The 57,671-nt window shown below is 65.3% G+C and carries 46 protein-coding genes, 1 tRNA gene, 1 pseudogene and 1 other annotated feature (1 of these 49 running past the window's edge); of the genes and pseudogenes, 26 read left to right on the top strand and 22 right to left on the bottom strand.

The features are described from left to right. From DI606_RS00240 to DI606_RS00225, 4 genes are all read left to right on the top strand, one after another. Nucleotides 1-1,211 carry the 3' portion of a glycosyltransferase family 4 protein gene (locus DI606_RS00240; RefSeq protein WP_293978820.1) on the top strand. 16 nt of this gene lie to the left of the window's left edge, so only the last 1,211 of its 1,227 coding nucleotides appear in the window; the start codon falls outside the window, past its left edge; its stop codon occupies nt 1,209-1,211. A 122-nt stretch (nt 1,212-1,333) separates the two neighbouring features. Continuing rightward, entirely contained in the window at nt 1,334-2,797 is a 1,464-nt protein-coding gene (locus tag DI606_RS00235) for an MBOAT family O-acyltransferase (RefSeq protein ID WP_293978818.1), read from the top strand. Nucleotides 2,798-2,814: 17 nt separating this feature from the next. After that, on the top strand, nt 2,815-3,858 hold the full coding sequence (locus DI606_RS00230) for a hypothetical protein (protein WP_293978815.1): 1,044 nt from the start codon (nt 2,815-2,817) through the stop codon (nt 3,856-3,858). A gap of 44 nt (nt 3,859-3,902) precedes the next feature. Further along, a complete protein-coding gene (locus DI606_RS00225; protein WP_293978813.1) occupies nt 3,903-5,192 on the top strand; it encodes a VpsF family polysaccharide biosynthesis protein in 1,290 nt (429 codons plus the stop codon). A gap of 10 nt (nt 5,193-5,202) precedes the next feature. Here the strand turns inward: DI606_RS00225 and DI606_RS00220 are convergent, their stop codons facing one another. Then, nucleotides 5,203-6,084, bottom strand: coding sequence for a hypothetical protein (locus DI606_RS00220; RefSeq protein WP_293978811.1), 882 nt, complete (start codon nt 6,082-6,084; stop codon nt 5,203-5,205). Nucleotides 6,085-6,173: 89 nt separating this feature from the next. Next, on the bottom strand, nt 6,174-7,694 hold the full coding sequence (locus tag DI606_RS00215) for a hypothetical protein (RefSeq protein WP_293978808.1): 1,521 nt from the start codon (nt 7,692-7,694) through the stop codon (nt 6,174-6,176). 77 nt (nt 7,695-7,771) lie between these two features. On the opposite strand from DI606_RS00215, the gene DI606_RS00210 reads away from it, so the two are divergent. The 3 genes from DI606_RS00210 (at nt 7,772) to DI606_RS00200 (ending at nt 11,199) form a co-directional block, all read left to right on the top strand. After that, entirely contained in the window at nt 7,772-9,352 is a 1,581-nt protein-coding gene (locus DI606_RS00210; protein WP_293978805.1) for a UbiA family prenyltransferase, read from the top strand. Between the two features lie 106 nt (nt 9,353-9,458). Then, entirely contained in the window at nt 9,459-9,806 is a 348-nt protein-coding gene (locus DI606_RS00205; RefSeq protein WP_293978802.1) for a permease, read from the top strand. Between the two features lie 55 nt (nt 9,807-9,861). Further along, the gene (locus DI606_RS00200) at nt 9,862-11,199 is read left to right on the top strand and encodes an O-antigen ligase (protein WP_293978801.1); all 1,338 of its coding nucleotides are present in this window, start codon (nt 9,862-9,864) and stop codon (nt 11,197-11,199) included. A gap of 10 nt (nt 11,200-11,209) precedes the next feature. On the opposite strand, the gene DI606_RS00195 is transcribed toward DI606_RS00200, so the two are convergent. Continuing rightward, nucleotides 11,210-12,325 carry a glycosyltransferase gene (locus tag DI606_RS00195; RefSeq protein WP_293978799.1) on the bottom strand — a complete coding sequence of 372 codons (1,116 nt, stop codon included), beginning with the start codon at nt 12,323-12,325 and terminating at the stop codon, nt 11,210-11,212. Between the two features lie 144 nt (nt 12,326-12,469). Here DI606_RS00195 and DI606_RS00190 point away from each other — a divergent pair, with 144 nt between their 5' ends. Next, a complete protein-coding gene (locus DI606_RS00190; RefSeq protein ID WP_293978797.1) occupies nt 12,470-13,570 on the top strand; it encodes a glycosyltransferase family 4 protein in 1,101 nt (366 codons plus the stop codon). A 54-nt stretch (nt 13,571-13,624) separates the two neighbouring features. Continuing rightward, entirely contained in the window at nt 13,625-15,529 is a 1,905-nt protein-coding gene (locus DI606_RS00185) for an acyltransferase family protein (protein WP_293978794.1), read from the top strand. Here the strand turns inward: DI606_RS00185 and DI606_RS00180 are convergent. The 7 genes from DI606_RS00180 to mutY form a co-directional block, all read right to left on the bottom strand. Then, nucleotides 15,526-16,632 (bottom strand): endo-1,4-beta-xylanase, encoded by a 1,107-nt coding sequence (locus DI606_RS00180; RefSeq protein ID WP_293978791.1) that lies wholly within the window; start codon nt 16,630-16,632, stop codon nt 15,526-15,528. The two genes, DI606_RS00185 and DI606_RS00180, sit on opposite strands and share 4 nt — an antisense overlap. Nucleotides 16,633-16,768: 136 nt before the next feature. After that, nucleotides 16,769-18,142, bottom strand: coding sequence for a sugar transferase (locus DI606_RS00175; RefSeq protein WP_293978789.1), 1,374 nt, complete (start codon nt 18,140-18,142; stop codon nt 16,769-16,771). 235 nt (nt 18,143-18,377) lie between these two features. Beyond that, nucleotides 18,378-18,536 (bottom strand): hypothetical protein, encoded by a 159-nt coding sequence (locus DI606_RS00170; RefSeq protein WP_293978787.1) that lies wholly within the window; start codon nt 18,534-18,536, stop codon nt 18,378-18,380. Nucleotides 18,537-18,775: 239 nt separating this feature from the next. Then, entirely contained in the window at nt 18,776-19,567 is a 792-nt protein-coding gene (locus DI606_RS00165) for a 3'(2'),5'-bisphosphate nucleotidase CysQ (protein ID WP_293978785.1), read from the bottom strand. Continuing rightward, nucleotides 19,554-20,900, bottom strand: coding sequence for a TldD/PmbA family protein (locus tag DI606_RS00160; protein ID WP_293978783.1), 1,347 nt, complete (start codon nt 20,898-20,900; stop codon nt 19,554-19,556). Before DI606_RS00160 ends, DI606_RS00165 begins: the two co-directional genes overlap by 14 nt. A gap of 43 nt (nt 20,901-20,943) precedes the next feature. After that, nucleotides 20,944-21,858 carry an NAD(+) diphosphatase gene (gene nudC, locus DI606_RS00155; protein WP_293978780.1) on the bottom strand — a complete coding sequence of 305 codons (915 nt, stop codon included), beginning with the start codon at nt 21,856-21,858 and terminating at the stop codon, nt 20,944-20,946. After that, nucleotides 21,845-22,900 carry an A/G-specific adenine glycosylase gene (gene mutY / locus DI606_RS00150; protein WP_293978777.1) on the bottom strand — a complete coding sequence of 352 codons (1,056 nt, stop codon included), beginning with the start codon at nt 22,898-22,900 and terminating at the stop codon, nt 21,845-21,847. Before mutY ends, nudC begins: the two co-directional genes overlap by 14 nt. Nucleotides 22,901-22,926: 26 nt before the next feature. Here mutY and DI606_RS00145 point away from each other — a divergent pair, with 26 nt between their 5' ends. The 5 genes from DI606_RS00145 to DI606_RS00125 all read left to right on the top strand — a co-directional run bounded on the left by DI606_RS00145 (nt 22,927) and on the right by DI606_RS00125 (nt 29,641). Then, a complete protein-coding gene (locus DI606_RS00145) occupies nt 22,927-23,469 on the top strand; it encodes a DUF721 domain-containing protein (protein WP_293978774.1) in 543 nt (180 codons plus the stop codon). A gap of 41 nt (nt 23,470-23,510) precedes the next feature. Further along, a complete protein-coding gene (locus tag DI606_RS00140; RefSeq protein ID WP_293978772.1) occupies nt 23,511-24,179 on the top strand; it encodes a thioredoxin domain-containing protein in 669 nt (222 codons plus the stop codon). Between the two features lie 40 nt (nt 24,180-24,219). Then, nucleotides 24,220-24,951 carry a thioredoxin domain-containing protein gene (locus tag DI606_RS00135; RefSeq protein WP_293978769.1) on the top strand — a complete coding sequence of 244 codons (732 nt, stop codon included), beginning with the start codon at nt 24,220-24,222 and terminating at the stop codon, nt 24,949-24,951. A 68-nt stretch (nt 24,952-25,019) separates the two neighbouring features. Then, nucleotides 25,020-28,460 (top strand): chromosome segregation protein SMC, encoded by a 3,441-nt coding sequence (gene smc / locus DI606_RS00130; protein ID WP_293978766.1) that lies wholly within the window; start codon nt 25,020-25,022, stop codon nt 28,458-28,460. A 59-nt stretch (nt 28,461-28,519) separates the two neighbouring features. Further along, entirely contained in the window at nt 28,520-29,641 is a 1,122-nt protein-coding gene (locus DI606_RS00125; protein ID WP_293978763.1) for a pyridoxal phosphate-dependent aminotransferase, read from the top strand. Here the strand turns inward: DI606_RS00125 and DI606_RS00120 are convergent. After that, nucleotides 29,638-31,091, bottom strand: a pseudogene (locus DI606_RS00120) (phospholipase D-like domain-containing protein). The gene DI606_RS00125 and the pseudogene DI606_RS00120 sit on opposite strands and share 4 nt — an antisense overlap. After that, entirely contained in the window at nt 31,088-31,993 is a 906-nt protein-coding gene (ubiA, locus tag DI606_RS00115) for a 4-hydroxybenzoate octaprenyltransferase (RefSeq protein ID WP_293978761.1), read from the bottom strand. Before ubiA ends, DI606_RS00120 begins: the two are co-directional and overlap by 4 nt. 79 nt (nt 31,994-32,072) lie before the next feature. Here ubiA and DI606_RS00110 point away from each other — a divergent pair, with 79 nt between their 5' ends. Next, the gene (locus DI606_RS00110; protein WP_293978758.1) at nt 32,073-32,819 is read left to right on the top strand and encodes a 16S rRNA (uracil(1498)-N(3))-methyltransferase; all 747 of its coding nucleotides are present in this window, start codon (nt 32,073-32,075) and stop codon (nt 32,817-32,819) included. 125 nt (nt 32,820-32,944) lie between these two features. Next, the gene (locus DI606_RS00105; protein WP_293978755.1) at nt 32,945-34,318 is read left to right on the top strand and encodes a glutamate--cysteine ligase; all 1,374 of its coding nucleotides are present in this window, start codon (nt 32,945-32,947) and stop codon (nt 34,316-34,318) included. On the opposite strand, the gene DI606_RS00100 is transcribed toward DI606_RS00105, so the two are convergent. Continuing rightward, entirely contained in the window at nt 34,319-35,614 is a 1,296-nt protein-coding gene (locus DI606_RS00100; protein ID WP_293978752.1) for an isoprenylcysteine carboxylmethyltransferase family protein, read from the bottom strand. 173 nt (nt 35,615-35,787) lie between these two features. Between DI606_RS00100 and DI606_RS00095 the strand changes: the two genes are divergently transcribed. After that, nucleotides 35,788-36,996 carry a UbiH/UbiF/VisC/COQ6 family ubiquinone biosynthesis hydroxylase gene (locus DI606_RS00095; protein ID WP_293978750.1) on the top strand — a complete coding sequence of 403 codons (1,209 nt, stop codon included), beginning with the start codon at nt 35,788-35,790 and terminating at the stop codon, nt 36,994-36,996. Nucleotides 36,997-37,011: 15 nt separating this feature from the next. On the opposite strand, the gene DI606_RS00090 is transcribed toward DI606_RS00095, so the two are convergent. Next, entirely contained in the window at nt 37,012-37,524 is a 513-nt protein-coding gene (locus tag DI606_RS00090; protein WP_293978748.1) for a cytochrome b, read from the bottom strand. A 27-nt stretch (nt 37,525-37,551) separates the two neighbouring features. After that, entirely contained in the window at nt 37,552-39,495 is a 1,944-nt protein-coding gene (gene acs / locus DI606_RS00085) for an acetate--CoA ligase (RefSeq protein ID WP_293978745.1), read from the bottom strand. Between the two features lie 184 nt (nt 39,496-39,679). Here acs and DI606_RS00080 point away from each other — a divergent pair, with 184 nt between their 5' ends. Beyond that, complete coding sequence (locus tag DI606_RS00080) at nt 39,680-40,351, top strand: glutathione S-transferase family protein (protein ID WP_293978743.1); 672 nt, start codon at nt 39,680-39,682, stop codon at nt 40,349-40,351. Here the strand turns inward: DI606_RS00080 and DI606_RS00075 are convergent. Further along, on the bottom strand, nt 40,348-41,514 hold the full coding sequence (locus DI606_RS00075; RefSeq protein WP_293978741.1) for a diguanylate cyclase: 1,167 nt from the start codon (nt 41,512-41,514) through the stop codon (nt 40,348-40,350). The two genes, DI606_RS00080 and DI606_RS00075, sit on opposite strands and share 4 nt — an antisense overlap. 56 nt (nt 41,515-41,570) lie before the next feature. Next, a complete protein-coding gene (locus tag DI606_RS00070) occupies nt 41,571-42,452 on the bottom strand; it encodes a LysR substrate-binding domain-containing protein (RefSeq protein ID WP_293978738.1) in 882 nt (293 codons plus the stop codon). 335 nt (nt 42,453-42,787) lie between these two features. Here DI606_RS00070 and DI606_RS00065 point away from each other — a divergent pair, with 335 nt between their 5' ends. The 3 genes from DI606_RS00065 to DI606_RS00055 all read left to right on the top strand — a co-directional run bounded on the left by DI606_RS00065 (nt 42,788) and on the right by DI606_RS00055 (nt 47,343). After that, a complete protein-coding gene (locus tag DI606_RS00065) occupies nt 42,788-45,082 on the top strand; it encodes a CDC48 family AAA ATPase (RefSeq protein ID WP_293978736.1) in 2,295 nt (764 codons plus the stop codon). Between the two features lie 146 nt (nt 45,083-45,228). Then, nucleotides 45,229-45,870 carry a methyltransferase gene (locus tag DI606_RS00060; RefSeq protein ID WP_293978734.1) on the top strand — a complete coding sequence of 214 codons (642 nt, stop codon included), beginning with the start codon at nt 45,229-45,231 and terminating at the stop codon, nt 45,868-45,870. 207 nt (nt 45,871-46,077) lie between these two features. Next, nucleotides 46,078-47,343 carry a glutamate-5-semialdehyde dehydrogenase gene (locus DI606_RS00055; protein ID WP_293978731.1) on the top strand — a complete coding sequence of 422 codons (1,266 nt, stop codon included), beginning with the start codon at nt 46,078-46,080 and terminating at the stop codon, nt 47,341-47,343. Between the two features lie 70 nt (nt 47,344-47,413). Here the strand turns inward: DI606_RS00055 and kdsA are convergent, their stop codons facing one another. Continuing rightward, complete coding sequence (gene kdsA / locus DI606_RS00050) at nt 47,414-48,256, bottom strand: 3-deoxy-8-phosphooctulonate synthase (RefSeq protein WP_293978728.1); 843 nt, start codon at nt 48,254-48,256, stop codon at nt 47,414-47,416. Between the two features lie 7 nt (nt 48,257-48,263). Further along, nucleotides 48,264-48,557 carry a hypothetical protein gene (locus DI606_RS00045; protein ID WP_367119445.1) on the bottom strand — a complete coding sequence of 98 codons (294 nt, stop codon included), beginning with the start codon at nt 48,555-48,557 and terminating at the stop codon, nt 48,264-48,266. A 22-nt stretch (nt 48,558-48,579) separates the two neighbouring features. On the opposite strand from DI606_RS00045, the gene DI606_RS00040 reads away from it, so the two are divergent. Together DI606_RS00040 and DI606_RS00035 are read left to right on the top strand one after the other, a co-directional pair. Then, nucleotides 48,580-49,713, top strand: coding sequence for a hypothetical protein (locus tag DI606_RS00040; RefSeq protein ID WP_293978723.1), 1,134 nt, complete (start codon nt 48,580-48,582; stop codon nt 49,711-49,713). Then, the gene (locus DI606_RS00035; protein ID WP_293978721.1) at nt 49,710-51,080 is read left to right on the top strand and encodes a cytochrome P450; all 1,371 of its coding nucleotides are present in this window, start codon (nt 49,710-49,712) and stop codon (nt 51,078-51,080) included. Before DI606_RS00040 ends, DI606_RS00035 begins: the two co-directional genes overlap by 4 nt. A 39-nt stretch (nt 51,081-51,119) precedes the next feature. Here the strand turns inward: DI606_RS00035 and DI606_RS00030 are convergent. Beyond that, nucleotides 51,120-51,194: transfer RNA gene (locus DI606_RS00030), tRNA-Thr, on the bottom strand. A 116-nt stretch (nt 51,195-51,310) separates the two neighbouring features. On the opposite strand from DI606_RS00030, the gene DI606_RS00025 reads away from it, so the two are divergent. Next, complete coding sequence (locus DI606_RS00025) at nt 51,311-51,436, top strand: hypothetical protein (protein WP_293978719.1); 126 nt, start codon at nt 51,311-51,313, stop codon at nt 51,434-51,436. 6 nt (nt 51,437-51,442) lie between these two features. On the opposite strand, the gene DI606_RS00020 is transcribed toward DI606_RS00025, so the two are convergent. Next, nucleotides 51,443-53,224 (bottom strand): aminopeptidase P family protein, encoded by a 1,782-nt coding sequence (locus DI606_RS00020; RefSeq protein ID WP_293978717.1) that lies wholly within the window; start codon nt 53,222-53,224, stop codon nt 51,443-51,445. A gap of 111 nt (nt 53,225-53,335) precedes the next feature. Here DI606_RS00020 and DI606_RS00015 point away from each other — a divergent pair, with 111 nt between their 5' ends. Then, the gene (locus tag DI606_RS00015) at nt 53,336-55,396 is read left to right on the top strand and encodes a S9 family peptidase (protein WP_293978715.1); all 2,061 of its coding nucleotides are present in this window, start codon (nt 53,336-53,338) and stop codon (nt 55,394-55,396) included. Then, nucleotides 55,396-55,797, top strand: a complete 402-nt coding sequence (locus DI606_RS00010) for a thioesterase family protein (RefSeq protein ID WP_293978711.1) — start codon at nt 55,396-55,398, stop codon at nt 55,795-55,797. The genes DI606_RS00015 and DI606_RS00010 overlap by 1 nt, the downstream gene beginning before the upstream one ends. 501 nt (nt 55,798-56,298) lie before the next feature. Here DI606_RS00010 and DI606_RS00005 read toward each other — a convergent pair. Then, a protein-coding gene (locus tag DI606_RS00005; RefSeq protein ID WP_086012831.1) for an IS3 family transposase occupies nt 56,299-57,527 on the bottom strand; the annotation gives its coding sequence in 2 pieces (ribosomal slippage) (nt 56,299-57,239 and nt 57,239-57,527; 1,230 coding nt in all). Continuing rightward, nucleotides 57,130-57,246, bottom strand: a sequence feature (AL1L pseudoknot). Its footprint overlaps the gene before it by 117 nt. Nucleotides 57,528-57,671 lie beyond the last annotated feature (144 nt).

Genomic DNA, 57,671 nt, shown 5'->3' with positions numbered 1-57,671 from the left:
TCGCTCCGGAGCGAGTGATCGCCTTGGAGCCTCATAGCGCGGCGGCGGTCGAGAAGCCGGAGCCGATCTGCCTCTACACCCGCGCATGGCGGGCGTCGGGAACGGGTCTGTTCGCCCAGGAACTGGTCGACGGCCTGCTTGCGTCGGGGGCTGAAGTCACGTTCGTATCGCCCGTCGTCGACAATGCGAAGATGGAAAGGCCCCGTCCGGGCCTGCGTCGCCTGCGGCCCGTGCGTGAAATGGTCGGCCCGGCGCCGCGCGTCACCCGTGCGCTGCGTTCGCTGCGCCGCATTGGCGGCAGCTTCGTCGCGCTATTCCAGGCCCGTCTGCACGCGCGCACCTTCATCATCACCATCCCCGATCCGCTTATGCTGTTTCTGCCGATGCTGCTGCTGCTACGGCTTACGGGTGCGCGCGTCATCTTCATCGCCCACGATCCGATCCCGCACGGCTGGCGCTTTTCGCAGCGCTGGCGAAGCGTGGAAAAGGCATCGCACGGTGCCTGCTATTATCTTTCCAACGCAGTAGTGGTGTTGAGCGAGGCGTCCCGGCAGAAGTTGCTCGAATGCTTCCCGCGCCTGCGCGTCGTGGTGGACGTGATCGAACATGGCGACTTTGCGTTCCACGAAGTCACGCCGCTTCCCGGCAACGGCCAGTTGCTCGCGTTCGGAACGCTGCGCCGGAACAAGGGCGTGCGCGAGGCGATCGAGGGCTGCATCGCGGCCCGCCGCGCCGGCGCGCCCGTCCATCTGATCGTCGCCGGCGAAATTTATCGCGAGGAACCCGATTATGCCGAGGAATGCCTCGCGATCGCCCGAACCGCGCCCGACGCGGTGACGATTCAGATCGGCTATGTCGACGACGCCGCGCTTCCTGCGCTCATCGCGCAAAGCGACGCCCTGCTGATGCCTTACAAGGATTTCTTTTCGCAAAGCGGCGTGGCGCTGCTGGCCGCTTCCAACGCGCGACCGATCATCGCGAGCGAGGCGGGCGGCATCACGTCGCTGATCCGCGAAGGCATGCCCTCGACCGTCATCGAACGCCCCGTCGATTCACCATGCGTGGCCAACGCCATCCTGCGCCACATCGCCACACCGACGGCACAGTGGACGGAAAGTGCGATAGCCTATCGCCTTTACACCCTGGAACGCCGATCGTGGCCCAGCCTTGCTAGGCGCTATGCTGCACTGGCGAACAAGATCAAGCATTGACCCTTGCGAGCGCGAAAGGGACCGGGCATAGCCTGACCCCGCGCGAAGCTGGCCTTGTTCCGCTAGATGATGGGCATCCAGTCCTTCGCGGGTGAGCGCTTTCGCTGCGGGGACTATCGACGATGCTGTTCACCTCCGGGCTGTTCCTGTTCGTCTATCTGCCGGTTACGCTCGTCCTGTTCTTCCTGATCGCGCGCAAGGCGGGGCCGGGTGCGGCGGCGGCATGGCTTGCCGCGATGTCGCTCGCTTTCTACGGATATTGGGTCCCGGCCTATCTGGCGTTGCTGGTCGGGTCGATCCTGTTCAATTTCGTCGCCGGCCTCGCCATCGTGCGCCATGCCGGGACGGATCGCGCCCGATACATCCTGATCGCCGCCATCGTCGTCGATCTTCTGGCGCTCGCCTTTTTCAAATATTATAATTTCCTGACCGACAATGTCCGCGCCGCCGGGCTGCCGATGCCGGTGCTGAACGTCATCCTGCCTATCGGTATTTCCTTTTTCACCTTCACCCAGATCGCCTATCTGGTGGACGCCTACAAAGGGAAGGCGCACGAGCCCAAACTGGTCCATTATGGCCTGTTCGTTACCTATTTCCCACATCTGATCGCAGGGCCGATCCTGCATCACTCCGAGATGATGCCGCAGTTCGCGAACCGCGACACCTACCGGCTCCGACTCGACAATTTCGCGCTGGGCGCATTGTTCCTGCTGTTCGGCCTGATGAAGAAGGTACTGGTCGCCGACAACATATCGATCATCGCCGACCGGGCGTTCGATGCCGCCAATTTGGGACAGGTGGGAATGCTACACGCGTGGGAGGGCGCGCTCGCCTACGCGTTGCAGATCTATTTCGATTTTTCGGGCTATTCGGACATGGCGGTCGGCATTTCGCTGCTGCTCAACATCCAGTTGCCCTACAATTTCGCCTCGCCCTATCGATCGACCAGCATCATCGAATTCTGGCGGCGCTGGCACATGACGCTCTCCCGCTTCCTGCGCGACTATCTGTACATCGCGCTCGGCGGCAACCGGAAGGGCAATGTGCGACGCTACGTCAACCTGGCCGTCACGATGATCCTGGGCGGATTGTGGCATGGCGCGGCGTGGACCTTCGTCATCTGGGGCGCGCTGCACGGCTTCTATCTGGTGCTCAACCACGGCTGGCGCTGGGTTGCGCAGAAAGCGGGCGTTGCCGGCAAGGGCGGATGGCCGATGCGGGCGGTGGCCTGGGCGCTCACCATGCTGGGCGTCCTTGTCGCCTGGGTTTTCTTCCGGGCTACCAGCGTCCACGGTGCGCTGTTCATGCTCAAGGCCATGGCAGGCGGTGCGCTTGGCACCGATCTGCTGGCCGGAAGCACGCAGCACTGGGCGCTGCTGGCGGCGCTGCTGCTCTTCACCGTGGCGCTGCCCAATTCGCAGACCGTCATCATGGAGCGCATTCGCCCGGCGATCGCGCGGCGTCTGGCAGGCGGACGCACCGGGATCATCCTCGCGAGCCTCGGCATCTGGGCGATGCTGGTCGTGTGGTTGGCGCTGGTCGCCGCCTCGCGTGAAAACGCGGCCTTCATCTATTTCAATTTTTGATGGGAGGCAGCAGGACCATGAAGAAGCTGATCTTCCTTGCCACAGGTGCGCTGGGGGCGCTGGCCGTGGGTGAAGCGCTGTTGCAGGCGCTGCCGGTGCCGGACGGCATCGCGCTGGCACCGCCATCGCCGCAATGGCAGACGCGCCGCCTCGAACCGGGCGCGCACACCACCATGTCGTTCGGCTGGGACCTGCGCCATCCCACGCACGGCACGGTCAACCCGGACGGCTTCACCGCCCCTTTTCCCTACCGCAACGGCGCGCAGGTGGGCGCGGTCATCGGCGACAGCTATGTCGAAGGGCTGAGCACCGCGGAGGGCGAACGGATCGCGCCCTCCCTTGCCGCACGGCTGCGCCGAAAGGCGAGCGACGTGTATAATTTCGGCGTCAGCGGTGCGAGCCTTCCCCATTATCTGGGCGTCGCCCGCATCGTGGGGCAGCGCTACCGCCTGCAATGGGCGACGATCGTGGTCGTATCCCATGATTTCGAAGAAGGCTTCGCGCCGCAGGCGGGCATGTACCGCTGGAGCGACACGCCCGCGCTGATCGACTATACGCCCAGCAAATCCTACGGCCTTGCCGAAAAGATCGGGCGGCGCTCCGCGCTCTACCGTTATGTGCGCATGAACCTTAAATTCTCGCTCTCCTCGCTCCTTTCCTCCGGGTTCGCCGATGGAGAAAGCGGAAGAGGCTGCCCTCGCGTGGCGCTTTCGGCGCGGGACGACAGGCGGATCGACGACTGGCTGGCGGCGCTGCCCGGCGCGCTGCGCCTGACTCCGGATCGTATCGTCCTGACGTTCGACAGCGACCGCACTGCCTACCAACAGGTCGGGCACGCCCCCTCCCCCTGTACGACGCGCGACGGTCTGGCGCTCGACCGGCTGAAACGACAGGCGATCGCGCACGGCTTCAGGGTCGTCGACACCGCGCCCGTCTTCGCCGCCGCGTGGGCGCGCGATCACCGGCCGTTCGATCATGCGCCGCTCGACCGGCACTGGACCGGCTATGCCAACAAGCTGGTTGCACAGGCCGTCGGCAATGCTCTAGGTCCGGAGCGATGAAGCAGCCGACGGGCATTGCATTCCAGCCTTATTGACGAGGACCCATGGCGCGCCTGTTCAACATCCTGTTCCTGGTGGCGACCGCATCGCTGTTCCTGCTCGGCGCGCATCTCCTCGATATCGCAGGCTGGCGCTATTCGGACGACAGCGGGCCGCTGCTGACGCGGATCCACCCGGCGACCTACATCATCATCCTCACGACCATCGTCGCGACCTTCGCCTTCCCGCGACGGGTAATGCAGGCGGTATCGTCGCTGCCCTTCATCCTCTTCGCAGTCGCGACGCTGATCCTGTTCGCACGTGCCGTCATCATCATGCTCACCGGCATCACCGGCGGCGAAGTGACGGCGGTGGTCACCAATTTCATGACGCCTGCACTCTATTATGTCTGCGCCCGCTGCGTCAGCAGCGAAGTACTGCTCCGCTGGGAGTGGCCCCTGCGCGCCTTCTTCGTCGCCAATTCGCTGATGGCGCTGGCCGAGCGGCTGGTGGGGCATCGCTTCATCCCGAGCTTTCTCGACAAGACGACGGACAATCGGGCGGCAGGGCTGGTCGCACACCCCCTCAATGGATCGCTGCTCACCGGATTGTTGCTCGTCTATCTGGTGACGGCGCGTCGCGGCGAATCGAAGATCGCCAACCGCTTGCCCGAAATCGCGCTTCATGCAGCGGCCATGTTCGCCTTTGGCGGGCGCGCGGCGCTGGTCTTCACGCCCACGATCATGATCCTGAGCGCCTTCATAAGCGGTCGCAAGGCGGGCGAGGCCGATGTCACCTGGTCGCAAAGGCTGATGCCGCTGTCGATCGTGCTGATCGGCATCTGCCTCATCTTCCTGCCGATCGAATTCGTCGACAGCACGCTCGACCGTTTCTCCAACGACGGCAACAGTGCCCAGACCCGCAATGCCGCCATCGATATCCTGTTCTACGTGCCGCCCCATGACCTATTGTTCGGTATGAACTATTACGACCGCATGGCGATGGCGAAATTCTTCCATACGCCTGCCGGTCTCGAACTGGCTTGGGCGGCGCTCACCATCACCTATGGCCTGCTTTGCGTCCTGCCGATGATGATCGCGCTTCCCTGGCTGTTCTACAGCATGACGCGCCAGATGGACCGTTCGGCCTTCTACATGATGCTGCTGTTCCTGGTCGTCACCGCAGGTTCGCTCGCCTTCGGCGTCAAATCCCTGGTGGTGGTGCAGTGCGTGGCGATGATCCAGATACTGGGCCAGCGCAAGCTGCTGCGGCGCAAGGCAAACGTATTCGACGAACTGGGCATCTCCGTGCGCCCGCCGCGCAGCGAGAAGTTGTTCGGCAACCTTTCGGAATAAGCGGCACGCCCTATCGGAAATCGACCTTCCATCGGTGGATGTCGATTTCGGTCTGGCCCGCGCCCGCCACCGGCTCGGTGCCGAATGCGATGCCGTTGAACCATTCCTGGCCGGTGATGACCTTGCGTGCGACCAATGCCTTCAGGAATTCGCGCACGTCGATCGTACCCTCGCGCACGTCGCGTCCGTCCTTGGGATAGATGCGAATGAACTTTTCATGCCGGCTGATCCCCCAGTGGCGGCCTTCGCTGTCGGTATAGTCTCCCTCGTCGACGCCCACGGCGCGGATGAAGTCCATCGTGACGGGCGGCACGTGCAGAAAGAAACCGATCTCGAACAGCTTGTCCGTCATGTCTCCGGGCAGGCGGGTCAGATAGAATTCGTTCAGCAGATTGAAATTAGGGCTGTAGCGATAGGAAAAGCGAAAGCTCTGCCGGAATTCGGCGATGTCTCGCACCTGTTTGGGGGGGATGGCACCGGGCGGGGGGTCCTTGCCGTCATAATGGCCGTAAGCCACGAAATGATAGCCCCACACACCCGACTTCTCCGGGCGCGCTACGGGCCAGCGTGTTCTGATCGTGGTGCCGTCGGGAAAGGTCGCGGGCTGGACGACGATCTCATCTCGGAAATGCTCACCTGCCTTGAGCCGCGTGTCGAACATTGCCGCCCACGGACTGGCGAAGGCCATGTAAGAGCCTTGGAAATAATTCTGCTTGTCGGGAATGACGATGGCACCGGGCGGCAACGGCCCGGTGCGGCCTTCCCACCCCGCGACCGGTCGGCGGTCTTCCGCGACAGCTGCCCCCACCAGCGGCACCAGTAGCAAGGCGGTCGCCATGCCGGCGAAGCGACGGCCTATGCCTTTCCTCTTCACGGTGCGGGAGCGATGCATCGAAGCCTCCTTGTCAGGCGCGCCGCTGGGACAGGCCGCTTGCTTCACGAGGGCGAGCATAGCGCCGGTCCGGCAGGTGGCAAGACCTGCTACGGCGCACGATAGGCGGTATAGCCCCGCATGGCGATACGTCGGGAAAGGCCGTGCCGCATCGCATATCGGGCGAACGCGCCGTTCGGGTCGTTCACCTCGGGCCGCTCGACCAGGATCAGGTCGGGCCGGGGCAGGCGCTCCATCGACCTCGCCCAGTCGTCGCGGCCTTCCGCCTTGACCGCACCTCGCCCTGCGCCCGCGGCGCTGGCGAAGGATCGTGTCGGCACGTCGAAATACAGCGGAACGAGATAGCCGCCCACCCACCAGCTTCGCTCGCCCCGGGCTTGCGCCGCCTTCACCAGCGCGGCGGCGGCGGCGGTGTCATCCTTGCGGTGCGCTCCGTCCAGCCGGAACAGCGCGGTGGACCCCAGCAACAGCAACGCAAACGCAGGCGCCATCCAACGCCGCCCCGATCCAGCCTGCTCGCATCCCATCGCCATCACCAGCATCATCGGCGGCACGGCGAAGGCGAAATGCCGTCCGACGATGCGAAAGCCGATGCCGTATCCGGCGCCGATCACGCACAGCATGGAAAATCCCGTCACCGTGACGAGGATCAGCGCCGCCCGACGATACCGCCCGGCAAGCGCCGCGACGAAGGAAGCCGCCCAGGCGAGGCACAGCGTCGCCAGCAGCGCCCACTGCCATGCCGCAATCGCATGGATGCCCGCCACGCGCAGCAGATCGCGCCCCGGCACATATCCGCCAGCGCCCATCACCTCCAGCACCCCGAACAGCATCGTCGCGACGCTGGTGCTGTTGCGCGTTTCGGGCGTCGCGCCCTTTGCCATGCTGTAGAGGACAAGTGCGCTGACGATGCACGCCGCCGCAACGCAAGCGAGCGCGTAGAGCATCGGCCCCGGTCCCATCCGCCGCAGCCCGGCAACGCCCTTCCAGCCAAGAAGCGCCAGGATCGCGACAAGATATGCAGCGATGTAGGGCGCGGCGATGGGTGACGCGCCGAAGCTGAGCAGCGCGCCGGTCAGGAACAGCAGCGCCACCGGTCCCATGGCGCACGCGCCCGGCTCCGCGCGCATCGTCCAGCTGCGCAGCAGCGCCAGCGTCAGGAAAACCGACCCCGCGACCAGCATCACATAGGGGCGCGCTTCGTTAAGATAGGCCCACAGGAAGCAATTGCACAGCAGCAGCAGGGCCCACCGCGTGGCAAGGTCGCGCGGCACGCCGCGCGTCCATCCGATCGCGGCCATCGCGCCGATCAGCAGCAGAGCATTGAGACTGCGCAGCGCCAGTTCGGACGACCCCAGCAGCCGCGACCACCCGAACGCCATGAAATGGTAGAGCGGCAGTTGCCCGTCGGAGTTGCGGATGGCGAGGAAACCGCGAAACCACGCGCCGATTCCCCGGACGCCGACATATTGCCAGGTCCCCAGTTCATCCATCCAGAAACTCTGCCGGTCGATCGCCAGCAGGCATACCAGCAGCGCGACGAGCAGGATCGAAAAGCCGGACGACGCACGAACGCCTTCGCTGCGCGGCGCGGGGGAGGCATTAAGCATCTCTTACCTTCCGTCGAATACAGTGTATGGGACAGGCGGACGAAAAGGATGCTCGCACCCGCAGACGGAATGCTAGCATGACGACCCATGGCGAGGAAGCAGGATCGGCGGGCGATGCGGGCAGCGTCGCGGACACGCCGGTTCGTTGCGACAGACCAGTGCGGACGAACGGGAGGGTCGGGCGAGTGGACGATGGTGCAGGGCAAGGCGGGGGCCGGACGGTGCCGCAGGCCGCACATAACGCCGCCTCGGTTCCGCTGGTGGTCGATCTCGATGGCACGCTGATCCGTTCGGACCTGCTGGTCGAAACTTTCTTCCATGCGGTCGGGGACGATCCCCGCAATGGCTTGCGACTGCTGCCAGCGCTGCTGCGGGGCAAGGCCGCGTTCAAGGCGGCGATCGCCGACGCAGCCAGCATCGATGCTTCGACTCTGCCCTTCGAGCAGGCGGTGCTGGATTATATCCGCCGCGAATCCGCGCTCGGACGTCCGGTCTACCTTGCGTCCGCCAGCCACGCCGACCATGTCCGCGCCATTGCCGATCATCTGGGTCTTTTCACCGGGTGGATCGCCTCGGACGGCATCGTCAACCTCGCCGGATCGGCCAAGGCGGCGAGGCTGGTCGATATGTTCGGGCAGGGCGGTTTCGACTATATCGGCAACAGCAAGGCGGACCTTCCGGTCTGGGCCGTCGCCCGGCGCTGCATCGCGATCAATGTGGACGGGCGCACGCGCGGGCGGATCGCGGCGCGCCACCCGGATGCCGAGCATCTCGCCCCCACGCCGCCGTCATGGAAGCGATGGCACAAGATGCTGCGCGTCCATCAATATGCGAAGAACGGGCTGGTCTTCGTGCCGCTGCTGACATCGCACACGATCAATCCAGGCCTCATACTGCTGGCGCTGGCGGCCTTTGTCGCCTTCTCTTTCTGCGCGTCGAGCGTGTATATCATCAACGACCTCGTCGACCTGAAATCGGATCGCGCCCACCCGCGCAAGCGTCTGCGCCCGCTCGCCGCCGGGCTGATTTCGCCCTTTGCCGCCATCGCCGTGGCCGCGCTGCTGCTCGTCACTGCCTTTGCCATCGCGCTGGCGGTGGGCTTGAACTTCACCGCCGTTCTGCTGGGCTATTTTCTCCTCACCTGCGCCTATTCCTTCAGCCTCAAGCGCAAGATGCTGGTCGACGCCATCGTGCTGGCCATGCTCTATTCGATCCGCGTCATCGGCGGATCGGCGGCGGTCGGCATCTGGATGTCGGAATGGCTGCTGGGCTTTTCGATGTTCGTCTTCACCTCGCTCGCGCTGGTGAAGCGCTATACCGAATTGTCGGTACGACTCGACGCATCTTTGCCCGATCCCAGCAACCGCAACTACAGGGTCGCCGACCTTCCGATCGTGGCGACGCTGGCGGCGGCGTCGGGGTTCAACGCCGTCACCGTCTTCGCTCTCTACGTGTCGTCGGATTCGGTGCGCCAACTCTACCGCCACCCCACGCTGCTGTGGATGATCTGTCCGATCCTGATGTACTGGATTGCGCGCGTGCTGATGCTCGCCCATCGGCGGATGATGGACGACGATCCTATTGCCTTCGCCCTGCGCGACTGGCGCAGTTGCGTATGCCTGTGCGGCATCATCGCCATCATGCTCGCCGCCTCCTGAAAGTCGGCTAAGATGTGGCCCGGCTGGGCGATTTGGCGGAGACTGGCCGCTGGCGCCCGTCGCCGAATGCGCTACTAAGGATCGCCGCCATACGGAGACCGCCACGTTGAGCCCGCTTCTCTTCCTCCTCATCATCGTTTCGGTTTCGCTGTCGGCCGCCGCGCAGCTCATCCTCAAGATCGGCGTCGGCCGGGCGCAGGGATCGGGCGAGTTTCTCGCCTATCTGCTCCAGCCGCTCGTCATCGGGGGCCTTGCCCTCTACGGCGTCGGCGCGATCCTCTGGCTGTCGGTTCTGGCGCGCGCCCCGCTCAGCATGGCTTATCCCTTCGTCGGCCTGGGCTTCATCCTCACGATGCTGTTCGGCCTCGTCATCCTTGGCGAAAACGTCACGCCGCTGCGCGTGGGCGGCACGCTGCTGATCGCAGCGGGATGCGTGCTGGTCGCCCGGTCCTGACGGAATGGTTTATCGAAATATTCGACGGAAGCTCGATTATTCGAGGTTCTACAGGTTGTTTGCAGGCATTGCAGTAGCGATACTCCTGTTTACGACCGTTACCCGCTTAACTCCGCTCCATGGCGACATTCAATTGAATGAGGTTGCAGGGGACAGCGGCAACGTCCTTCACCAACTCATCCTGATATTGTGCGCCGCCATGGTTTTTGTGGCACTACGCCCTCTCAGCGACCCGATCTCCATCGTGCGGATGCCGTTGAGCCTTGCACTGCTTCTGATCTGGTGTGCTCTAAGCGTCGGTTGGTCGATCGTTCCAGGAGCCTCTATCCGTCGGCTCATCCTCACCGTTTTGGTCATATGGTCGACATTCAGAACTGTCGATATCCTGGGATATCGACGCTTCATCACAATCTTGCTGTACTGCTGCCTGGCGTTGCTCATAGCGAACTATGTGGCAGTGCTGCTGTATCCGTCCGCCGCCATTCACCTTGACGCTGACATGAACGATCCCACCACCCTCGGTGCATGGCGCGGGATTATTCCGCATAAGAATATGGCGGGACCGCTCTGCGCCTTCACCCTGTTCCTGCTGGTTTTTGGTATCGGCAACATTCACATCCTGCTGCGGCTTCTGTTCATAGTTGCCGATATTTTCTTCCTGTTTCAAACCAACTCGAAGACATCTATCGCCCTTTCCGCATGCGCCATATCGGGCGGCTTCATCATCAAAAACTACCACCCGCGCGTGCGTCTTTTGATCGCTCCGGCCTTTGTGACGCTCTGCTGCGTCATCACTTACGCACTGGATAAATATCTTCCCGCCTATCTCACCGACCTGGCAAGCAGCCAGGACGCCTTTACCGGCCGCATCCAGATCTGGAGAATCGTGTTCGCGTTCATTCAGGACAACCTGATGCTCGGATCGGGCTTCGGCTCGTTCTGGGGGACGGGGTATGACGGTCCGCTTACCCATTACACCAGTCAGCGATGGATACAGCTGCAAGTCACTCACGGCCACAACGGCTATCTCGACATCACGGCACAACTGGGGCTGATCGGCCTTGCCCTGTCCGTCTTCGCGATCTTCGTGGTGCCGCTCATCAAATTGATCTTCGAGGCGGAGCTGCCCGACAAATATCGGGCGCTCATGTTCACGATCCTGTTCTTTTCCATCGGCCATAACGTGACCGAAAGCTCGATCATGGCGACCGACCAGTTCATGCAGTTCGTATTGATGCTAGTCATCGCCTGCATTGAGGATATGCGCGCGCCGTGGCGAGCCATCCGTCATGCCAATATGATGCGCTGGATGCGCGCCGTCGGGGAGGAGTTTCGCCTCGCCATGGCGGCATCGATCGGTCGTATTCATTCCGACAGGAACGATCCGCGCTGACCCTCACGCCTCAGGCCGCCCTGCGCGCATCCTCCCCGAAGGCGGCGCGCAGATAATTGTCTACGACCTGCGCGACGGAAAATTCGCGGGCGCGCGCCATCAGACGTTGCCGGTCGACGGGCTGGCCCAGCGCCGCAACGATGGCGTCCGCCATTCGCTCCGCGTCGCCGACCGGGACCAGCGCGCCGTAACGTCCTCCGTCGAGGATTTCGGACGGACCGTAATTGCAGTCGGTGCTGACGACCGCAGTGCCCGTCGCCAGTGCTTCGACGATGACGTTGCCAAATCCTTCGTAGCGGGAACTCATGACGAACAGGTCGGAGCGCGCCATCCACGCCGCCGGATTGGACTGAAAGCCCATGAAGGCCACATGATCCCGAAGGCGCAGCTGCCCGGCCTGCGCGCTCAGCGCCGCCTCCTCCGGCCCCACGCCCAGGATCAGCAACCGGGCGGGCCGTCGCGCGACGACCTGTGCGAACGCTTCCAGCAGCGTATCCCACCCCTTCTGCGCGACGAGCCGACCGCAGCCGATGACCACCGGTTCCCCGCTTTCGAAAAAGGGATGCGCGACCGGCGGCAGAGCGTCGGGGTCCATGCCTTCGGGGCATGCGGGGTTGTAAAGCACGCCGATCTTTGTCCGCTCAAAGCCAGTGGCCCGCGCCATGTCGTCCGCAACGCCCGCCGACACCGCGAAAACGCCGTCCGCCCCCGGCAGGAAGATGCGATAGGACAGTGGCACCAGCGCCTGTTGCAACGAGATACCCGCCTTGGCCTCGGCCGTCAGCGCATTATGCTGCATCACGCCCAGCCATCCCTTCGCGCCCGAAAGCCGCCGCGCGATGATCGCCATCACATTTTGCGGCCCCATGCTGGAGAACAACGCGTCGGGCCGCTCCCTCTTCAGATAGCGGGCCAGCGGCAAAAGGCTGGTCGCCGTGCGGCGGCTGCCCAGGTCGACGATGCGCACGCCCTTGGGTACCTGCGGCAATAATTCGCCCTGTTTCTTTACGAGGACGAAATCGACGTCATAGCCCCGCGCCAGCAACTCATGGGCAAGGGTGATGCGCATCCGTTCGACGCCGCCCTGGTCCAGACTGAAAAAATGAAATGCGATCCTGCGTTTCACGCACGTTGCTCCAGTCTGTTTTATTTGTGATGAGAGATGAAATCATGTCCGCCCGCCCGGATTCGCTCCATCGCCCCTGTTCCAATATGGCGGATGCAGGAAACCGGCAACCGCCGGACCGCAGAAAGCGAGGTTGTCTTGAACGTGCGACGCAACATTGTCTTCATCGCCGCCCCTCAAGGCGCGGCGGGCGGAGGCATGGGCAGGGTGAAAGACTATATCATCGAAGCCGCGCCTTCGACCTGGCCCGATTTGCGCGCGCTTCACCTCGTCACCCGCGATGAATCGACAAGGGTGCAGTCGTTGTTGCTGCTGTTGAAAGCGCTGCGCACGATCTTGCGGTACCGGCGGGAAATCCTGCTGGTTCATGTCAACATCGGGGACAAGGGGTCGGCGTTTCGAAAATCGGTCGTCACGCTCTTTTCCCGCCTGCTCGGATTGCCGGTGGTGCTTCATCTCCACGCCGTCGAACTGGAACAGATGCCAGCGACTGCGCTCACTCTCCTCGGCTTCGTCTTTCGCAGCGCGACGAGCGTCGTCGTTCTGGGCGAACGCTATCGGCGCTGGGTGATCGAGCGTTTGGGGGTGAAGCCCGAACGCGCGAAAATCCTTTGGAACGGCGTGCCGGTCGAAGCGCCGCCCCGCCGCGTTCACGCTGACGGAAAAACGCCGCTCGACATCCTGTTTCTCGGCAGCCTTGGTCAGCGCAAGGGCACCCATGACCTGCTTGCCGCACTGGCGGCGCTTCCCGCGGACGTGCCGGACTGGCGCATGACCTTCGCAGGTCCGGGCGATATCGACGCTTTTCAGGCGAAGGCCGCGGAACTCGGCATCGGCGAACGCTGCCGCTTCACCGGCTGGCTCGATCAGAGCGGCTCGCGGGAAGTGACCGCTTCGGCGGACATCATGGTATTGCCGTCCTATCACGAAGGATTGCCGTTGGTGATCCTGGAGGCGCTGGGGCTCGGCACGCCGGTCGTCACCACGCCGGTGGGCGTCATACCCGAAGTGCTGACGGACAGGCAGGATGTCCTCTTCTGCCAGCCTGGCGACGTCCCGGCGCTGGCGGACCGAATCGCCGCGCTGCTGCGCGATTCCGGCCTCCGCCAGTCATTGAGCGACAATGGCCTTGCCCTCTACCAGCGTCGTTTCTCGCTGGCATCTTTCAGCGCCAGCCTTTCGGACATATGGCAGGCATCGCTCCCGACCGGCGCGCAGCCGATCATGGGCAACCAGACCGCCTGAGCCATCGCCCTGTCGACCGCCCTCCCTTATCCTGAGGACCTTGCCCGTCCCGTCGTGACGGCCGCCGCGCCCTCCTCCCACCTCGCCTATCGCGGGGATATCGACGGGCTGCGCGCGCTGGCGGTGATTCCCGTCGTGCTGTTCCACGCCGGGATGCGGGGGTTCCGGGGCGGATTTGTCGGCGTCGATATATTTTTCGTCATATCGGGATTCCTCATCACAGGCATCCTGCTGCGCGACGCGCAGATGGGGCGGCTGTCCATCGCCGAATTCTACCGCCGCCGCATTCTACGCATCTTCCCGGCGCTCGTCGCAACGGCGTTGTTCGCATCGGTCGGTGCGGTGATCTGGCTGTTGCCGGGCGAATGGGAACGCTTCGCGCGATCGCTGATCGCGACCGCATTGTTCGGTTCGAACATCAGCTTCTACCTTGCGACCGATTATTTCAATCTGGGCGCATTATCCGAACCGTTGCTCCACACCTGGTCGCTGGCGGTGGAGGAACAATGGTATCTGGCCTGGCCCCTGGTGATCGGCCTGCTCGCAAGGCGGCGGCGGGGACTTATTCTGGGCGTCGTGGGCGCTATCACCGCCCTGTCCTTCGCCTATGCGATCTGGCTGCTGCCGCGCGATCCTTCGGCGACTTTCTACCTCTTGCCGACACGCGCCTGGGAACTGGGCATCGGGGCCTGGCTCGCTGTGTCCCGGCAGGGACCGGCACCCCGATGGCTGGCCGAACTCATGAGCGTCGCGGCGCTGGCAATGATCGGAATCGCAGTCAAATTCTACACCGAAACAACCCCTTTTCCCGGCCTCACTGCCGCGCTGCCTTGCCTCGGCGCGGCGCTGCTCATCCATGCTGGCCGGTCGCGCCCGTGGGTGTCGCGCCTGCTGGCCGGTGCGCCCTTCCGCCAGGTCGGACTGATCTCCTATTCGCTCTATCTATGGCACTGGCCGATCATCGTCTTTGCGCAGGGGGGCCTGTTTATCGGGCACGATATCATAGCGAAGATCGGCCTGATTCTGACGATCCTGCTTGTTTCGGTCGCGTCCTGGTGGTGGATCGAGCGGCCGTTCCGCCTTGCGAGCCGGGATTGGTCTACGCCGCGCGTCCTGTGGGGCGGTGCCGCCGCGATGCTGGCACTGATCGCGCTGGCGCTGGCCCTGCCGGTCATCGCCAACAGCCTGTCGCGCTACGACGCGAAAGACCGGCAACTGGCAGGCTACCTCTTCTACAAGGGCGATGAGGCCTACCGTGCGGGACATTGCTTCAAGGTCGGCTGGAACAGCGCCTACCGCCCCGCGCAATGCCTTGCCACGTCGGGCAAACCCGCAATCGCCTTCGTGGGAGACAGCCATGCCGCGCATCTGTGGCCCGGCCTGTCGCGCTACGCCGACCGCTACGATCTGGTGCAGGCGACGGCCATCGGCTGCGTCGCCCGGATCCCGCAGCATATGAAACCCGGCAGTTGCGAAGCCGTCGTCGGCGGCCTGCTGACCGGCTGGCTGCGGGATCATCGCCCTGCCGCCCTGGTGATCGCCTCGCGCTGGCGGCTGGGCGTGCTGGACGGGGTGGAACGGACGCTGCGCGACCCGCTGGTGCGGCGATCCCATCCCCTGCTGGTCGGACCGATCCCGCAATATGAGACCGAATTGCCGCGCCTGATCCTCGCCGCGCGGCGGCGCGACGACCCGGATCTGCCGCGTCGGATGCTACTGGACGAAATGTTCGCGGTCGACGGGCAGATGCGCGCCATCGCTGCGCGCACCGGGACGCCCTATCTCTCGCTCATCGACCTTATGTGCGACGCGCAAAGGCACTGCCGCACGCAGGCGCGACCGGACGAGCCGATGCAGTTCGACTATGGTCATCTGACCGCGCCCGGATCGGCGTTCGTCGCCGACGCGATCCTTGCCAAGCTGCGCGCGGCTTATCCTGAGGCCATGGCGGCGAATTAACGCGCGGGCGCGGCGTCCAGCGCCTGGGCGATCGCGTTCCAGACAGGCTTTTTCTGAAAATCGGCGTCGCGCGGCGTCGGCCGCAGCGCCATGCCGTCGCTGCGCTTGCGATCCTTGTCCTGCATCAGCCAGCTATAGCGATCCGCCGCCGCCCAGGTCAGCACGCCGAGGCAATGGTCGAAGCTCAGCGACACGTCGAGCAGTGACTTCACCAACGCAGCAGAGGCGCGGTCGCGCGCGTCCACGTCGCCGATCGTGCCGCTGTCGTCGACATCCAGTTCAGTGATCATGAACTTGAGGCCCATCTGCTTGAGCTCTTCCAGGAACCGCGCCCATTTCCCTTCGGAAAAGGCGTAGCTGGTGCGCAGATGCGCTTCATAGCCAAAGCCCTGCAACGGCGCACCGCGTTTCAGCAGCCCTTCGACGATGCGCAGCGTCTCGTCCCGCTGCTTGTCCTCCCACCACCATTCCTGCGCGATCAGCGTCTGGTTCATCATCCGCAGCGCGTGGGGATCGGCCTGCGCCGTCGCGTGCAGCGCAATGTCCATATACTGCTCGCCCAGCTTGGCAGACCACAGTTTTTCCAGCAGCACGCCCTTGGCCGTCGTCGGTTCGTTGATGACATCCCACTGCGCGATGCGGCCTTTCCAGTGGCCCACGACATGGCCGACATAGTCTTCCAGGAAATCGCCGGTCTGCGCCGCGCTCATCCCCGCAATCCGGTCGGCGGCCCAGGCCGGTTCGCTGCGATACCAGGTCAGCGTGTGACCTCGCATCTTCATGTCGTTGGCCTTGGCGAAGGCGTAGATCGCCTCCGCCCGCGAAAAATCGTAGGTGTCGGGCGCGGGCATCACCGCGTCCCACTTCAACTCGTTTTCCGGCACCAGAATGTTGGCGTCGGAGATCAGGACCTTTTGTAATCGGGGATCGCCCAGCGCCCGGCCATTGACGGCGGACCCGAACAGCAGTCCCTTGCGGTCGGCTCGCGCCCGCAAGGAGCCGGGTTGATCGTCGAAAGCGGCGGCGGCGGGAATGATTCGCGGGACCGCGGCAGCAAGGAAGGCAGCGGCACCGCCAAGGGTCAGGAGGTCGCGTCGGTTCATGGAAGACTCCAAGCTGTTCGCAGACGCGGCGCGATCGGCACGAAGCCGCCTCGCTGCGCCGGCATGGCCGGTTGCACGATCCTCTGCCCCGGCATCTAGGCGGTTCGACTGTGAACTGCCCATGAATGCCGCTCCGTCAGTAAGCGTTCTTATGCACTACCACCAGCGCCGTGCGGATCAGGATGGCGAGGTCGCCCGTCATGGTCCAGTCGGACACATATTCCAGATCGGCCTGCAACCGGTGCATCAGGTCGTCGCGATGGTCCGTGGCCCCGCGAAACCCCCTGACCTGCGCCAGCCCGGTGATGCCCGGCTTGATCGCGTGGCGCAGCCAGTAACGCTGGTCAATGTGCCAGAAAAGCTGATCCCCCGCGAGCGAGCCGAGAGCATGGGGCCGTGGTCCGACCAGACTCATATCGCCCTCCAGCACGTTGAAGAGCTGCGGCAGCTCGTCCAGGCTGGTGCGGCGCAGGATGCGGCCCAGCGGGGTGATGCGATCGTCGTCGCGCGACGCCGAACGTGCGCCCGCCCCATCGGTGGTTTCGACGCGCATCGACCGGAATTTATAGACGTGGAAAAGCCGGTTGCCGCGTCCCATGCGCGGCTGCCGGAACAGGATCGGTCCGGGACTGGTGAGCTTGACCGCCATGGCGATGATCGCCAGCAGCGGGGTCAGGACGATAATCGCAGGCACGGTGATGCCAAGGTCGAACAGACGCTTGAGCACCCGGCTGCGGATGTCGAGCGGCCCCTTCGACACCGGAATGCCGACCAGCGTCGATCCGTCGGTCGCGTGAAGCTGGCCGATGGTATGGATTTCAGGCAGCAGCAGTTCGCCGTTGCAACCGATCCCCTTGAGATACAGCGACCAGCTTTCGCGTCGCTCCACCGATGCGGACACGACGACGCGGTCGGCCCCCACCAGCAGGCTGGAGATATGATGGAGCGCATGGGGGTCGTTGGGATCGGCCGTCACGCCGTGATCGGCGACGTCGATGACATCGAAGCCATGGGGAACCGTAATGGGCTGCCCGTCGATCACCAGCAGCCGGCGCATGAAGCGCGAACTGAGCCGCACCCGCACCATCCGCATCAAGACGACCCGCTGGATCGTCAGCAGCAGTGCCGCGATCGCCACACCCATGAACATATAGGACCGCGACAGTTCGGGCGCTTCCTTGATCGCGAAGCGGACGAGGCCGTAAAAGCACAACGCGATGGCCAGCGACGTCAGCACGCGGTTGATACCCGCTCGCGTCGTGATGCCTTCGTAGGAATAGGCGCCCGAATAGAAGCTGATGATCGTGAACATCGGCAGCAGGCTGATCAGCGCGGTATGATCGAACACCACGCCGCCATGACGGATCAACCCGGAAAGCCCAAATCCGATCAGGACGGCCACCAGGTCGAACGACATCTGGGACAGATAGACGACTACCCTCAACGCTTCGGTGGACAGAGGACGCCTGTACCTCTGCCCCGGCGTACGGACCGAAAGCCACGTATCCACCGACAATCGTCCCTTCCCTGTTCCCGGTCTTTTCCGCACCGCCCTTGGCGGGCGGCATCGGATCGGTGCGAACGGCTTTCGCCACAGCAGCCGATTGTGCGACACGCTTAGCACGAGCCGCACGCCGGAGTCTAACAGGTCGGGATCGCCCGATGCCGCCTAAAGCGACGAACGGACGAATTTCACGGTCGGAATTTCGGCGGAATCGTTCCGCCGCGCCATCCGAACCGGTCGATCACATCATCACAAGAAAAGCGCATCCCGCAAAGGCCGCGGTCAAAGAGGCATAACCGACCCACCGAGACGCATGATGCAGGATGACCTCGGGATCGACCGGCAGCTGCCAGCTTGGCGTGTAGCGCATTCCCAAGGACGCAATCGTCCTGTCTTCCATCGCAACCCACTCCATAATTTATATATTTCATTTTCAACGCATCGAGATGCCGACATGTTTCATCACATAATCTGTCTCAATAAAAGACAATTTAATCGATTTTCCCCATCGAAAAAGGCTCGGACCGGAAAATCCCCTGAAATCGAAACCGCTTGTCCGAGTTCCGGCGCGGTTCATGCGGAAAAATTGCGACGGTTATGTGCGAACCTAGGCCTTCCCAGCGCGTCGCAAGCGGTCGTTCAACCCATCAATTCGGCCACTCGCGGACGCAGGCGCTCGACAGCGGCGGCGTGAATGCCGGGCGTCGTGCATAACAGGCCAAGGGCGGTGGGTTGCGGTCGGTTGAACCGCATCGGCTGCCCCAATGCATCGCTCACCGCCGCGCCCGCTTCGGTGCAGATCAGCGCCGCCGCCGCGACATCCCACTCGTTGCCCCAGCGCACTGTCGCCACAAGATCGGCTTCGTCCGCCGCCACCATCGCCATGCGCAGCGCGATGCTGTTGGGCTTGTGCACCGCCATCAGGTCGCGATCCTGGCGGGGAAGCTGATCGGCGGGCACCCGCGCGCCCGGCAACACGCTTCGATCCCCGGCTTGCAGCGCACGCCCGTTGCGGCTTGCCCCGGTGCCTGCCTGCGCGATCCACAACTCATTGCGCGCGGGCGCGGCAAGGATGCCCAGCCGCACTTCTCCGTCCTCGACCAAGGCCACGGAAACGGCCCAACCGGGTCGTCCGCGCAGATAGTCGCGGGTGCCATCGATAGGGTCGACCACCCAGACGCGCGGCACGCCCAGGCGATGAACCGTATCCGCCGTTTCTTCCGACAGCCAACCCGCCTGAGGATCGATGGCGCCCAGCCTTTCCCGCAGCATCGCATCGACCGACAGGTCGGCCTCGCACACCGGATGGCCCGGAACCTTTTCCCACTGGCGAACGCGCGTCTCGCCGCCCGCCCACAGCGTCAGCGCATGGTCGGCCGCATCGGCGACTGCCGATACCACCGCGCGGGTGAAGGCTTCATCCCCCGGCAACGGTCATCCCGTCGATGCGGATCGTCGGCACGTTGATGGCGTAACGGAAATGAAGGTCTCTGGCAGGCACCAGCGAGCGGAACATGTCCTTGAGGTTGCCGGCGATGGTGATTTCCGACACCGCATGGGCCACCGCGCCATTTTCGATAAGGAAGCCCGCCGCGCCCCGGCTGTAATCGCCGGTCACGCCGTTCACGCCCATGCCGATGAGTTCGGTGACATAGAGGCCGCGCTTCACGTCCGCCATCAGGTCGCCCGGAGACGCTTCGCCCGGTTCCATATGCACGTTCGTAACGCTCACGCCCGGCGCGCCGCTGCCGCCCCGGCTGGCATGGCCGGTAGGCTCCAGCCCCAGTTGCCGTGCCGATGCGCTTTCCATCAGCCAACCGGTCAGCACGCCCCGGTCGATCAGCGCGCGCCGGTCCACCGGCAACCCCTCGCCGTCGAACGGGCGGGATCGCAGACCGCGCGGCCGCAGGGGATCGTCGACGATCGTGACGCCTTCGCCGAAGATCGCCTCGCCCAGCATGTCGAGCAGGAAGCTCGACCGGCGCGCGATCGCGGGACCGACGATGCCGCTCACCAGATGGCCGATCAGGCTGGAGCCGATCCGGGGATCGAAGATCACGGGCATGACCCCGCTCTCGATCCGCACGGGATTGAGACGCGACACGGCCCTTTGGCCCGCACGCGTGCCGACCGCCTCCGCGTGGTCGAGGTCCATCAGGTGCCGTGCGCTGTGGCTGGCGTGATCGCGCTGCATGGTCGACCCCTCGCCCGCCAGCACACTGGCCCAGATCGAATGGCTGGTCGCCGCATAGGCGCCGGCAAAACCGTGGCTGGTCGCCAGCGCCATCTGGCTGCGCCCGCTCGACGCGCCGCCGCCCTCGCTGTTGGTGACGCCGGGAACGGACCGTGCCGCATCCTCCGCCTCCAGCGCCCGTTCGCGCAGCGCGACCGGTTCCGGCTCCTCCGCGTCGGTGAGGTCGAGCGCGGGCGGACGCCTGTGCAGCAGCCTGTCCTCGGGCGCGAGGCCGGCATAGAGATCTTCCGGCGCTTCGCGCGCCATCGCGATGCAGCGCTCGACCAGCGTATTCAGCGTCGCCGGGTTCATGTCCGACGCCGATATGCTGGCGGACCGCTGGCCGATGAAGACGCGCAGGCCGATCTCCTCGCCTTCCGACCGATCGACATCCTCCAGCGCGCCCAGCCGCACCGCGACGTTGGTCGACGCGTTGCAGGCATAAATGGCGTCCGCCGCGTCCGCCCCCGCCGTGCGCGCAGCGCCGACCAAATCCTGCGCGCGAGACTGGGCTTCTTCTAGACTGAGCATCGGGAGGAGATAGTCCTTCTTGGCGGGATGGGAAGGGGCGGCCTTACGCGCTCGGCACGGACGGGGCAACGCCCGCCAGCCAGCGGTCGAGCAGGTGCCAGGCGACCGCCATGGGCGGCGGCGCGAGGAACGGCGCGCCTTCCGCCCCGTCCAGCGCCGCGCGGACGCCGTCCGTATCGCACCAGAAAGCGTGCTCGATCTCGTTCGCGTCGAGCGTCAGCGCATCGTCGTCCGCCTGCCCTATGCACGCCATCATCAGCGACGACGGAAACGGCCAGGGCTGGCTCATCACATACCGCACGTCGCGCACGCGCACGCCCGCTTCCTCATGCAATTCGCGCGCGACCGCTTCCTCGATCGTCTCGCCCGGCTCGACGAAGCCCGCCAGCGCGGAATAACGCCCTTCCGGCCAGCCATGCTGCCGTCCCACCAGCACGCGCCCGCGATGTTCGGCCAGCATGATGACGACCGGGTCGGTACGCGGGAAATGCTCCGCCCCGCACGCCGTGCAACGCCGCGACCAGCCCGCTTTCACCGGCTGCGTCGACCCGCCGCAGACGGGGCAGAAGGAATGCCGCGCGTGCCAGTGCACCAGGCTGCGAGCCGTGCCGTACATCGCCACCTCCTCCGCCGGGACCAGCCCCGCAATGGCGCGGCTGCGGGGTGTGGGCACCAGATTGGCGCCGAGGTCGCCGACGAGCCGGGCGAAGATAGGCCGGGCCTGCCGATCGACGCCCAGCAGCACATGCTCTTCGACATGCGCACCATATTCCAGCGGCTCCAGCACCAGATGGCCATCCGCCTCGACCGGCTCCAGCCCGTCCATCGCCAGACGGCGGGCGGAAGGATCGGCGAACGCTTCATGCAGCAGAGCGGGATTGGTGCGGATATGGTCGACCCGGTCCACCGTTCCGCCGACGAACCCCGGCACCCGGTCGCGCATTTCAGTCCCGTGCATCCCCATCCTTCCTTACCGCATCCGCCGCCCGCGCGAAGAGCGTCGGCAGGCCCGCCTCGTCGATCCGCGCAACCGGCCACCATTCGCCCTCGCCCGCAGGCTGCCCATCCACATGGGCATGGTGGACACGCAGCGCCAGAGAGAAATGCGTGAACACATGGTCGACCGGGGCCTCGATCGTGCGCCAGTCTCCCTCCATCGGCGGCGTCGCATCGGGCATATCGCTCCAGTCGGAACTGGGCAGCGCCCGCATACCGCCCAGCATTCCCTTGTCCGGGCGGCGGACCAGCCAGACATGCCCGTCCCGCTCCATCCACCAGCCATGCCCCGTGCGATGCGGCCTGGCTTTCTTGGGCGGCTTGACCGGAAAGGCGGCGGGGTCTGCGGTGGCGAAGGCGGCGCAATCGTCGCGCAGCGGGCATATGCCGCAGGCAGGCTTGCGCGGGGTACAGATCGTTGCGCCCAGATCCATCATCGCCTGCGCGAAATCGCCTGCGCGCGCATCAGGCGTGATCCGGTCCGCCGCCGCGCGAATCTCGGCGCGGGCGGCAGGCAGCGGCGTCGCGATCGCGAAGAGCCGCGCCACCACCCGCTCGACATTGGCGTCCACCACCACCGCACGCCGCCCGAAGGCGATGGAAGCGACGGCGGCGGCGGTATAGGCGCCCACCCCCGGCAGCGCGCGCAGCCCCGCCTCGGTATCGGGAAAGCGCCCGCCATGCGCGCCTGCCACCGCTCGCGCGCAGGCAAGGAGGTTGCGGGCGCGGGCGTAATAGCCAAGCCCCGCCCACGCCGCCATCAGGTCGGCGTCGTCCGCGGCGGCCAGCGCCTCGACGGTGGGCCAGCGGGCAGTGAACTTCGCGAAATAGGGACCGACCGCCGCCACCGTCGTCTGCTGAAGCATGACCTCGGACAGCCACACCCGATAGGGATCGGCGGCGTTGCTGCCGGGCGGCGCGCGCCAGGGCAGGCGGCGCGCGTGCACATCGTAATGAGCAAGCAGATCGCCTGCGATTTTTCTGTCTGTGCCCTCGACGCGCATGGCGGCCCTATGCCATGAAGCGGTCCATGACGGAACGCCCGGCCACACCCAGACTCAAGACGAAGGCCGCACCGGTGCAGGATCGTCCGCGCGTCGGCGCGCCGCGCGCCATCGCCGACCTCATGCCCGACATCGGTCGCGCTGCCTTCCGCAAGTTCGGCTTCGTCCAATCGAGCATCGTCACGCGCTGGGCGGAGATTGCCGGACCGCAATATGCCGCCATTTCCGCGCCCGAATCGATTCGCTTCCCGGTGGGGAAGAAGGCAGGCGGCACGCTGCAACTGACGGTCATGAGCGGCCATGGCCCGATGATCCAGCACATGCTGCCCGACCTCGTCGAACGGGTGAATCGCTTTTTCGGCTATGCCGCCGTCGCAAAGGTCGCGTTGCGGCAGGGGGACATCAGCCCGGTGCAGGCCGAACGCCGCCCCCCGCCCCGCAATCTCAAACCCGTCCCGGTCGACTTCGGCGATTCGCTGCGCGACATCGGCGACCCCGAATTGCGCGCCGTGCTCGAATCGCTGGCGCAGGGCCTTGCCAATTCCACCGGTTTGCCCAAGATCGGCTGATCGGGGGCCGTTCTGCCGCCCCGCCCAATGGAATACGCCCCATGAAGAAAATTCTTTCCCTCGCCCTGCTCGCTCTTCCCGCGGCGCTGGTTGCCGCGCCCGCCGCCAACTGGGTCGGCCGTGTCGTCATGACGCCCATAGGCGGCCATTATATGGGCAATCCCGCCGCCCCCACGAAGCTGACGGAATATGTGAGCTACACCTGTTCGCACTGTGCCCATTTCGTGCGCGACGGCTCAGCCCCGCTCAAGGCCGATTATGTGAAGGGCGGCAAGGTCGGCATCGAGGTGCGCAATGCCGTGCGCGACAAATATGACCTGACCGCAGCGCTCCTCGCCCGCTGCGGCGGTCCGGGCAAATTCATGGGCAATCACGAAGCGCTCTTCGCCAACCAGGACGCATGGATGCCCCAGATCGAGGCTTATGACGCTTCCACCGAAGCCAAGCCGACGGATCAGGTCGCCGCGCTCCAGGCCATCGGGCAGAAGACCGGGCTTTACGCCCTCATGACGAAGCGCGGCTATACCGCAAAGCAGCTCAATGCCTGCGTCGCCAGCCCGCAGGCGATGAAGCAGGTGCTCGCCATGACGGACGACGCATGGAACAAGGTGAAGATCACCGGCACCCCCGGCTTCGTCGTCAACGGCACGCTGGTGAAAGGATCGACCTGGGAACAGCTTCAGGCCGCATTGCCCGCGCCCGCTCGCTGATCTAAACCGCGCCTCAGACCATCATCGGAGCCTGCCCCCCGTGAAAGCCCTACCCGTTCTCGCCGCCCTGTCGCTCAGCCTCTCGCTCGCCGCCTGCGGTAAGGGGGAAGACAGCGCCAAGCCCGCCGGCGCGTCCATCGCCGCCGTGCCCCCGCCTGCGGGCACCAGCTGGTCGCAAACCGTTTCGCCGACGCAGGACGGCACGTTTCTGATGGGCAATCCGTCGGCCAAGGTGAAGCTGATCGAATATGGCTCCTACACCTGCAGCCACTGCAAGGACTTCTCCGCCGAAGCGTCGGAAGAGATCAGGAAGCTGGTCGACACCGGCAAGATGAGCTTCGAATTCCGCACCTATGTGCGCGATCCCATCGACCTTACCACCGCGCTCCTCGCCCGCTGCGGCGGCAAGGACATCTTTTATCCGCTGTCCGAACAATTCTTCGCCAACCAGACCGCGATGTTCGACAAGGTTCAGGGCAAGGACGCGGCGTTCAAGGCGGTCGAAACCATGCCCCCCGCTCAGCGCTTCGCCGCGATCGCCAACATCGCGGGCCTGGTCGAATATGCGCAGCAGCGCGGAATTTCCGCCGATCAGGCGAAACAGTGCCTTGCCGACACCGCTGCTGCCGAACGGCTGGCGAAGGGCGTGGAGACGGCCAACAGCCAGTATAACATTCAGGGCACGCCCAGCTTCATCATCAACGGCGTTCTTGTCGACAATGTCGCCAACTGGAAATCGCTCCAGCCCAAGCTCAAGGAAGCGGGTCTCTGATTGGGCGCCGGGGGGCGGCCCAGCGGACATGAGGGGGCCGGGGCGGCCTTTCGCCCCGGCATGACCCCGTGCAGATAAAGCGGCTCAAACTTTCCGGCTTCAAAAGCTTCGTCGATGCGACCGAATTGCGCATCGAACCGGGCCTGACCGGCATCGTCGGCCCCAATGGCTGCGGCAAGTCCAACCTGCTGGAAGCGATTCGCTGGGTCATGGGCGAATCGAGCGCGCGGTCGATGCGCGGCGCGGGGATGGAGGATGTGATCTTCGCGGGCACCGCCTCGCGCCCCAGCCGCGACTTCGCCGAAGTTTCGCTGCTGACGGTGCAGGAGCAGGGCGAGCTGTTTTCCGCGGTGGAGGTGGGCGCGGACGGCGAACTGGAAGTCACCCGCCGGATCGAGCGCGGCGCGGGCAGCGCCTATCGCGCCAACGGACGGGACGTGCGCGCGCGCGACGTGGCGCTGATCTTCGCCGACGCCGCCACCGGCCCACACAGCCCCGCGCTCGTCAGCCAGGGGCGCATCGCCGCCGTCATCGCCGCCCGCCCGCAGGAACGCCGCGCGATGCTGGAGGAAGCGGCGGGCATCGCCGGGCTGCATGTCCGCCGCAGGGACGCCGAACAGAAATTGCGCGCCGCCGAATCCAATCTCGCCCGGCTGGACGAAATCCTGATCGACATGGACACTCGGGCTGCGGCCCTGCGGCGGCAGGCCCGGGCGGCCGAACGCTATATCCGCCTGTCCGACCAGATCCGCGTGGCGGAGGGCCGCGCTCTCTTCGCCCGCTGGCGCGAAGCCCATGCCAGTGCCGAAGCCGCCCGCGCCGAAGCGCGACAGGCCGACGCCGCCGTCACCGCCGCGCAGGCCGGGCAGACCCACGCCGCCGCTGCCGCGCAGGCCGCGCTCGCGACCCTCGCCGACCGCCGCGCCGCCGCGCAGGCCGCGCGCGATGCCGCCAGCGAAGCGGGCCACCGCCTGGCTGCGCTGCGCACCGAACGCGATTCGGTCGTCCACCGCCTCGCCGACCTCATGCAACAGTCCGGGCGGCTGGAGGAAGACAGGGCACGCGAAGGCACACTTGCCAACGACGCCGCCGACGCCATCGCCCGCCTCACCGCCGAAGTCGCGACGCTCAAGGGCCGGGTCGCCGATACCGAAAAGCTCCGCCCCGCCTTCGCCGCCCGCATCGGCGAAGCAGAGGCCGGGGCGCGTGACGCCGAAGTCGCGCTGGCGAAGGCGATGGCGACGCAGGCCGCCGAGCAGGCCGAACTGCGCGTAGCCGAAGCTGCGCTGGCTGCCGCGCACAGTCGCCTCGACCGGGCACAGCGCGATGTCGCCCGCCTCGCTGCCGAAGCGGGTGCCCTGCCCGACCCCGCCCCGCTGGAGGCACAGCGCGATACCGCACTTATGCAGCAGACGCAGGCGCAGTCCGCCCGCGCCGCCGCCGAGGAAGGCATCGCCGCCGCCGAAACGCAGCGGCAGGCGGCAGCCGACGAACGCGCCGCCGCGCAAACCGGCCTCGCCGCTGCGCAGGCCGGGCTCGCCGCGCTCGACAGCGAAGCCGCTGCCCTGCGCCGCGCCACCGAAACGGGCGGCGGCACCGGGCGCGCGCTCGACCGGCTGAAGGCCGCGCCGGGCTACGAACGGGCGCTTGCGGCTGCGCTGGGCGACGATCTCGAAGCGCCGGTGGCGAGCGAGGGCAAGCGGCGCTGGAGCGGCGCCGACGCGTGCCCCGAAGACCCCGCCCTTCCTCACGGCACCACGCCTCTGGCTGCCCATGTCGACGCCCCCGAACAGCTGGCCCGGCGTCTGGCGCAGGTGGCGGTCGCCGACAGCGATGACGGCCAGCCGCTCGCAGTGGGTCAGCGGCTGGTGACGCGCGCGGGGCAGATGCGCCGTTGGGACGGCTATGTCGCGCTGGAAGGCGGCGCCGCGGCGGCGGAGCGGCTCATCCGGCTCAATCGACTCGACGCGCTGACCGCCGCGCGCCCCGATGCGCAGGCGCAGGTCGATGCCGCCACGCTCGCGCGGGCGGACGCGCAAGGGCGAGAGCAGGCCGCCGCGCAGGCTCTGGCGCAGGGTCGCTCCGCCTTTACCGAGGCGGAACGGCGCCTGCGGACCGCGATCCGCGCGGCGGACGAAGCGACTACCGCGCTCGAACGTCTCGCCGGGCGACGCGAGGGCGTGGAAGAACGCCTCGTCGCCGCGCGCCGGGACGAGGATGCGGCCCGCGCCGAATGGGACAAGGCGCAAGCCGCGCGTGCCGCCGTCCCCGATGGCGAAGGCACGAGCGCCCTCGTCACCGCCCTGTCCCACGCCCGCGACAAGGCCCGCGCCGCCGTCAGCCAGTTGCAGGCGGAGCAGGCGCTCGCCGACCGCGCGCTGTCCGGCGACCGGGAACGGCAGTCCGCCGCCGAAGCGGAGATCAAGGGCTGGCGCGCCCGCGCGGGTGAAGCGGCCAGGCGCATCGCTGCGATGGTGGGCCGCGCCGACGATATCGCCGCCGAACAGGGGAGGCTCGCCGACCGGCCCGATGCACTGGCGCGCCAGATCGCCGACCTCGATGCCAGCGGCGCAACCCTGGGGCAGGATGCGGACGCCGCCCGCCGCGCCGAACAGGACGCCGAAGACCAGCTGCGCGCCGCCGAAGCCCGCGCGGCGCAGGCGGGCGAAACGCTGGCCGCCGCGCGGGAGGCCCGCGCTACCGCCACCGCCCGCGCCGAATCCGCCGACGAACGGCGCTTGGAAACCAACCGCCTGTCGGGCGAACGCTTCGAATGTCCGCCTCCGATGCTCCAGGAAAAGCTCGGATTCGCGAGCGCCGACATCCGCATCGCCCAGACCGAACAGACCGACCATGACCGGTTCGTCATCGAACGCGAGCGGATCGGCCCGGTCAACCTCGTCGCCGCGCAGGAGCTGGAGGAGCTGGAGGCAACGCAGGCGACCAGCCGCGCCGAAAGCGCCGATCTTTCGACCGCGATCCACCAACTGCGCGGATCGATCGGCAGCCTCAACCGCGAAGGCCGCCAGCGCCTGCTTGCCGCGTTCGAGGCGGTCGACGGTCATTTCCGCCGTCTCTTCACCACCCTCTTCAACGGTGGGCAGGCGCATCTGGAACTGGTCGACAGCGACGATCCGCTCGAAGCGGGGCTGGAAATCATGGCCCAGCCGCCGGGCAAGAAGCTCGCGGCGCTGACTCTTCTGTCGGGCGGGGAGCAGGCGCTGACCGCCGTCGCGCTCATCTTCGGCCTGTTCCTCACCAACCCCGCGCCCATCTGCGTGCTGGACGAAGTGGACGCACCGTTGGACGACGCCAATGTGGAGCGTTTCTGCGATCTCCTCGACGCCATGGTGGCACAGACGAACACCCGCTACCTGATCGTCACGCACAACGCCGTCAGCATGGCGCGGATGCACCGCTTGTTCGGCGTCACCATGGTCGAACAAGGGGTCAGCCGCCTCGTGTCGGTCAACCTGCAAAGCGCAGAAGCGCTGCTGGCGGCGGAATAGGGTCCAGTCGCGCGCAGCCGGTCCTTTTCGGCCCTCTGCACAGGGCGGAGGATGCGCCCATGACCCAGCTTCCGCCCTTCACGCTCGACCACTGGCTGTCCGCCCATGATTTCGCGACGCCGCCCATCGCCTACAATCTCGCGTCGAGCACCGGCCCGCGCTGGACCCTGGCGCAGCTCGCCGCGCTGGGCGACCCTCCGCACGGCAACGCCGACGATCTTGCCGACACGGTGCTCGCCTATGCCCCGCCGCAGGGCAGCACATGCTTGCGCGAAGCCATCGCCGACTTCCACGGCGTCCCGCCCGAAAGCGTCACCGCCACCACCGGATCGTCCGAAGCGCTCTCCGTCCTCCTCTGCCTGGTCGCGGAACCGGGCGCGAACATCGTCCTGCCCGATCCGGGCTACCCCGCCTATGCCGCCGTGGCGCAGGGATGGGGCCTTGCCAGCCGCCCCTACCGGCTCGACCGCGCCGACGGCTTCGCCGCGCGCGACGACGCCATCCTCGCGCAGGTGGACGACGCCACTCGCCTCGTCATTCTCAACACGCCGCACAATCCCTCCGGCGCGGTCATGCCTCGCGCCGAGATCGAGACGCTCGCCGCCACATTGGCTGAAAGGGGCATCCCCCTGCTGGTGGACGAGGTCTATCATCCGCTTTATTTCGGGGGGCATCAGCCGTCCGCCGCCGGCATCCCCAACGTCCTCGTCATCGGCGACCTGTCGAAAGCGCTGTCGCTGCCCGGCTTGCGTACCGGCTGGCTGATCGATGGGGATGCCGCACGGCGGGAGCGGATCGTCGACGCCCGCAGTTACTTCACCGTCAGCGGATCGCCGCTGCTGGAACGGCTGGCAACCCACGCGCTGCGCCATCGCGGCGCGATCCTGTCACGCCTTGAAACAGTGGCAAACGCCAACATCGCATTGCTCGACGCCCTCGTCGCCGAATCGCACGGTCGCCTTGCCTGGGCACGTCCGCAGGGCGGGACCACCGCTTTCCCCTGGCTCACGCAAACCGCCGACGCGCGCCCCTTTTGCGAGACCTTGGCGCAGGCGGGCGTGTTGCTCGCGCCGGGCGACTGCTTCGGTCATCCCGCGCATATGCGGATCGGTTTCACCCAGCAGGCGGACGGCTTCGCCGCCGCGGTGGAACGGATCGCCGACGCGCTCCAGCGGCTTTAGCTGCGGCCGAACCATCCCTTCATCCGCCGGAAAAGACCGCGCTCGTTCACCGGCTCGAACATCTCGTCCGGGCCTTCGGGGTCCAGCACCTCGTTGTCGGCGAGCCATTCCTGCACCGTGTTGAGATCGGGCGTGCGATAGGGCCGCAACGTGCGCCCCCGCTTCTGCCGCATCTCCTCGATCCCCGCAACCAGCCCCCGTTCGGCCAGCACGGTCGCGACCCGCTCGATCGGCAGGTCGAGATGTTCGGCGATCAGGTCGTTGCGGATGCGCAATATCTCACCCTGCCGCCCTTCGTTGGCGGGCAGGGCCGTGTCGATGCACACGTCGCATTCGGTATCGAGCCGCATCGAACGATTGTTCATGTTGGACGACCCGACCCGGATCAGCCGGTCGTCCACGATCAGGATCTTGGCGTGGACGTAGATCGGCGCGCCCCGCTGCGTATAGGGGTGATAACGCGAAAGCGCCCATGCGGATCGCGGCTCTTCAGCGCTTCGAACAGACGCGCGCGCGCCGTGTCCATCGCCTGCTGCTCCAGCCAGCCATCGGCGAAGAGCGGGTTGACGATGACGATGTCCGGCCCGTCCGGTTCGGCCAGGCGTTGGGCGATTGCCTCGGCGATCCGGCGGGAGGCGAAATACTGGCTTTCGGCGTAGATATGCCGCTTCGCCGCCGCGATCTGGTGCAGATAGAGTTGCTCGATCTCGGTCGTTTCTTCCTGATCGTCCATCCGTGGCGCGGTGCGGGCGATGGCGACATCGACCTGCTCGAACATCACCGGCAGGTTGCCCGGCCAGCAATCCTCGATACCGGTGACAGGCTCCAGCGTATCGCCGCCCGCCCCGTTCCAGCGCATCCGCGCATGTTCGCCCAGTGCGGCGGCCACCGGTCCCGACAGCGCCGTGGTCGCATCGTGCCAGGGGCCGTAGGGCGATCCGTCGGGATGGTGGCGACCGGGGTCCTCGTCGCGATGGTGGCGCGTGTCCCACCGGTCGCCGGTCATGTCGATCCCGCCGCAGAAAGCGAAACAGTCGTCGATCACCACGATCTTCTGATGATGCGACGCGGCGGGCGGATGATGGCTGTCCAGCTTCACCGTCACGCGCGGATGCGCCATCCACTTCAAAGTGGTGAACAGGTTGGTGGGGCGCACCATCGACTTCATCGCCCCCACGTCCCAGCGGAGAAGATAGATTTGCAGTTCGGGCCGCCGGTCGACCAGCCAGGTGATGAAGTCGCCGATCACCACCGGCGCGCCGTCGTCGGCCTCGTCCTCGCGGATAAGGCTGATCGCCGCGTCGAAATCCCATCCGACCAGCATGATGCGGCGCTGGGCCATCATCATCGCGGCGCGCGCGTGGCGGAAATAATTGTCCGCGTCGATGATCACGCTCGCCTTGTCGGCGCGCGCGATACGCCAGCAGTCGACGCCCGGTGTCAGGCTCATGCCGCGCTCCCCACGGTCAGGCAGGCGAGAAACATCAGCAACCCTGCGAATCGGTTGGAACGGAATTTGGCGAGCGGATCGATACCGTCCTCCTTCAATGTCGCGACCTGCCACAGCAGATGCGCCGCCATCGGCAGCAACGCGACGAGCGCGAGCCATTGCCCCCGCACGTCCCAGATCGCCGCCGCCCACAAAAGGAGCGCCATCGCGTAGCACAGCGTCACACCGCCCCGCACATGCCGCCCCATCGAAAGCGCGCTGGACCCGATACCGATCAGGGCATCGTCCTCCCGGTCCTGCAGCGCGTAGACGGTGTCATAGCCCACCACCCAGAAAATCGTCCCGGCATACAGCAACAGCCCCGGCCGCGTCAGCGCGCCTGCGACTTCGCTCCACCCCACCAGCGCCGCCCAGGAAAAGACGAGGCCGAGCCAGACCTGCGGCCATCCGGTGATCCGCTTCATGAACGGATAGGCCGCAACCAGCGCCAGGCTCCCCAGTGCCACGACCTGCGCATAAAGGTCCAGTTGCAGCAGCACGACCAGGCCGACGAGGCACAGCGCCAGCAGCCATGCCCACGCCGTCCGCACGTCCATCGCTCCGCTCGCCAGGGGGCGGGTGGCGGTGCGCGCCACCTTGCGGTCGATGTCGCGGTCGACGATGTCGTTAAACACGCACCCCGCGCCGCGCATTGCGACCGCGCCCAGCAGCAGCCAGGCGATCAGCGGCCAGCGCGCAAAACCCCCGCCCGCCAGCGCGACCGACCACGCCCCCGGCCAGAACAGCAGCCACCAGCCGATGGGCCGGTCGAACCGCGCCAGCTGCGCCAGAATGCGCGGCGTTGCGGGCAACCGCGCCAGCAGGCCGCGCGCTTCACTGTCAGGGACGATCGTTTGGTTCATGCGACTCCGTTGCGCCGCTTGCCGAGCGGGCGTGATCCTCTTTAGGGAAGAACGGCCAATGGACAAGCCAAGAGAGACGATGACCGCCACCCCTGCCTGGCCGCCGCAAAGCGCCCCGCGCCTCCATGTCGAAACCCAGCTGGGAGACGGAGTCGCCGTACCGGTCGACGGCAATCCCGCCCATTACCTCATCAGCGTCATGCGGGTGAAGGCGGACGACATCGTCCTCCTTTTCGACGGGCGGTCGGGCGAATGGGCGGCGCGCGCACGCGACATTCGCAAGCGCGACCTCGTCCTCGAATGCGTGGCCCAGACCAAGCCGCCCGAACAGGTTCCCGATTTCTGGCTTTGCTGCGCGCCGGTCAAGAAGGGCCGGATCGACCTCATCGCCGAAAAGGCCTGCGAACTGGGCGTCGCGCGGCTCCAGCCGGTGCTGACCCGCCGCGCCGTGGTGGACAAGCTCAACTACGACCGGCTGCACGCCCATCTGGTGGAGGCGGCGGAGCAATGCGGGCGCACCGCCTTGCCGGAACTGGCCGACATGGTGAAGCTCGAGGCGCTGCTGCGCGACTGGCCGACAGGCCGCAACCTCTTCTTCGCCGACGAAACCGGCGGTGCGCCGCTCGAACAGGCCTTGCGCGCCCATCCCGGCCCCGCCGCTTTCCTCGTGGGGCCGGAGGGCGGCTTCGATCCTGCCGAACGCGCCGCGATTCGCGCTGCACCGGGCGCGGTCCCCGTTTCGCTCGGACCCCGCATCCTGCGCGCTGAAACCGCTGCCATCGCCGCCACCGCCGCGTGGATGGCGATCAATGGCGACTGGTCCTGACCTGCGGCCATATGCCGATCAAAACAGTTTCATTTCGCCATGTTATTGCATTGAGCACCGGCGCAACCTAACTGAGCGCCGCGCGTCCTGTTTGACGTGCCGGGGGGAAGGACTAAGGGCGGGCGATGAGCACCAGAACCGACTCGGGGGATCATGATCCCGTCATCGAAAGCCGCGATCAGCTGATCGCCGCTTTTGCCAAGGGTGAAAAGCCCAGGGACCGTTGGCGCATCGGCACCGAGCATGAGAAATTCGTCTACGCCCGCAAGGATCACCATGCGCCGGCCTATGAGGAAAAGGGCGGCATCCATACGCTGCTGATCGGCCTCACCCGCTATGGCTGGAACCCGGTGTTCGAGGGGGAGAATATCATCGCCCTGTCGGGGAGCGACGGCACGATCAGCCTCGAACCGGCGGGGCAGCTCGAACTGTCGGGCGCGCCGCTCGACAATCTGCACCTGACCTGTGCGGAAACCGGGCGGCATCTGGAGCAGGTGAAATATGTCGGCGACATGCTGGGCCTGGGTTTCCTTGGCCTTGGCATGTGGCCGGACAAGGCGCGCGCCGATCTCCCCATCATGCCCAAGGGCCGGTATGAGATCATGCTGCGCCACATGCCGCGCGTCGGCAGCCTCGGCCTAGACATGATGCTGCGCACCTGCACCATCCAGACCAACCTCGACTATGGCAGCGAAGCGGACATGGCGCAGAAGTTCCGCGTCAGCCTGGCGCTTCAGCCGCTGGCGACCGCACTCTTCGCCAACTCCCCCTTCACCGACGGGAAGCCCAACGGCTTCCTCTCCTACCGCAGCCATATCTGGTCGGACACCGACCCGCATCGCACGGGCATGTTGCCTTTCGTGTTCGAGGATGGGTTCGGCTATGAACGCTATGCCGACTATGCCCTCGATGTGCCGATGTATTTCGTCTACCGCGACGGTCGCTATATCGATGCTGCGGGGCTCAGCTTCCGCGACTTCCTCGACGGCAGGCTGTCGGTGCTGCCGGGGGAAAAGCCCACGGAAAAGGACTGGGAGGATCATCTCTCCACCGCCTTCCCCGAAGTGCGGATGAAGAGCTTCCTCGAAATGCGCGGCGCTGACGGCGGCCCGTGGAACCGTATCTGTGCGCTGCCTGCCCTCTGGGTCGGCCTTCTCTACGATCAGGGCGCGCTCGATGCGGCGTGGGACGTGGTGAAGGACTGGAGCATGGAGGAACGGCAGGTGCTGCGCGATTCGGTCCCCCGGCTCGGCCTCGACGCGCCCATCGGCGGCGGGCGCAAGCTGCGCGACATCGCCCGCGAAGTGCTCGACATCGCCCGTTCGGGGCTTTCCTCGCGCGCGCGCCTCAACGGGTCGGGCGACAATGAAACCGGCTACCTCGGCTTCCTCGAAGAAGTGGTCGCATCCGGCAAGACCAACGCCGAACGTCTCCTCGAACGCTATCACGGCGAATGGGGCGGCGACATCGACCGGGTCTATGCGGAAGAAAGCTTCTGATCACTCCGCCGGCTGCGGCAGCGCCGTGGCCGGTCGGCGGCCCGTGATGCGGGCGAACAGGCGCGGCACCGGGCCGTTGCGCTCCATCCAGTCCCAATAGGCCCGATAGGCGGGATCGGCGGACAAATGCCGCTCCTCCGTCTTCGCGCGCCAGTAATAGATGGCGTTGGTGAGGCCAAGCAGCGCGCAATTGCGCACGATATCGGGGATCGATCCGCTGACGCTCAGGAACGGCAGCGAGGAAAACCACCAGAACAGGTTCTTCGAAAGATAGGCCGGATGCCTGCTCCAGCGATAGGGCCCGTGCGTCAGGATACCGCGATGGGTGAGGTTGGAAAAACGCAGCCCGAACGCCACCGTCGCCCACGCATAGACGCCCGTCAGCAGCACCAGCCATCCGCCCAGCAGCCATGGCAGCACGGGCATCCCCTGCACCCATGCGTCCCATTCCTGGCCCCCCGCATGATAGTCGAGCGGTCCGCCGCCGCCCATAAGGACGAAAGGCGGGTAGCAGATCAGCGCCGCCACCCAGCCTTCCAGATAGGGGTTGGCGGTGCGGATATGCGAATCGAGCGGCCGGAACGTCAGGATGTAGCCCACTGTCGCCAGGCACACGTCGATCATGAACATGACCGCGATCAGGAAACCGGTCAGCGCCACCGGATGCGCCAGTGCGTCCTCGATTCGCCAGTTCACGACGCTCGCGAAATTGCCCGGCACGATCGACACCATGAAGGCTAGAAAAAAGCCCTTCACCGCCCAGGCCCGCGCATGGTGCGCCACTTGGGCCATGTCGGGCTGTCCCGCCGCACCGCCGATCACCCACTGGCCGAAATGATAGGACGCATCGCGCGGATCGACCAGCCGCCGGTCGATCCAGAGAATATAGGGGATGGACGCGGCCAGCAGCCAGGGCGCGGCGGCGGTGAACAGGTCCATGGCGAAACGATAATTGCCGCTCCAGTACCAGCGCGCGATGCAATAGAAGATCGCGATGGCGAGCCATGTCGCCCACAGTCCTGCGATCTTCACCAGTGCGGTATCGGCCGCGTCCCGCCACGCCCGCGCAGGCGCGTTCCAGTCGATCCCCGTAGATGCGCGGCGATGCACCCGGTCGACCAATAGCGACCACAGCACCATCGGCAGTCCGCAGGCCACGACGGCGGCAAAGCCAGCATTCGGCCCGTCCATGCCATAGCGCCGTGCCACCATCGCCCACACGGCCAGTCCGAACAGACCCGCGACCCCTACGCCATGGCTGACGGCAGACGGTGGGCAGGGATCGGCGGCGCTCATGACTTCCCCCTAGCGGAAATTGGTAAGCAAGGCGTGAACCGCCCATGTCAAGGACAGCAACCGGATAGTTCGTTAGCTAACTAACTATTATTTCGAACTATGTGTGCAACTGTCTCGTTCGCTGTTTCATCGGGCAACTTCCCAACCGCTCCCCGGCAGCCTACATGGGGACCATGGAACGCTTCGACGTCGTCATTCTGGGTGCCGGGCTCGTCGGCCTCACCCTTGGCATCGCCCTTTCGCGCCACGGGGTGCGCACTGCCGTCATCGACCCGGCGCAACCGCTGGCGCAGACCGCCCCCGGTTTCGACGGGCGCGTCTCGGCCATCAGTTCGACCAGCTACGCCATGCTGTCGGCAATCGGCGTCGCCGAGCATCTGGACGGCAAGGGCTGCCCCATAGACCGCATCTGGGTCAGCGACGGGTTGGAACCCGGCGCGCTCGATTTCGCACCGGACGCGGATGACGGTATCATGGGCACGATGTTCCCCAACCGGGATCTGCGCCTCGCTTTGGCCGAAACGGCGAAGGGCGCGGAAAACCTCCAGATTTTTCAGCCCGACCGCGCCACCCATGTCGATCGCGGCGTCGATGGCGTCACCCTGACGCTGGAAACCGGCGCGACGCTTCACGGCGCGCTGCTCATCGCTGCCGAGGGACGCAACAGCCCTACCCGCGAGGCCGCCGGCATCCGTACCACCCGCTGGCAGTACAGGCACACCGCCATGGTGACCGCCATCGACCATGACATCCCCCACGCCAACACGGCCTATGAAATCTTCTATGTCGGCGGCCCCTTCGCGCTTCTTCCCATGCAGCCGGGTACGCGTTCGGCGGTCGTTTGGACCGTCCCGACCGATCAGGCGCCCGCGATGCTGAAGCTGTCCGAACGCGCCTGGCTTGCCGAAGCGCAGAAACGGATCGGCAGTTTTCTGGGCGATATCCGTCTGGCCGGGCCGCGCTCCTCCTATCCTCTTGGCTTCCACCATGCCGCCCGCATCACCGACACGCGCCTCGCGCTGGTGGGCGACAGCGCCCATGCGATCCACCCGATTGCGGGGCAGGGTCTCAACCTGGGCTTCCGCGACGTCGCCGCGCTGGTCGAAGTATTGGTGGAGGGGATGCGCCTCGGTCTCGATCCGGGGGACGCGCAGCTGCTGGCCCGCTACCAGCGCTGGCGCGGGCTGGACGCGCTGACGACCAGCGTCGCGATGGACGGCCTCGTCCGCCTGTTCGACGTGCCGGGCCGGATCCCCTCGCTTGTCCGGCGTGCGGGCCTTGCCGCCGTGCAGCGCACCGCCCCGCTCAAGAACCGTTTCATGGCAGCAGCGCGCGGCCAGTCGGGCAAGCTGCCCAAGCTGCTGGTCGGCGAGATGGTGTAGGGCGTTAGCGGCGGATCAGATCATCCGCCGCAATACATCGTCCTTCAGCACGAAATGATGGCGCAGCGCCGCTGCGACATGCAGCGCCAGCAGCACCGCCCAGGCGATGCCCATCACTTCATGCCCCTCGCCCGAAAGGCCGACGATGGCGTCGCCCTTCGCCACCGGCAGCTTGGGCACATCGAACAGGAAGAACCAGTTCAACGGCCGCGTGCCAGCCGACACCATGATCCACCCGCTGAGCGGCACGACGATCATGAAGCCGTAGAACAGCGCGTGGGTCCCCTTCGCCACCGCCGTCTCCCATCCCGACATATGCGCGGGGAGATCGGGCGCGCGGTGAGTCGCCCGCCACAGCAACCGCACGATCGCGAGCGCCAGCACCGTAAGGCCGATCGACTTGTGGACCGGCATCACCGCCCAGTCGCGCGGCAACGCGTCATGTCCCAGCCCCAGTGCGATGTTAGCGACGATGAGGACGGCCATGATCCAGTGGAGCCAGCGGGCGACGGCGGTATATCGGTTCAAGGCAATGCTCCTTTATAAAAAGCGCTCCTAAGCCTGACGATTGGCGACCAGATTGTCCACCACCGCCGGTTCGGCCAGTGTGCTGGTGTCACCCAGCGCCTGTGCCGACACCTCTCCCTCCGCGATCTTGCGGAGGATCCGGCGCATGATCTTACCCGACCGCGTCTTGGGCAGGCCCGGTGTGAACTGGATGGCATCGGGCGTGGCGATGGGGCCGATCTCGCTGCGCACCCACTGAACCAGCGTCTTGCGCAGGCTTTCGTCGCCCTCATGCCCGTTGTTGAGCGTCACATAGGCGTAGATGCCCTGCCCTTTCACGTCATGGGGGAAGCCCACCACGGCGGCTTCCGCAACCGCACGGTGCGATACCAGCGCGCTTTCCACCTCGGCGGTGCCCATGCGGTGCCCCGACACGTTGATGACATCGTCGACCCGGCCCGTGATCCAGTAATATCCGTCCGCATCCCGGCGCGCGCCGTCGCCGGTCGTGTATTTGCCACGGTAAGTGGTGAAGTAGGTCTGGAAGAAGCGGTCATGATCGCCCCATACGGTCCGCATTTGCCCGGGCCAGCTGCGCGCGATGACGAGATTGCCCTCGGTCGCGCCTTCCAGCACCTGACCTTCCGCATCGACGATCTGCGGAACGACGCCTGGCATCGGCAACGTCGCCGACCCCGGCTTGAGGTCGGTCGCGCCCGGCATCGGCGCGATCATCGCGCCGCCCGTTTCCGTCTGCCACCAGGTGTCGATGATGGGGCAGCGGCCCTCGCCCACCACGCCATGATACCAGCGCCACGCTTCGGGGTTGATCGGCTCACCCACGGTGCCGAGCAGCTTGAGCGATTGGCGGCTGGTCGCATGGACGAAGCCATCCCCCTCCTTCATCAGCGCGCGCAGCGCGGTCGGCGCGGTAAAGAGCGTGTGCACCTGATGCCGGTCCACCACTTCCCAGATGCGGCTCGGCGTCGGCCAGTTGGGAACGCCCTCATACATCAGGGTCGTCGCCCCGTTCGCCAGCGGTCCATAGACGATATAGCTGTGCCCCGTGACCCATCCGATGTCGGCGGCACACCACCAGACATTGCCGGGCTGGTAGTCGAAGCATAGTTCATGTGTCAGGCTGGCCCAGAGCAGGTAGCCGCCGCTCGTATGCAGCACGCCCTTGGGCTTTCCTGTGGAGCCGGACGTGTAGAGAATGAACAGCGGGTCCTCCGCGTTCACCGGCTCGGGCGGGCAATCGGCGTCCACATCCGCCATTTCCTCATGCAGCCAGCGGTCGCGCCCTTCCTGCATGATGACGTCTCCGCCGGTCGCCTTGACCACCAGCACCGTCTCGATTCCGGGGCAGTCCTTCAACGCAGCGTCGACATTGGCCTTGAGCGGCACCGCCTTGCCCGCGCGGCGTCCTTCGTCGGCGGTGACGATCAACGTCGAATCGCAATCCTGCAACCGCCCGCACAGCGCCTCGGGGGAAAAGCCGCCGAAGACCACCGAATGGATCGCACCGATGCGCGCGCAGGCGAGCAGGGCGAAGGCCGCTTCGGGAATCATCGGCAGGTAGATGGTGATCTGGTCGCCCTTTTTCGCACCGGCTTTTTTCAGCACATTGGCAAAGCGGCACACTTCCTCGTGCAGCTGGCGATAGGTGTAGCGGCGCGGCTCCGCATCGGGCGAATCGGGTTCCCAGATGATCGCGACCTGATCGCCACGTTCGGCGAGATGGCGATCGATGCAATTGGCGCTGACGTTGAGCGTTCCGTCCGCGAACCACTTCACCCCGAAGTCCGTTTCGTCGAAGCTGCTTTCGTCGGCCTTGGTCGGCGCCTCGATCCAGTCCAGCCGCTTGGCCCGCTCCAGCCAATAGGCCTCCGGCTCCGCCACCGAACGTTCGTAATCCGCCGCGCGGCCCGCCTCGTCGAAAACGGCGTCTTCCGCCCAGTTTTTCGGCACGGGGAAGAAATCGTCAGGCATCCGGCATCCTTTCAACGGGCTATTGTCGCATTGGATGCCGCTCTATCGCCTCGGCCGCCGGATCGGAAGGGCGGGCTTCCCCTTTTGCCGCTATCCTTTCGACGGACGGAGACGCCGTCGAGTGGAACCGCCCCCCATTTTGCCGCTTCCCCACAGGGGCGCGCACGCCTAACAGGAAACGCCTATGTGGCTGCTCTATCAATTCCCGCTCTGTCCCTTTTCACGCAAGGTCCGACTCCTTCTGGGAGAAAAGGGCGTGGGCTACGACCTGGTGCGCGAATCGCCCTGGGCGCAGCGGGACGAGTTTCTGGATCTCAACCCTGCCGGAACGACCCCGGTGATGGTGGATCAGGACAAGAGCGTCACATTGATCGACAGCCAGGCCATCTGCGAATATTTCGAGGAGACGGTGGAAAAATTCCCGCTGATCTCCGGCGCGGCGACGGCGCGGGCCGAAGTGCGGCGGCTCACCGCCTTCTTCGACCAGAATTTCTACGGCGACGTGGTCGGCCCGCTGCTGCACGAGCGGATGAAGAAGCGCCTGATCGAACGCGCCCCGCCCGATGCGCGGGTGCTGCGCGAGGCGATGAAGCGCGCCAATGTCCACATGGATTATATGGATTATCTGCTCGATCATCGCAGCTGGATGGCAGGCGCGACCCTGAGCTTGGCCGACATTGCGGCGGCGGCGCACTTGTCCGTCGCGGATTACCTGGGCGGCATCGACTGGGCAGGGCATGAGCCGGTCAAACGCTGGTATGCGGGCTTCAAGTCACGTCCGTCCTTCCGCCCTCTGCTGTCGGAGCGAATGGAAGTCATCACCCCGCCGCCCCATTATGAGAAGCCCGACTTCTAATCGGCTTCCGCCGCGAGGTAGACGCGGTTGCGGCCATGTTCCTTGGCGAGGTAGAGAGCCCGGTCGGCGGCCTTGAGCGCGGCACGCGGGTCCTCATAGGCAAGGACGTTGGCGACGCCCGCCGAAAAGCTCACCCGTTCCATCCGCTCGCCGTTGGAACGGTTGACGAGGCTGCGCCCGGCAAGATCCTGACGCACCCGATCCACCGCCTCGCAGGTTTCGCCGGCGCTCTTGCCGCGGAATAGCATGACGAACTCCTCGCCCCCGTGCCGCGCGACATGGCAATGGTCGTCTGACGCCTTGGACAGAAGACCGGCGACGAACTTGAGGACGCGGTCGCCGGTATCGTGACCGTGGGTATCGTTGATGACCTTGAAATGATCGATGTCGCAAAAGGCAACCGACAACTGCTCGCCATTTTCTTGCGCCAGCACCAGTTCGTCCCGCAGCACGCCTTCGAAGGCGCGACGGTTGGGAAGACCGGTCAGATGGTCATGCTCTGCGGCGCGGCGCGCGGTTTCCAGGCTGGACTTGAGCGCATGCGTCTGCTTCTGGTTCTCACGCAGCTGGCTTTCGACCTGCCGCGTCTTTTCCACCATCGAACGGGTCAGTCCGACGAGCCGGGCAAGCACCGGCTCATTGTCGCCATCGTCGGACAGGCCCTTGGCCTGCTCCTGAAGCGCGGCCCCGTAATCCTTCGCCGAATTGCGCGATTCGTGCATCAGGCCGCTGAAGTGGCTGAGATTTTCCTCGACCTTGTCCAGCATCGAGGCCAACGATTCGGGCGTGACTTCGTCGGCCCGCTGATCGGCGGACAGCGTTTCGATCCAACTGTTGGTGATCTTGCCGCGCTCCATCAGCACTGCCTTGATCGCCTTCTCCACCCCGACATTGGCCCCGGTCAGATAATCCAGCGCCACGCTGAAATTGACCGGCGTCAGGTCGAGGTCGTGGGCGAAGAGGAAATCGCCGATATCGCTGTAAAGCTGGCGGCGGCGCACGACTTCGCGATTGGCCGCGGTGCCTGCGCGCGGACGCTGCGCCTCCTGCGCATCGGGCATGTCTTCGTCGTCCGAACGGCCCGACAAGCCCTTTGCCCAGCGCGCTAGGCGATCGGTCAGCCCCTGATGGCTGCCAGCGGAAGGTGAGAGTGCCCCAGTCATGCCGATCATAACGGCATCGACCCGATATCCTTAAATCGGCGGTTACCGACCGAATATCAGATGTCGGCGCCGATCAGCCAGTCGCGGAAAATCCGCACCGCCCGCGTCTGCAGCGCGCGGGGGCGGCACACGAACATGTAGCGATAGGGGCTTTCGGCCTTGATCGGGAACAGCCGCACCAGGCGGGGGTCTCCTGCCTGTTCGAAGTGGCTGGCATGCATGACCGCAACGCCCAGACCCTGCGCCGCTGCTTCCAGCATCAACTGACCCGAATCGTAATTGTCGATCGCCAGCGGTTGCAGGTCGGGCAAGCCTGCCGCTTCCTTCCACGCGTCGAAGGACAATGCCATTTCGCGGTGAAGCAGAATCGTTTGTTGCGCCAGTTCCTCCGGCGACTTCAACGCCTGCGGCCCTTCCAGCAATTGGCGGCGGCCGATGAGGTAAATTTCCTCATGATCGAGTTCATGCGCATAGAATGCCGGATCGATATCCCGCGCCATCAGCACGATCGCGGCGTCCAGCCCTTCGCCGAGCCGTGCGATGGCATGGGGCGTGGTTTCAATGTCGATATGCAGTTGCGGATGCTGCTGGCGCAGGCGACCCAGATGCGGGAACAGCCGCTGCGTCGCGAACAGCGGCAGCACCGCCAGCCGCAACCGCAACTGGTTGCCGCCACTCTGGATCGTCTCCAGCGCCTGGCTGAGCGCATCTAATGCAGGCGCGATGTCGTCGAGCAGCCGCTGGCCGTCGGTATTGATTTCCAGCGCCTGATGCTTGCGGTCGAACAACGGCCTGCCGATGAAGCGCTCCAGGGCCTGCACCCGGCGGCTGAGCGCGGGCGTCGACAGCGCAAGCTCCTCCGCCGCGGCCTTCACCGAGCCGAGGCGCGCAACCTGCACGAAGGCCTCAAGGGCCGTAAGGGGCGGCAATCTGCGCATTGATCCGTCACGTTCCGAAGCCCATCCGCTGCGCCGCGTCAATTCTGATTATCGAACGGCCGCATCCGGGTCTCAAGCATCCTGCCGCCAATGAGCCGGAAAACAGGCCCTTTGGCAAGATGCAAAATTTGCAACCTGCCGATGCTTTTCGCAGTTGCAATAATTTGTGCCGCAGCGCACATAGAACAGGCCTTTCAGGCATCCTCTCCTAAAACTTTCGGGCTGACCTTCGGGTCGGCCCTTTTTTTATGCTCGCGCCGTATCGACCGGGGGGACTTTCCGAACGTCACTGCGTTTCCTATCTCGTTTCGCATCAGCAAAGACGAGGATGACGCGTGGCCGATCAGGAGCGGACCGGACGGAAAATTCAGGTGGCCAATGCCCGGCCCGAAGATGCGGGACGCGGTCTTGCGCGGCTTCCGCTGGCGGTAATGGCCGAATTGCACTTGTCCGAAGGCGACGTGATCGAGATCGCGGGCAAGCGGGTCACGTCCGCGCGGGTGGTGCGCCCCTACAAGGAGGATGAAGGGCTGGACGTGTTGAGGCTCGACGGGCTTCAACGCGCCAATGCCGGGGCTGGATCGGGCGACTTCGTCCAGATCGGCAGAGCCGACCCTCGTCCAGCGCAGCGCGTCGTGTTCGCGCCCGCACAAAATAACTTGCGGCTTCAGGGCAATCCCGATGCATTGAAGCGCGTCTTTTTCGAACGTCCGCTTTCGGCGGGCGATATCGTTGCAACGTCGGGGCAGCAGCAAGTGCCGCCCGGCGATATGCCGCCCCAGCTTCGGCAGATGCTGGCGGCCCCGGCCTATGCGCTGCAGGAAATCCGCCTCGTCGTCGTATCGACCACGCCCAAGGGGATCGTGCGCATCGACGCCGACACCGAGGTCGAACTGCGTGCCGAATATGAGGAACCGCGAGAATCGCGTCGCGCCGATGTTACCTATGACGACGTCGGCGGCATGGCCGAAACCATCGACCAGCTGCGCGAGATGGTGGAATTGCCGTTGCGTTATCCCGAACTGTTCGAGCGGCTGGGCGTCGATCCGCCCAAGGGCGTTCTGCTCCACGGTCCGCCGGGGACAGGCAAGACGCGCCTTGCTCGCGCCGTCGCCAATGAATCCGATGCCGAGTTCTTCTTGATCAACGGGCCGGAGATCATGGGATCGGCCTATGGCGAATCGGAAAAGCAGCTGCGCGAGATTTTCGAGGCGGCGGCCAAGTCCGCACCCTCGATCCTGTTTATCGATGAAATCGATTCGATCGCCCCCAAGCGCGGCAATGTGACGGGCGAGACCGAAAAGCGCCTCGTCGCGCAATTGCTGACACTGATGGATGGCCTCGAACCCCGGGCCAACCTAGTGGTTATCGCTGCGACCAACCGGCCAGAGGCGATAGACGAGGCGCTGCGGCGACCGGGTCGTTTCGACCGCGAGATCATCGTCGGCGTCCCCGACGAGCGGGGGCGGCGCGAAATTCTGGGCATCCACACGCGAGGTATGCCGCTCGGCGACAAGGTCGACCTGTCAGAACTCGCCCGCATGACCTACGGCTTCGTCGGCGCGGATCTGGCCGCGCTCAGCCGGGAGGCCGCGATCGAGACGGTGCGGCGCTTCATGCCCCGCCTCAACCTGGAGGAAGGAACGATCCCGCCCGACGTGCTGGAGGAACTGTCCGTCACGCGCGAGGATTTCATGGCCGCGATCAAGCGGGTCCAGCCGTCCGCGATGCGCGAAGTGATGGTACAGGCGCCCAATATCGGCTGGTCCGATATCGGCGGACTCGACGACGCGCAGATGCGGCTCAAGGAAGGGGTCGAACTGCCGCTCAAGGATCCGGACGCCTTTCGCCGCATCGGCATTCGTCCGGCCAAGGGCTTCCTGCTCTACGGCCCGCCCGGCACCGGCAAGACGCTGCTGGCGAAAGCGGTCGCGCGCGAAGCACAGGCCAATTTCATCGCAACCAAATCGAGCGATCTCCTCTCGAAATGGTATGGCGAAAGCGAGCAGCAGATCGCCCGCCTCTTCGCCCGCGCGCGGCAGGTCGCCCCGACCGTGATCTTCATCGACGAACTCGACAGCCTCGTACCCGCGCGCGGCGGGGGCCTTGGCGAACCCGCGGTAACGGAACGGGTGGTCAACACCATTCTGGCCGAGATGGATGGACTCGAGGAATTGCAGTCGGTTGTCGTCATCGGCGCGACCAACCGCCCGACGCTGGTCGATCCGGCGTTGCTTCGTCCGGGGCGTTTCGACGAACTGATCTATGTCGCGGTTCCCGATAAGGCCGGGCGTTCACGCATCCTGGGCATTCATACCGCCAAGATGCCGCTTGCAGAGAATGTGGACCTCGACGACCTTGCCGAAAGGACGGAGCGCTTTACCGGCGCGGATCTGGAAGACCTCGTGCGCCGCGCGGGACTGGTCGCGCTGCGCCAGTCGCTCAGCGTGGAAAAGGTGACACGGGCTCATTTCGAGGAAGCGTTGGAGGAAACGCGTGCATCGGTCACCCCGGAAATGGAGCGTGAATATGAGCAAATCCAGTCCCAGCTCAAGCAGCGCGCGATGCAGGTGGACCCGATCGGCTTCGTGACGCCCGGCATGGTCCGCTCGCGGGTACGGCCCGACTAGCCAAGAGCCTGTCTTGCAAAAGAGCGGCGATGGCGGATTGAACCCAATCCGCCATCGCCGCGTTGATGACAATCGGGTTGCAACCATCTTGCCAGTCAGCGCGGGATTTGCGAATCGCGACTATCGGATCGAACAGGCGAGTGTTGATGGCTTCTATTCCCTTGAAGAAGAGCAAGACGGGCGGCAAATCGGGTGTCCGGTCCTTTTTCAGCCAATGGAACATGTTCTTCCGGCAATTCGTCCGCCATCCCGGCATGATCGGTTCCATCATTCCTTCTTCCGATGCGCTGGTGGACCGGATGCTGGACGGCGTGGACTGGCGCAGGACACGGTTGTTCGTCGAATATGGGCCGGGTGTAGGTACATTCACCCGCACGGTGCTCGACCGGCTTCCGGCGGACGCGACGTTGCTTGCAATCGACCTCAACCTCGACTTCGTCGCCTATCTGGAGGCGGAGATCGTCGACCCCCGCCTGCGCGTCGTTCATGGATCGGCGAGCGATGTGCGCCGCTTCATCAAGGAAGCCGGGCATTATCATGCCGATTATGTGCTGTCGGGCATCCCCTTCTCGACGCTGCCGGGCGGCGTGGGCGCTGCGATCTGCGAAGAGACAAGGGCGGCGTTGCGACCGGGTGGCGCTTTCCTCATCTACCAATATTCGCGGTTCGTCCGCCGCCTCCTCTCCCCGGTCTTCGATCATGTGACCGAAGAGCGCGAATGGCGGAACATCCCGCCATGCCACCTGATCCGCGCGACGCGGACGCAGGAATTGGCTCAGGCGGCCTGAACGGCAAAAAGCATCTCTTCCCCCAAATGGGGTATGCGCCATCAAACCTGAGGACATAAGGTAGGCGCGTGGCGGATTTCCGCCTGTCGGCGACCGGATCATTTGCGACCCATGATCCGGTCGTCGGCTCGTCAACTCCGCCGCCTTGCTTCCCCTCGCCCCGCCTTTCATGCTAAGGGCGCGCCGACCTTTGCGGCGAGACCCCCGATGAACGACCTCACCCAGACGCCCGAGATGCTGATCGCCACGATGGGCGGTCGTGCGCGACAAGCCGCCGCCGCGTTGGCGCAGGCGGAAGACTCGCAGAAGGCAGACGCACTACGGCGTGCTGCGCAGTCGCTGAGGGAACGTGCGTCCGACATCCTTGCCGCCAATCGGCGCGATATGGACAATGCGGCAGCGAACGGCCTGTCCCCCGCCATGCTCGACCGGCTTCGGCTGGACGACGCGCGGCTGGAAAGTGCGGCGGCCGGCGTCGAGCAGGTAGCGGGCCTCGACAATCCGCTCGGGCAGGCGATCGACACCCGAACGCGGCCCAACGGCCTGGAGCTGAGCCGGGTGCGCGTGCCGCTGGGCGTCATCGGCATCGTCTACGAGAGCCGCCCCAATGTGACGGCGGATGCCGCGGCGCTGTGCTTGCGGGCGGGCAATGCGGTGATCCTTCGCGGTGGGAGCGAGGCCAGGGAGAGCAATCGCGCCATCCATGCCGCGATGGTCGAAGGGATCGTGGCCGCCGGGCTCCCCGCCGAAGCGGTGCAGTTGGTTCCGACGACCGACCGCGCGGCGGTCGGCGCATTGCTGAAGGCGGCGGCTTTCATCGACCTGATCGTGCCGCGCGGCGGCAAAAGCCTGGTGGCGCGGGTGCAGGAGGAAGCGCGGGTGCCGGTACTGGCGCATCTGGACGGGATCAACCACAGCTATGTTGATGGCGCGGCGGACCCGGCCATGGCGCAGGCGCTGGTCGTCAATGCCAAGATGCGGCGGACGGGCGTGTGCGGGGCGACCGAAACCGTGCTCATCGACCGCGCCTTCGGCGACGCCCCTGCCCTGATACAAGCGTTGATCGCGGCGGGCTGCGAAGTGCGGGGCGACATGGCGGTGCAGGCGATGGACGCGCGAGTGAAGCCCGCGACCGATGAGGATTGGGATACCGAATATCTCGATGCCATCGTGTCGGTCCGGTTGGTGGACGGCGTGGACGATGCCATCGCTCACATCGCCGCGCACGCAAGCCATCACACCGACGCGATTGTCACGCAGGATGGGGGCCGGGCTGCGCGGTTCCTGAATGCGGTCGACAGCGCCATCGTCATGTGGAACGCATCCACCCAGTTCGCCGACGGGGGCGAATTCGGCCTGGGGGCGGAGATCGGCATTTCGACCGGGCGCCTTCATGCGCGCGGGCCGGTGGCGCTGGAAGGACTGACGACCTACAAGTGGATCGTGCGCGGAACGGGACAGACCCGGCCCTGAATGTCGTGCGAGCGGGATATTAAAGAGACAGCGAAGTAGACAACCGATACATGGTTGAAATAACTCTTAGTTAGCTAACTAAGTTTCTCGCTTTCACGACCGTGTCGATGGCTTTGAGTATATCGAGCATCGGTCCCACCGTATCGAGCCGCAGCATCACAGGCCCGTCGGACGGCGCATTGTCGGGATCGTCATGCGCCTCGGCAAAGATGGCAGCGACCCCGGCTGCGACGGCGCTGCGGGCGAGGAGAGGCGCGAATTCGCGCTGCCCGCCCGACGCGGAGCCGAGCCCGCCGGGCTGCTGCACCGAATGGGTCGCGTCGAACACCACGGGATAGCCGGTCTGCGCCATGGTGGGCAGCGCGCGCATGTCGCTGACCAGCGTATTGTAGCCGAAGCTTGCCCCGCGTTCGGTGAGGAGGATGCGCTCATTGCCGGTCGATGCGACCTTTTGCGCGACTGCCGCCATGTCCCATGGGGCGAGGAACTGCCCCTTTTTGACGTTGACGACCGCGCCTGTCCGGCCAGCCGCCAGCAGCAGGTCGGTCTGGCGACAAAGGAAGGCGGGGATCTGGATGATGTCGACCGCCTGCGCGGCGGCTTCGACCTGGGTCGCGTCATGGACGTCGGTCAGCACCGGGCAGCCGAGCGTCGCCTTGACCTCCGCCAGGATGGCCAGCCCCGCGTCGATGCCCACGCCCCGCCGGCCCGACACGGACGTGCGGTTCGCCTTGTCGAAGCTGCTCTTGAAGATGAACGGCACGCCCGCCGCGTCCGCCGCCTTCCCCAGCGCCTGCGCCATGAACAGCGCATGGTCGCGGCTTTCGATCTGACAGGGTCCGGAAATGAGGACGAAGGGCAGGTCGTTGCCGATGACGATCGGACCGACGCTGACATGTTTGGGCATGGTCATGGCGCGGTCACTTGGGCGCTTTTGCAAAGCGGCGCAACAATTGTCCGCGCCACAGCCCCTTGCCCGGATGATAGTTCCAGCAGAACCAGCCGAATGCAAGGCAGGCGAGCAGCGCCGGGATCGCCATCGGATCGCCATTAGCGCGCATGTGGCGGTAGAAGGTCAGGTCCGCGTTCCAGCGGTCCCGCTCGCTCCCGCCGCCGTTGATGCCATACATATTGTCGTGCTTGCGGCAGCCGACATTGCGGTTGTATTTGCGATGGTCGATGAAATAGCAGTAGTCGCGTTCGGGCGTGTTCATGCGCGCGATTAGGGCGGGGCCGTTGGAAAAGTTCAAGCGTAAAGTCTTTTATCTCGGCGGATTCGACCCTCGCGGCGTGCGTTTCTATCACCAGCTCTATCGCGAGCAGGCAGCGCGCCATGCCGCGCTGACCGGCGAGGCGGTGGACGTGAGCGGGCGGCAGGCAGGACCGGGGGGCGCCGCGGTATCCGCGCGCTGGACCGTGACGAACCCGGCCGCCGGGGTCGAGACCGACTATGAATATCTGCGCTGGGAAGACCTGATCGGGAAAGTGTGGATTCGCAATCCACTGTCGCTCGCGCTCCGGTCGGCACGCGCCTATGCGGGCCATGCCCGGCACATGGATTTTCGAAGGATGCGGCGGCTGCGCCGGGGGCCGGTGATCACTATCCTCTATCCGCCCGTGCTGGCGGTTCTGATCCCCCTGTTCCTCGCGCTGGTGCCCGCGTTGCTGCTGTCGCTGCTGATGCCCTGGTGGGCCGCCGCGCTGGCCGGGATCGGCGTGAGCATGCTGCTGTCCGGGCGCATCCTCGCCAAGCTGGTGGTGCCGTGGCTGCTGCGGTTCATGACCTATCACGGAGCGCTGGCGAGCGAGGGGCCGGGCGAAGCGCTGGACGCGCGGATCGACGCCTTCGCTCGCCGGATCGCGGCGGAAATTGAGGGCGACTGGGACGAAGTGCAGCTCGTCACGCACAGCGCGGGCACGATCCTTGGGATGCGGCTGCTGCGGCGGGTGATCGCGCTGCGCGGCGGCGCGCTGCCGGACCAATTCGCGATGCTGGGGCTGGGACAGGTGGTGCCGGTGATCGGGCTACGGCGCGACGCTGAATGGTATCGTGACGACCTTGAGGCGCTGGCCGACAAGCGCTTCCGCTATGTCGACATCAGTTCGCCGCCCGATGGCGCGGCCTATTTCGACGTGAACCCCTTCACCCTCGTCGCGCCCGCCCATGCGGCGCGGGTCGACATGCTTTCGCCGCGCTTCCACCTGTTCTACCGCCCGGAAAATTACCATGGCGGCTGGTCGAACAAATATGAGGCGCATTTCGACTATCTGCGTGTGGGCGACAGGCTGTCGCCGCTGGACTTCATCAGCCTGACCGCCGGGCGCCGCACCGTGGACGAAGCCGTCGCCGCTTTCAGGACCATCCCTTGACCGACCTTTTCACGCCCCCCTACCCCCAGCCTCCCAAGAGCAAGCGCGGCCTTATCAAGCGCTTCCTGCGCGGCTGGCACAGCTGGATCCATGTGCTCTTCGACAAGAGCTATACGATGAAGATGGGCGAAATCCGCCTGCCCGGCCGGACCATGTATATCGCCAACGAACTGAGCCTCGTAGACAGGATCCTGCGCGGCGGGACGGCTTTTCCCAAGCATAGCGAACTGGTCCGCAACCTCGATCCGCTGATCGGCAATTCGGTCTTTTCCGCCAACGGCGCGGATTGGGAGAGCCAGCGGGCGATGGTGAACCCGGCCTTCGCGCATACGGCGCTCGGACGCTCCATGCCGCTGATGGTCGCGGCGGCGGACGATCTGCTCGCGCGGATCGCCGCGGCGGCGCAGGCCGGCAAACCGGTCGATATCGATCCCATGATGACGCATGTAGCCGCTGACATCATCTTTCGCACCCTGTTCAGCGAGACGCTGGACGAAGCCCGTTCCAACATCATCCATACCGCCTTCGGCAAGTTCCAGCGGCTGGCGCATAGTGCGTCGATGCTGCGGCTCTACGGCGTCCCGGCGGGATGGTTCGAAAGGCGCTCGCGTGGGCCCGCGCGGGCGATCCACGATGTGTTCCGCCCGATCGTGGAGGCGCGATACGACGGCTTTCACGCGCGGGGGGAAGCCGAACCGCGCGACATCCTCCAGTCGCTAATCGAAGCGAAACACCCCGAAACCGGCGCGCCCTTCACCTGCAAGCAGGTGATGGAGCAGGTGTCGACCATTTTTCTTGCGGGCCATGAGACATCGGCGAGCACCATGACATGGGCACTCTACATGCTGGCCGAATGCGCCCATATCCAGGACCGGGTGCGCGCGGAGGTCGCAAACCTTGCGGAAGACCGCCCGCTGACCGCCGCGATGCTCAAGGACATGGGACAGGTGCGCAATATCTTCAAGGAAACGCTGCGGCTCTACCCGCCCGTCTCCTTCCTGCCGCGCGAGGTCACATGCCCGATGGACATGCGCGACAAGCATCTGGAAACCGGCGCCATGCTGGTGGTCGCCCCGTGGCTGACGCAGCGTAACAAGGATAACTGGACCTGCCCCCACGCCTTCGATCCCGACCGGTTCGACGATCCTGCCAATGCGGAAATGACGAAACAGGCCTGGTTCCCATTCGGCAGGGGTCCGCGCGTGTGTGTGGGAGCGGGCTTTGCCCAGCAGGAGGTGATGACCGTGATCGCGAGTGTCGTGCGCGCCTATCGCATCGCCGTGCCGCAGGGGTTCAAGCCCGAACCCATCAGCCGCCTTACGATCCGCCCCCGGACGGGGATGCCGCTGTTGTTCACGCCGACCTGAACGGAGGGGTCGCAGGGCGATTGAGAGGGGGAGGAGAAATGGTGCTGCCGGTGAGGATTGAACTCACGACCTCAGCCTTACCAAGGATGCGCTCTACCACTGAGCTACGGCAGCACTCTATTTCCGGTCCGCCACGCTGTGCGCGCTTTGGAGGCCGGGCCTATGGCCGCCCGGTGGGCCGATGTCAAGGCGGGTTGCGGCGGATGACGCATTTTGGCTAAGGCTTTGCCATGGCAGAGACGCAGGACGAGAAAAAGGCCCGACTGGCGCAGGCGCTGCGTGACAATCTGCGTCGGCGCAAGGCGCAGGCGCGGGAAGGGACCGCCCCTCCCGCACCCGAACCGGCCGCCGACTGACAGAGGTCAGAGCGGCGCGCAGGCCGCGTTCAACCACGCGAGCGCTTCGCCGTCGAGTTGTGGCCCGACCACTTCGACCACGCGGGCGTGATAGGCGTCCAGCCAAGCCCGTTCGCCCGCGCTGAGCGCCTCCCTATCGACCATATGGCGGTCGATCGGGGCGTAGGTCAGCGTTTCGAAACCCAGCATCGGCTTTTCCGCGCCGGGGATCGCGCGCTCTTCGACCAGCACCAGATTTTCGATGCGGATGCCATATTCGCCGGCCTTGTAATAACCCGGCTCGTTGGAGAGGATCATGCCCGCCGCCAGCGGCTCATCCCCGCCGCCGAAGGTCGCGATGCGCTGCGGCCCTTCGTGTACGGACAGGAAGCTGCCGACGCCGTGGCCGGTGCCGTGGGCGTAATCCAGACCTTCGGCCCAGAGATATTGCCGCGCCAGCACATCGAGCTGACCGCCGCGGGTGCCCACCGGAAAGACCGCGCGGGCGAGCGCGATATGCCCTTTCAGCACCAGCGTGAAGCGATGCTTCATTTCCGCCGTGGGCGTGCCGATGGCGACGGTGCGCGTGACATCGGTGGTGCCGTCGCGATACTGGCCGCCCGAATCGACGAGGTAGAGACTGCCGGTCTCGATCGGACGGTTGGTCTTTTCCTCGACCCGGTAATGCACCACCGCACCGTTAGGCCCCGCACCGCTGATCGTGTCGAAGGACAGGTCCTCCAAGAGGCCGGTGTCACGGCGGAAGGTTTCAAGCCGGTCGGCAGCCGCAAGCTCGTCAAGGCCACCCTTGGGCGCCTCGACCGCGATCCAGTGAAGGAAACGGCTGAGCGCCGCGCCGTCCCGCGCCTGCGCCGCCTTGTGCCCGGCGATTTCGACCTCGTTCTTGATCGCTTTGGGCAGAACGACCGGATCGCGCAACGGCAGCACGGTCGCCCCGCCCTGGTCCAGCGCATCGAAGATGGCAGCGACGGCGCGTTCGGGATCGGCGGTCACGGTTCGGCCCGAAAGATCGGCCAGCGCGTCGGCAAAGGCGGCACGGTCATGGACGCGCACGGCATTGCCCAGATGCTGGACGACCGCATCGTCCATCTTTTCGGGCGCGACATAAAGGTCAGCCGTGGCGTCGGCGTGGACGATGGCGTAGGCGAGCGCGACGGGCGTGCGGTCCACATCCTTGCCGCGCACGTTGAAGGCCCAAGCGATCGAATCGAGCGCGGACAGCACGGCGGCGTCGGCCTTTTTCGCGGTCAGCCAGTCGGCGATCGCGGCGCGTTTTTCCGCTGCGTTTCTGCCAGCGAAACGGTCGTCATGCACGACCAGCCTGGCAGCGCTGGGCGTAGGGCGATCCGGCCAGACCGCGTCGACGGGATTGGTGTCGACCGCGACGAGTTGCGCGCCCTTTTCGCTCAATGCCTGCGTCGCCTGGCGGACCCAGGCGCGGGTGTGGAGCCAAGGGTCGTAGCCGATGCGTGCGCCCGGCCCGGCATGGTCCTTCAACCAGTCGGCGATCGAGGTCTGCGGCACGCTTTCGAACTGCCAATGTGTACCGTCCACCTGCTCGCGCACCTGAAGCGTATAGCGCCCGTCGGTGAAGATCGCCGCTTCCTGCGGCAGCACGACCGCGCTGCCCGCCGAACCTTGAAAACCGGTCAGCCACGCCAGCCTCTGCGCATAGGCGCCGACATATTCGCTCATATGCTCATCGGTCAGCGGCACCACGAAACCATCGAGCTTCTGTCGGACCAACTGCGCGCGCAGGGCCTTCAGGCGGTCTTCATAACTGGACATCGAACTTTCCTTGGATCATTCCGGCGACTTGCAACGGCCGCAAAGCAGACAACATAGATGGGCACGGACGTTTATGCCAGCGCCCGCCCCCGCCTGAACCATGGATAGTGAATGACCGATCGAACCCTCCCGCCTTCCGCACCGCAGCGCCCCCACAGCTTCACCCGACACGGCATCACGGTGGAGGACAATTGGGCATGGCTACGCGACCCCGGCTACCCGGAGGTGACGGACGGCGATGTGCTGGCCTATCTGGAAGCGGAGAACCGGTGGTTCGAGGCTGCGATGGCCGCACGGCAGCCGCTGATCGACGGTTTGTTCGAGGAAATGAAGGGGCGCATCAAGGAAGATGACAGTTCCGTGCCGCAAAAGGACGGCGACTATGTCTATTGGCGCGCCTTCGAAAAGGGCGCGCAATATCGTAAATGGTATCGCAGGCCCGTCGCGGGCGGCCCCGATCAGCTGATCCTAGACGAACCGTCACTGGCGGAAGGGCACGAATATTTCCGCCTGGGTGCGATGTCGGTCAGCCCGGACGGGCGCTATCTTGCCTACGCCATCGATACGGACGGGTCCGAACGGTTCGAGGCGCGGATCAAGGACCTGTTTTCGGGCGAGATCCTGCCCGAAGTCATTCCCGATACGCTGTCTTCGCTGGTGTGGACATCGGACAGCAGGGGTCTGCTCTACGGTATCGCCAACGAAAACTGGCGGACGGACAATGCACGGCTGCACCGGCTGGGGCAGGATGTCGCCAGCGATGTCGAGCTGTTCCACGAGGACGATGAGGGGTTCCGCGTTTCCATCGGCCTCACCTCCTCGGAAAAATGGATCGTCATCGCGACGGGCGATCATGTGACGAGCGAGGCGTGGCTGGTGCCCGCCGACGATCCCACCGCCGCGCCGATGCTGGTGTCCGCGCGCAAGCCGGGCCGCGAATATGACGTCGACGAGCATGAAGGCACGCTCTACATCCGCACCAACGACATCCATCCCAATTTCCGGCTGGCGAAAGCGTCGCTCGCCACGCCCGAAAAGTGGGAAGAGGTGATCGCACCCGACGCGCATTTCTACCTCACCGATTTCACCCTGTTCAAGCGCTTCTACGTAACGGAAGGACGGCAGGACGGGCTCGACCAGATCGAGCTGCGCGATTACGCCACGCATGAAGCCAGACGCATCCCCTTCCCCGAAGCGAGCTATTCGGCGAGCCTCGACGACAATCCCGAATATGACGTGACGACGCTGCGCATCGGATATGAATCGATGGTGACGCCCGACACGATCTACGACTATGATCTCGCCACCGGCACGCTGGAGGTGCTGAAGGTTCAGGAAATCCCTTCGGGCTACGACGCGGCGCGTTATGCGACCGAGCGGCTGATGATCCCGGCGCGTGACGGCACCGCGATCCCGGTGTCTATCGTCTATCCGAAAGATCACCCGCGTGACGGAAGCGCACCGCTGCACCTCTACGGCTACGGCGCATACGGCATCGCGATGGAGCCGGGCTTTTCGACCAGTCGCCTCTCGCTCCTCGACCGGGGGTTTGCCTTTGCGCTGGCGCATATCCGGGGCGGCGACGACCTTGGCCAGCAATGGTATCTCGACGGGAAGCTGGACAAGCGGGTCAACACCTTCACCGATTTCGTGGATGTGGGCAAAGGGTTGATCGAGCGCGGCTATACCGCCAAGGGACGGATCAGCATTTCGGGCGGATCGGCAGGGGGCGAGCTGATGGGCGCAGTAATCAACAGCGATCCGGACCTGTGGGGCGCGGTGGTGGCGCATGTGCCTTTCGTCGACGTGCTCAACACCATGCTGGACGAAACATTGCCGCTGACGCCCGGAGAGTGGCCCGAATGGGGCAACCCGGTCGAGGACAAGGCGGCGTTCGAGACCATCCTGTCCTACGATCCCTACAGCAATGTGAAGGCGCAGGATTACCCCCCGTTGCTGGTCACGGCGGGCCTTAACGACCCGCGCGTCACTTACTGGGAACCGGCCAAATGGGTAGCAAAGCTGCGCGCGACCAAGACGGACGGCAACATGTTGCTGCTCAAGACCAACATGGGCGCGGGCCATGGCGGCAAGTCGGGGCGCTTCGAAAGTCTGCGCGAAACGGCGGAGGAGTTCGCCTTCATCCTGTGGCAGCTGGGGCTGGAACGCTGATGGCCGCTGGCTTCACGCGGCAGATCACTGCGCTGCCCGAGCATATCGATATCCTGGGGCACGTGAACAACGCCGTGTGGGTGCAGTGGATGGAGCAGTTGTCGGTCGAACATTGGAACAGCACCGCCGACCCGGCCCATGTAGAAGCCTATATCTGGGTCGTGACACGGCACGAGATCGACTATCGCGGCAATGTAACGGTGGGCGAGACTGTCACAGGGCGCACTTGGATACCCGAAGGGCCGCGTGGCGCGCGCTTCGACCGACTGATCGAATTCACCGGGCCCGATGGCAAGGTGAAGGTCGCGGCGCGCTCCACCTGGGCGATGATCGACAGGGCGACCGGTCGCCTAATGCGGGTACCGCCAGAGGTCGCCGCCCCTTTCCTGAAAGCGGGATAAGCGAATGAGCGGCGACCCCGTCCATGGATACTGAAGTCGGCGCAATGCAGCCGATGTTGCGGCCATTACCGCAAACGACAACGCCGCCCCGGTGATGTTCCGGGGCGGCGTTTGTGGTTCTATGTCGTTGGTTGCGGGAGGGCGATCCAACCGTGACCGACAAACGCCAGAAAAATCTGGTTTGTCGGTATCGGTGGTTGCGGGGGCTCGCAACCACCGATACCGACATTTGCTGCAAACCTTAATCTAGCAAACCTTAATCTAGCAAACCTTAATCTAGCAAACCTTAATCTAGCAAACCTTAATCTAGCAAACCCTACGCAACGGTGTTGCAGGATTATTGTTCTATTACAATGTGTTAGATAAAATTAAAATGTAACACTCAGCGACACTCACGCCGCCACTCAATGAGTTTTTGCTATTTTATGGAATAATAATAATTGAACCGCGCCGGGTCTGCCGTGAACCGCGCCGGGTCTGCCGGAGGCGTTGGGTTGTGAGTCACGCTGCCATATCGATGTTGTCTGCGGCAGCATAATATTGATCTTCGGCTTCGGCAGGCGGGATGTTGCCGATGGGCTCCAGCAATCGGCGATGGTTGAACCAGTCGACCCATTCCAGCGTGGCGTACTCAACCGCTTCGAAGCTGCGCCACGGTCCGCGCCGGTGGATCACCTCGGCTTTGTAAAGGCCGTTGATCGTCTCGGCCAAAGCATTGTCATAGCTGTCGCCGACGCTGCCGACCGAGGGCTCGATCCCGGCTTCGGCGAGGCGCTCGGTGTACTTGATGGACACGTATTGTGACCCGCGGTCGCTATGATGGATGAGGCCGCCCCGGTGGGGCGGCCGACGATCGTGAAGCGCCTGTTCCAGTGCATCGAGGACGAAGCTGGCATGGGCCGTCCGGCTGGCTCGCCAGCCAACGATCCGCCGAGCATAGGTATCGATGACGAAGGCGACGTAGACGAACCCCGCCCAGGTCGCGACGTAGGTGAAGTCCGACACCCACAGCATGTTTGGCGCTGGCGCGTAGAACCTGCGGTTGACGTGATCGAGCGGGCACGGTGCCGCCTTGTCGCTGATGGTCGTGCGCACCGGCTTGCCCCGGATCACACCTGCCAAGCCCATCTCACGCATCAGCCGAGCGACCGTACAGCGTGCGATCGGAAAGCCTTCCCGCATCATCTGTCGCCAGACCTTGCGCACACCGTAGACCGCAAAGTTCTGGGCGAACACGCGCGCGACCTCCGGCTTGAGGACCGCATCCTGCCGTGCTCGCGCCGACAGGCGTGTTGGATCCTGTCGCTGCGCGACGCGCTCGTGATAGGTGGATGGGGCGATCGGCAGGACGCGGCAGATCGGCTCGACCCCATAGGCATCGCGGTGATCGTCGATAAACGCGATCATCGCCGGAACGGGCGGTCGAGCTCCGCCTGAGCAAAATATGCTGACGCCTTGCGTAGAATCTCGTTGGCCTGGCGCAGCTCGCGGACCTCGCGCTCCAGCGCCTTCATCTTGTCGGCAACCTCGGTCGGAACACCGGCCCGCTTGCCGCTGTTGACCTCCGCCTTCTTCACCCACTCATGCAGCGTCTGCGGAACGCAGCCGATCTTCTCCGCGATCGACACCACCGCCGCCCAGCGGGAGGGATAATCGCGCTCGTGATCGACCACCATCCGCACGGCCCGCTCGCGGACTTCCGGCGCAAACTTGTTCGTCGTCTTGCTCATACAGGCTCCACCTTCTCAGGAGTTGGAACCTCCGGCAAACCCGGCGCGTGTGTGGATGCCTCCCAGATTGCAAGGTGATTTTCTGACTTTGCTCGGCACAGCGCTTCATCGGTCGTGTGTCAGGCCTCTGGTGTGGCTTGCTGA

This window comes from Sphingobium sp. (genome assembly GCF_003248505.1).
Lineage (GTDB): Bacteria > Pseudomonadota > Alphaproteobacteria > Sphingomonadales > Sphingomonadaceae > Sphingobium.
This window is presented reverse-complemented; position numbering and strand designations above follow the sequence as displayed.

Excerpts from the sequence above, each read along its gene's own strand:
- DI606_RS00235 (WP_293978818.1), top strand. The coding sequence starts at position 1,334 with ATGCTGTTCACCTCCGGGCTGTTCCTGTTCGTCTATCTGCCGGTTACG.
- DI606_RS00230 (WP_293978815.1), top strand. The coding sequence starts at position 2,815 with ATGAAGAAGCTGATCTTCCTTGCCACAGGTGCGCTGGGGGCGCTGGCC.
- DI606_RS00225 (WP_293978813.1), top strand. The coding sequence starts at position 3,903 with ATGGCGCGCCTGTTCAACATCCTGTTCCTGGTGGCGACCGCATCGCTG.
- DI606_RS00220 (WP_293978811.1), bottom strand. The coding sequence starts at position 6,084 with ATGCATCGCTCCCGCACCGTGAAGAGGAAAGGCATAGGCCGTCGCTTC.
- DI606_RS00215 (WP_293978808.1), bottom strand. The coding sequence starts at position 7,694 with ATGCTTAATGCCTCCCCCGCGCCGCGCAGCGAAGGCGTTCGTGCGTCG.
- DI606_RS00210 (WP_293978805.1), top strand. The coding sequence starts at position 7,772 with ATGACGACCCATGGCGAGGAAGCAGGATCGGCGGGCGATGCGGGCAGC.
- DI606_RS00180 (WP_293978791.1), bottom strand. The coding sequence starts at position 16,632 with ATGAACCGACGCGACCTCCTGACCCTTGGCGGTGCCGCTGCCTTCCTT.
- DI606_RS00170 (WP_293978787.1), bottom strand. The coding sequence starts at position 18,536 with ATGGAAGACAGGACGATTGCGTCCTTGGGAATGCGCTACACGCCAAGC.
- DI606_RS00160 (WP_293978783.1), bottom strand. The coding sequence starts at position 20,900 with ATGCTCAGTCTAGAAGAAGCCCAGTCTCGCGCGCAGGATTTGGTCGGC.
- nudC (WP_293978780.1), bottom strand. The coding sequence starts at position 21,858 with ATGCACGGGACTGAAATGCGCGACCGGGTGCCGGGGTTCGTCGGCGGA.
- mutY (WP_293978777.1), bottom strand. The coding sequence starts at position 22,900 with ATGCGCGTCGAGGGCACAGACAGAAAAATCGCAGGCGATCTGCTTGCT.
- DI606_RS00145 (WP_293978774.1), top strand. The coding sequence starts at position 22,927 with ATGACGGAACGCCCGGCCACACCCAGACTCAAGACGAAGGCCGCACCG.
- DI606_RS00140 (WP_293978772.1), top strand. The coding sequence starts at position 23,511 with ATGAAGAAAATTCTTTCCCTCGCCCTGCTCGCTCTTCCCGCGGCGCTG.
- DI606_RS00125 (WP_293978763.1), top strand. The coding sequence starts at position 28,520 with ATGACCCAGCTTCCGCCCTTCACGCTCGACCACTGGCTGTCCGCCCAT.
- ubiA (WP_293978761.1), bottom strand. The coding sequence starts at position 31,993 with ATGAACCAAACGATCGTCCCTGACAGTGAAGCGCGCGGCCTGCTGGCG.
- DI606_RS00110 (WP_293978758.1), top strand. The coding sequence starts at position 32,073 with ATGACCGCCACCCCTGCCTGGCCGCCGCAAAGCGCCCCGCGCCTCCAT.
- DI606_RS00105 (WP_293978755.1), top strand. The coding sequence starts at position 32,945 with ATGAGCACCAGAACCGACTCGGGGGATCATGATCCCGTCATCGAAAGC.
- DI606_RS00100 (WP_293978752.1), bottom strand. The coding sequence starts at position 35,614 with ATGAGCGCCGCCGATCCCTGCCCACCGTCTGCCGTCAGCCATGGCGTA.
- DI606_RS00095 (WP_293978750.1), top strand. The coding sequence starts at position 35,788 with ATGGAACGCTTCGACGTCGTCATTCTGGGTGCCGGGCTCGTCGGCCTC.
- acs (WP_293978745.1), bottom strand. The coding sequence starts at position 39,495 with ATGCCTGACGATTTCTTCCCCGTGCCGAAAAACTGGGCGGAAGACGCC.
- DI606_RS00080 (WP_293978743.1), top strand. The coding sequence starts at position 39,680 with ATGTGGCTGCTCTATCAATTCCCGCTCTGTCCCTTTTCACGCAAGGTC.
- DI606_RS00075 (WP_293978741.1), bottom strand. The coding sequence starts at position 41,514 with ATGACTGGGGCACTCTCACCTTCCGCTGGCAGCCATCAGGGGCTGACC.
- DI606_RS00070 (WP_293978738.1), bottom strand. The coding sequence starts at position 42,452 with ATGCGCAGATTGCCGCCCCTTACGGCCCTTGAGGCCTTCGTGCAGGTT.
- DI606_RS00060 (WP_293978734.1), top strand. The coding sequence starts at position 45,229 with ATGGCTTCTATTCCCTTGAAGAAGAGCAAGACGGGCGGCAAATCGGGT.
- DI606_RS00055 (WP_293978731.1), top strand. The coding sequence starts at position 46,078 with ATGAACGACCTCACCCAGACGCCCGAGATGCTGATCGCCACGATGGGC.
- kdsA (WP_293978728.1), bottom strand. The coding sequence starts at position 48,256 with ATGACCATGCCCAAACATGTCAGCGTCGGTCCGATCGTCATCGGCAAC.
- DI606_RS00045 (WP_367119445.1), bottom strand. The coding sequence starts at position 48,557 with ATGAACACGCCCGAACGCGACTACTGCTATTTCATCGACCATCGCAAA.
- DI606_RS00025 (WP_293978719.1), top strand. The coding sequence starts at position 51,311 with ATGGCAGAGACGCAGGACGAGAAAAAGGCCCGACTGGCGCAGGCGCTG.
- DI606_RS00020 (WP_293978717.1), bottom strand. The coding sequence starts at position 53,224 with ATGTCCAGTTATGAAGACCGCCTGAAGGCCCTGCGCGCGCAGTTGGTC.
- DI606_RS00015 (WP_293978715.1), top strand. The coding sequence starts at position 53,336 with ATGACCGATCGAACCCTCCCGCCTTCCGCACCGCAGCGCCCCCACAGC.
- DI606_RS00010 (WP_293978711.1), top strand. The coding sequence starts at position 55,396 with ATGGCCGCTGGCTTCACGCGGCAGATCACTGCGCTGCCCGAGCATATC.